Here is a 55,829-nt window from a genome sequence, read left to right as displayed (position 1 = left end):
AACGACCTCGGCCAGTACGACCGGCTCACCGGCCTCATCATCACCTACCTGACCTTCGTCCTCCCCTTCACGGTGTGGACCCTGCGCGGTTTCATCGTGAACATCCCGCGCGAACTGGAGGAGGCGGCCATGGTCGACGGCTGCTCCCGCACCGGCGCCTTCATCCGCGTCGTCTTCCCCCTGCTGGCCCCCGGCATGGTCGCCACCTCGGTCTACGCCTTCATCCAGGCCTGGAACGAGTACCTGTACGCCCTCATGCTGCTCAGCCAGAAGAACCAGACCGCCACCGTCTGGCTCGGCAACTTCACCACCAAACACGGCACCGAATACGCCCCGATGATGGCCGGCGCCACGATGATGGCCGTGCCGATCGTCGTCCTGTTCCTCCTCGTCCAGCGCAAGATGGCCGCGGGTCTGACCGCCGGCGCCGTGAAGGGATAACGCGACCCGATGACGACCATCGCCGGCGGCACCGACACCCTCACCCGTGACGCCCTGACCGTGCTCCAGCCCGGGTTCACGGGCACCTCCGCCCCCGACTGGCTGCTGCGCCGCCTCGGCGAGGGCCTCGCCTCGGTCGGCCTGTTCGGCCGCAACATCGCCTCGGCCGAGCAACTCGCCTCCCTCACCGCCCAGCTGCGTGCCGAACGCGACGACGTCCTGGTCGCCGTCGACGAGGAGGGCGGTGACGTCACCCGCCTGGAGGTGCGCACCGGCTCCTCCTTCCCCGGCAACCACGCCCTCGGCGCGGTGGACGACGTCGAACTGACCCGCGCCGTCGCCCATGAACTCGGCCGCCGCCTCGCCGCCTGCGGCGTCAACTTCGACTGGGCCCCCTCGGCCGACGTCAACTCCAACCCCGCCAACCCGGTCATCGGCGTCCGCTCCTTCGGCGCCGACACCGACCTGGTCGCCCGGCACACCGCCGCCTACGTCCAGGGCCTGCAGTCCGCCGGCGTCGCCGCCTGCACCAAGCACTTCCCCGGCCACGGCGACACCGCCGTCGACTCCCACCACGCCCTGCCCCGCATCGACGCGAGCGCCGACGTGGTGGCCGCCCGGGACCTCGCCCCCTTCCGCGCCGCGATCGCCGCCGGCACCCGCGCGGTGATGAGCGCCCACATCCTCGTCCCGGCCCTGGACCCCGAGCACCCGGCGACGCTGTCCCGCCGCATCCTCACCGACCTGCTGCGCGGCGAACTCGGCTACGACGGCCTGATCGTCACCGACGGCATGGAGATGCAGGCCATCTCCGCCACCTACGGCATCGAACGCGGCAGCGTCCTTGCCATCGCCGCCGGCGCCGACGCGATCTGCGTGGGCGGCGGCCTCGCCGACGACGAGACCGTACGCCGCCTGCGCGACGCCCTGGTCGCCGCCGTCCGCGCGGGCGAGCTGCCCGAGGAGCGCCTCGCCGACGCCGCCGAACGCGTCCGCCGCCTCGCCCGCTGGACCGCGGCCGGCGCCCCGACCGTCGCCCTGGCCGGGGAACCGGCCACCCCCGGACACCCCGAGGTGGGCCTGATCGCCGCCCGGCGCGCCCTGAGGATCACCGGCGGGGACACCTTCACCCCGCTCACCGAGGCGCCCTACGTCGCCGCCCTCAGCCCGGTGGCCAACATCGCCGTCGGTGACGAGACCCCCTGGGGTGTCGCCGCCGAGCTGGCCCGGCTGCTGCCCGGCACGGAGACCGGCAGCTTCGCGGGCGAGGACGCGGGCCGCGCGGCCCTGGTGGCGGCCGGTGCGCGCCGGATCGTCGCCGTGGTCCGCGACGAGCACCGCCACCCCTGGATGACGGCCGCCCTCGACACCCTGCTCGCCGCCCGCCCCGACACGGTCGTCGTCGAGATGGGCGTCCCCCAGTCCCCGCCGCGCGGCGCCCTGCACATCGCCACCCACGGCGCCGCCCGCGTCTGCGGCCGCGCGGCGGCGGAGGTGATCGCGGGTGCGGCGGGGGAGTAGGCCCGGCATTCCGGCAGTCCCGGTAGCCCCGGTACTCCGGTAGCCCGGTTGCCCTGACTGCCCCGCTCCGCGCGCCCCTCCGCGAGTCCGCCGGAACCACAAAGGCGCCGGGTCCCCCACCAGGGACCCGGCGCCTTCCGCGCGGTGCGCGATAGGTCTCAGATCCCCTGCCACTCCGGCTTGTTGGCGTAGGTGTGCCGGAAGTAGTCCGCCAGCTTCAGCTTGGAGGCGGCCGCCTCGTCCACCACGACCGTGGCGTGCGGGTGCAGCTGGAGCGCCGACGCCGGGCACACCGCCGCCACCGGTCCCTCGACGGTCGCCGCGACCGCGTCGGCCTTGCCCTCGCCGGTGGCCAGCAGCACCAGGTGCCGTGCCTCCAGGATGGTGCCGATGCCCTGCGTGATGACGTGGTGCGGCACCTGCTCGATGTCCCCGTCGAAGAAGCGCGCGTTGTCCACGCGGGTCTGCTCGGTGAGCGTCTTGATCCGGGTGCGCGAGGCGAGCGAGGAGCACGGCTCGTTGAACCCGATGTGCCCGTCGGTGCCGATGCCCAGCAGCTGGAGGTCCACCCCGCCGGCCCCGGCCAGCGCGCGGTCGTACGCCTCGCACGCCGCCTGCACGTCCCGCGCCGTGCCGTCCGGGCCCATGAAGTTGTCCATCGGGATCCCGAGCGGCTCCAGCACCTCCCGCCGCAGCACGGAGCGGTAGGACTCCGGGTGCTCGGCGGGCAGCCCCACGTACTCGTCGAGCTGCGCGATCCGCGCCCGCGAGGCGTCCACGGCACCGGAGCGGACCTTGGCGGTCAGCGCCCGGTAGATCGGCAGCGGGGTCGAGCCGGTGGCGACGCCGAGCAGCGCGTCCGGCTTGCGCCGCAGCAGCTGCGCCATGGCCTCGGCGATGAGCTCGCCGCCCGATGCGGCGTCCGGAACGATGACAACTTCCACGCTGGCCTGCCGTTCTGAGAGGGGGCTGGAGGAGGGCCCGGTAGGACTATGTGGTTTAGACCAATCTAACAGAATCGGCCGTCACCGCCCATGGGAACCACAGGTACCCGGACCCTTGCCGCCCCCTCGGACGCCGGCGCCTCACAGCGCCAGATGCGCACCTCCCGTCGCGTCGATGTGCTGCCCGGTGACCCAGCGGGAATCCGGCGAGGCGAGGAACGCCACCACGTCCGCCACCTCCTCCGGCGTGCCGACGCGGCCGAACGCCGACACCCCCTCGGCGTAGGCCCGCAGGGCCGGGTCGGCGAGCACCCCCGCCGTCAGGTCCGTGTCGACGAATCCCGGCGCGACCGAGTTGGCGGTGATCCCGCGCGGCGCCAGCTCCACCGCGAGGGAGCGGGTCAGGGCCGTCACGGCGCCCTTGGCCATGTGGGTGGCGGCGATGGCGGGTATGCCGTGGTCCGTGGCCGCCGTGACGTTGACGATCCGGCCCCCGTCGCGCAGCCGGCGCAGTCCGTGCTTGACGATGAAGAAGGGCGCCCGGGCGTTGACCGCCAGGGCCCGGTCGTACGTCTCCTCGTCCGTCTCGGCGATCGTCGCGAACGTCGCCGCCCCCGCGTTGTTGACCAGGACGTCCACGCCGTCCGCTGCCCGGTCGAAGGCCTCCCACAGCGCCTCGGCGTCTCCCTGCACGCCGAGTTCGGCGCGCAGGGCGAAGGCGCTGCCGCCCGCCGCCTCGATCGCGGCGACGGTCTCCTTCGCCGCGGCCTCGCTGCTGCCGTAGTGCACGGCGACCCGCGCCCCGTCCCGGCCTAGCCGCTCGGCGATCGCCCGCCCGATCCCCCTGCTCGCGCCCGTGACCAGCGCCGTCCTGCCCTGAAGCACACCCATGACGAACCCCCTCGAAAATTTCCTAACGATCGCTACAGAAAGACCGTACCCGAGCCCGCCGACATTTCTCTAGCGTCCGCTCTAAAATTCACTCCATGGTGCGCACAGAGGACTCCCGCCCCCCGGCCGGCCGCCGCGGCCGCCCCCGCTCCTTCGACCGGGCGACGGCGCTGGAGAAGGCGGTCATGGCGTTCTGGGAGCGCGGCTACGAGGCCACGTCCGTCTCCGACCTCACCCGCGTCATGGGCATCGGCGCCCCCAGCCTGTACGCGGCCTTCGGCGACAAGCAGGCCCTGTTCGAGGAGGTCGTCCGCGCCTACGACGAGCGGTACGGCTCGTTCGGCGTCCGCGCGCTCGCCGAGGAGCCCACGGCCCGCGCCGCCGTCGCCCGGCTGCTGCGCGAGGCCGCCGCCGAGTACACCGCCCCCGGTCACCCGCACGGCTGCCTGTACGCCCACGCCGCCACCAACTGCACCAACGCAGAGGTGGAGGAGTTCCTGCGCGGGCGGCGCAACGCCACCATCGCCGCGATTGCGGACCGCATCCGGGCCGGAGTCGCCGCGGGCGAGCTGCCCGAGGACACCGACGCCGCGGCGCTCGCCCGGTACACCGGAGTGGTCATCCAGGGCATGTCCCAGCAGGCCCGCGACGGCGCGAGCCGGCAGGAACTGGAGGCCGTCGCGGAATTCGCCCTGTCCATCTGGCCCCGCACCTGACCGGGTGCGGCTAGGCTTCGCAGGAGCAGCGGTCGCGTGCGCCCCGAGGGCGCCGACAAAACGGCCGCCGACGCATGGACACGCGGAGTGGTCTAGTCCACAATGCGTATGCAGGGCCGCGCGCAGACGCGCGGAGAACCACGCGCAACGGAGCGCGGATCGCACAGCCTCCGTCTTCCCCGCACAGGAAGACGGACCGAGGAACCGGAGCTCTCTGCCCTGACTGCCCCGGCTCCTCATCCTTCGGCCGACCGGGACCGCACACCCCACGGCCGATATTGCTCCGGGCTGCGGTGCCGGGAGGGTTGAGGGTCCCTCCCAGGCGCCGCGGCCCGCGGGTGTTTCCGGGGCCGTGTCTCACAGCACCCGCACCGGTCCGCACCCGCGCCGCCCGCGCCGTTTCGGGCCTGCACAAACGGGCGGGTACGCTCGCTGACGTGCCCTCCATGAACGAACTGGTCCGCCAGCACACCGCCCTCGACGACTCCGACCTCGAGTGGCTCCACCTGCTGGTCTCGGAGTGGCAGCTGCTCTCCGACCTCTCCTTCGCCGACCTGGTGCTGTGGGTGCCCACCAGCGACGGCACACGCTATGTCTCCGTCGCCCAGATGCGGCCCAACACCGGCCCGACCTCCTACCAGGACGACATGGTCGGCCACCTCGTCCCGCGCGGCCGCCGGCCCATGCTGGACGCCGCGCTCGACGAGGGCCGTATCGTGCGCGAGGGCGACCCGGAGTGGCGCGAGGAGGTCCCCGTACGGGTCGAGTCGATCCCCGTACGGCGGGACGGCCGCGTCCTCGGCGTCATCGCCCGCAACACCAACCTGCTCACCGTGCGCACCCCGAGCCGCCTGGAGCTGACCTACCTCCAGAGCGCCTCCGACCTCGCGCAGATGATCGCGGCCGGCTCGTTCCCGTTCCCCGACCAGCAGGTCGACATGGACGCCTCGCCGCGCGTCGGCGACGGCCTGGTCCGTCTGGACGCCGAAGGCATCGTCCAGTACGCCTCCCCGAACGCCCTGTCCGCCTACCACCGCCTCGGACTCGCCGCCGACCTGGTCGGCCACCACCTGGGGCAGATCACCGCCGAACTCGCCCCGACCCGCGGCCCGGTGGACGAGGCGCTGGCCAAGCTCGCGAGCGGCTGGGCGCCGCGCGAGTTCGAGATCGAGGCCAGCGAAGGGGTCATCCAGTTCCGGGCGATCCCGCTCAAACCCAAGGGGACGCGCATCGGTTCGCTGGTGCTGCTGCGGGACGTCACGGAACTGCGCCGCCGCGAACGCGAGTTGATCACCAAGGACGCGACCATCCGGGAGATCCACCACCGGGTGAAGAACAACCTGCAGACCGTGGCCGCCCTGCTGCGTCTGCAGGCCCGGCGCATCGACTCCGAGCGGGGCCGGGAGGCGCTGGAGGAGGCCGTGCGCCGGGTCGGCTCGATCGCGATCGTGCACGAGACGCTGTCGCAGAACCTCGACGAGCGTGTGGAGTTCGACGACATCGCCGACCGCGTCCTCGCCATGGTCGCCGAGATCTCCCCGGGCAAGGTCACCGGCCGGCGCACCGGACGCTTCGGCATCCTCGACGCCGAGGTCGCCACTCCGCTGTCGATGGTCCTCACCGAGATCCTGCAGAACGCCCTGGAGCACGGCTTCCGCGAGGGCGACACCGGCACCGTGGAGGTGTCCGCGGTCCGCGGCGGTACGACGAAGGAGGCGCGGCTGCTCGTCACCGTCCAGGACGACGGCGTCGGCCTGCCCGAGGGCTTCGACCCGCACCGCTCGGGCAACCTGGGCCTGCAGATCGTACGGACCCTGGTCGAGGGCGAACTGGGCGGCAGCTTCGACATGGTCCCGGCGCCCGAGCGGGGCACGCAGGTGATCCTGGACATCCCGGTGCGGGCACAGAAGTAGCGGCCCGCGCCCGGGCAGCCCAAGTGGCCGCGCCACAAGGGCGTCGAGGGCGCCGTCACACTCCGTGTCCGGGCAGCAAAAAGCCCCGGACCGCCATTGGTCCGAGGCTGATGCTCGACTGCTGCTCTGCTACGTAAAGCGCGTCGGGGGTACTGCGCGCTGCGGCTCGGGGGCGGGAGATGCGTACACGCTGTACGCGCCGCCAAGCTCAGGCTGTCAGCAGGGGTGCGTGTGTCAGGCGGAGGCCTGACGGGCCCGGTTGCGGGCGGCACGGCGCTTCATGGCGCGGCGCTCGTCCTCGCTGAGACCACCCCAGACGCCGGAGTCCTGGCCGGACTCGAGCGCCCACTGCAGACACTGCTCGATCACCGGGCAGCGACGGCAGACGGCCTTGGCTTCCTCGATCTGCAGCAGCGCAGGACCGGTGTTGCCGATGGGGAAGAAGAGCTCGGGGTCTTCCTCGCGGCAAACGGCGTTGTGACGCCAGTCCATGGCTGCTACCTCTCCTTGGTATGACTGTGCAGGGTGCTTGTGAATGTGAACGCTTTCACGAATCCCTCAACAAGTGAAGGGCCGACCGCCGGGTTCCCCGGCGTGGTCCTGGGTTTGTAGAGGGGTTCTGGTGATCAGTGGAGGCCGGTGTTGCGGGCCGTCCCGATCGCCACGTAGAGACTCGCAAACCTCAGCGGCGGATACAACCCCTTCCGGAAAGTTTTTTTTGATTCTTCGGTGTCGACTAGGTCACAGCCGTACTTCCATGGGGTGGATCCTGGCCTAAACGTTCGAGTGAAAGGACTTTGGCCCGTTCTGCTCACACAATCACACGCAGTGCACGGCGTACACCTGTGAACGTCACGCTGGTTCGCAGGCCCAGGTGGTCACCGTCCATCTGGAGGGGCAGCGGCACCTTCGAATGCAAGGTGAACTGGTCCAGATCGTGCAGCGCGACCGCGTGCTTGCCGTGCGGTCCGCGCTCCGGGGACGAAGTGAGCAACTGGGTGCCATACCGGGCAACCGAGGCGGTGGACAGTCGGCTGAGACCGAACACGTCCAGCCCGGTGTCGAACGAGGCCTTGGGAGACGCATAGATGGGCCGGTTACCCAGGAACGTCCACGGTGATGTGTTCGAGACTATGGAAAGTACGAGTTCCGTGACCGGTTCCTCACCCGCCCGCTCCAGCGTGATCGTGCCGTGCCGGCGGTTCGGCTCGCCCAGCAGCTGGCGCACCACCTGGCGGACGTAGAGCGCGTGCGTCGACTTCCTGCCGCGCTCGCGGTGCTGCTCGACTCGCCCCACCACGCCCGCGTCGAAGCCGAGCCCGGCGTTGAAGGTGAACCAGCGCTGCGGCACCTCCGCGTCCTCCGTGCCCGGCGTGCCCGAGGTCAGGCCCAGGCCGACCGTGCGCTCGCTGCCCTCGCGCAGCGCGTCCAGCAGTGCGCCGGTCGCCTCCACGGCGTCGTTCGGCAGGCCGAGGGCGCGGGCGAAGACATTGGTGGAGCCGCCGGGGACCACGGCCAGGCCGGGCAGCCGCTCCGGATCGGGGCCGGCGTGCAGCAGGCCGTTGACCACCTCGTTGACCGTGCCGTCGCCGCCGAGCGCCACCACGAGGTCGATGTCCTCGGCGAGCGCCGCCTGCCGGCCCAGGTCGCGGGCGTGGCCGCGGTACTCGGTGGTGACCGCCTCCAGCTTCATCTCGCTGGCCAGCGCATGGATGAGCACGTCACGCGTCCGTGCACTGGTGGTGGTAGCTGCCGGATTGACCACGAGAAGTGCACGCATGACGTGCAGGGTACCTACTGGGCGGTACCGCGCCCAGCGCGAGGTAGGGATCCGGTAAGAGCCCGGGCCCGGGAGCGGTCGGGAGTCCGGCCCCGGGAGCGGCCCCTCGTGAGGGCTACCCTTCAGGGGTGAGCAGTGAGCAGACCACCAGCACCGAACAGCCCGCCGGCCCGCGCCCGCGGCGCCTGACGTACGCCGCCGCGCTCGCCGCCCTGGAGGGGCTCGCGCTGGTCGCCGGCGGGGTCTGGATGCTCGTCCTCGGCCTCACCGGCGACCCGGACGACCGGCAGCAGGCCGTCACCGGCGGCATCACCCTGGCCGTGCTCGCGCTGCTGCCGCTGCTGGCCGCGCGCGGACTGCTCGCCCGCCGCAGCTGGAGCCGCGGCCCGGCCGTCATCACGCAGATCATGGCGCTGCCGGTGGCGTACAACCTGCTGACCTCCGACGGCACCGGCATCCCGGTCGGGATCGTCCTCGCCGTCGTCGCCGTCACCTCGCTGGTCCTGCTGGTGAACGGGGAGACCACCCGGGCCCTCGGGATCCGCGGGCCCGGCGGCGCCCAGAAGTAACCCGGGACCCGGCCTCCGGCAGGAGCCTGCCGGGCGGCTCACTCCTCGACGAGGAGCTTCTCCCGCAGCTGCGCCAGCGTCCGCGCGAGCAGCCGCGAGACGTGCATCTGCGAGATGCCGACCTCCTGCGCGATCTGCGACTGGGTCATGTTGCCGAAGAAGCGCAGCAGCAGGATCCGCTTCTCCCGCGGCGGCAGGTCCTCCAGCAGCGGCTTGAGGGACTCCCGGTACTCGACGCCCTCCAGCGCCTCGTCCTCCGCGCCGAGGGTGTCGGCGACCGCGGGGGACTCGTCGTCGGTGTCGGGGACGTCCAGGGACAGCGTGGAGTAGGCGTTGGCCGACTCCAGGCCCTCCAGGACCTCCTCCTCCGAGATGGCCAGCTTCTCGGCCAGCTCGTGCACCGTGGGGGAGCGGCCGTGCTGCTGCGACAGCTCCGCCGTGGCCGTCGTCAGCGACAGCCGCAGCTCCTGGAGCCGGCGCGGCACCCGCACCGCCCAGCCCTTGTCGCGGAAGTGCCGCTTGATCTCGCCGACGACCGTCGGGGTCGCGTACGTCGAGAACTCCACCCCGCGGTCCGGGTCGAACCGGTCGACCGACTTGATCAGGCCGATCGTCGCGACCTGGGTGAGGTCGTCCAGCGGCTCGCCGCGGTTGCGGAAACGGCGCGCGAGGTGCTCCACGAGCGGCAGGTGCATGCGGACCAGCCGGTTGCGCAGCTCCGCGTACTCCGGGCTGCCCTCCTTCAGGCCGCGCAGCTCGACGAACAGCGCCCGCGCGCCGCTGCGGTCCTGCGGGTCGTGCCGCACGCCCGGCGCGTTCTGCGCGCCCGGCGCGTCGTGCTCGCCGTTTCGCTCGTGCTCGCTCATCGTCCCGCCCGTTGCCCTTCCCCGAGCCCTCGCCGGTGCCCGGACAGGGGTGACCCCGATCCGCTCGTCCTCAGGCGTGCTCTGCGCGGCGCCGTCGTGCCCCCGTCGCCCGCCGTCGGGGACGCCCGCCTCGGCGGGGTCGTCCACCGGATGCGGCCGGGCCTGTTCCGGGATGCCGTCGATGCCGTCAGCCATGCGCCGGGAGCCCTCCTGGGCCCCCAGGGCGTCCTCGGGAGGCAGTTCCCGTGTGCCGCGCTCCTCGTCCCGCACCGGCCCGTCCCCGTTCCTCACGCCGGCCCGGGTCCCGCGCCGCGCTGTTTGTAGAGGCTGATCGACACAGTCTTGTCCTCGTCCACGGCGGAGGAGACCTTGCCCGCCAGCGCGGACAGCACGGTCCAGGCGAAGGTGTCCCGCGAGGGGGCGTGGCCGTCCGTGGTCGGCGCCGAGACGGTGACCTCCAGCGAGTCGTCGACGAGCCGGAACACACAGGAGAGCACCGACCCGGGCACGGCCTGCTGGAGCAGGATCGCGCAGGCCTCGTCCACCGCGATGCGCAGGTCCTCGATCTCGTCGAGGGTGAAGTCCAAACGGGCCGCGAGACCGGCCGTGGCCGTCCGCAGCACCGACAGGTAGGCACCCGCGGCCGGCAGCCGGACTTCCACGAAGTCCTGGGTCACGGGCTCGCCGTCGATGTGGGACACCCTCACCTCCAAGGTGGTACAAGCTGTTCGGGGCCGAGGGTCGCCCCCCGGGGTAACGCGATGTGTGGTTCAGCGGTGACGCTACCGCGCTCTGAACTTTCCTGTCCCCAGGACCCCAACCCCTTGCCGTCACTCATAGTAAAGCTCCGGATACGCTCCGTGGCTAGAGGGTGGGCGGCCCCAATTGGGAGAAGCGCGCGCCGGTTTGACGTACCCAGACGTCAGACGTCCGAACCGTACCCGCCGGACTCACACCAGGACATGGTCCACGAAGCACCAGCGCCAGTCCTCGCCGGGCTCGAAGGTCCGCATCACCGGGTGCCCGGTGTCCGCGTGGTGGGCCGTCGCGTGCCGGCCCGGAGAGGAGTCGCAGCAGCCGACGTGCCCGCACGTCAGGCACAGCCGCAGCTGCACGGGGTGGGTGCCGTCCCGCAGGCACTCCGGACACGTCTCGCTCAGCGGCGCCGGTTCGGGGTGCGGCAGCGCGTCCGCGTGCGTGCACTGTTTCATGATTGCCAGATTACGACGGCTGTGCGGACGACCGCGCGGAAAAAGAGGGTGGGCGAGGCCGATGGACGTGATGCCGCTGCTGTTGCTGGTGGCGGGGAGTGCCGCGATCGCCGCGGTGGCCCGGCGCACCCCCGTGCCGGCGCCGCTGCTGCTGGTCGCGGTCGGCCTGGCGGTGTCGTACCTCCCGGGCGTCCCCGACTACACCCTCGAACCGGACGTGGTCCTGCCGCTGCTGCTGCCGCCCCTGCTGTACACGTCGGCCACCGACAGCTCCTACCTCGACCTGCGCGCGCAGACCCGGCCGGTGGCGCTGCTCTCCGTCGGGTACGTGCTGTTCGCCACCGTCGTCGTCGGGCTCGCCGCCTACGCGCTCGTGCCCGGGCTGCCGCTGACGGCGGCGCTGGTGCTGGGCGCGGTGGTCGCGCCGCCGGACGCGGTCGCGGCCACCGCGGTGGCCCGCCGGGTCGGCCTGCCGTCCAGGATCACCACGATCCTCCAGGGCGAGTCCCTCTTGAACGACGCCACCGCGATCACCGCCTACAAGGTCGCCGTCGCCGCCGCGATCGGCGAGGGCGCCTCCTGGGCGGGCGGCATCAGGGAGTTCCTGATCGCCTCGGTCGGCGGCGTCGCCGTGGGCCTCGTCCTCATGGCGCCGATCCACTGGCTGCGCACGCACCTGAAGGAACCCCTCCTCCAGAACACGCTCTCGCTGCTCATCCCGTTCGTCGCCTACGCCGCCGCCGAGCAGTTCCACGCCTCCGGCGTCCTCGCCGTCGTCGTCGTGGCGCTCTACCTCGGCCACCGCGCCTGGGAGGTCGACTTCGCCACCCGCCTCCAGGAGGAGGCGGTGTGGAAGATGGTCGCCTTCGTCCTGGAGTCCGCGGTCTTCGCGCTGATCGGCCTGCAGCTGCAGTTCGTGCTGCGCGGGCTCGGCGAGTACGAGGGTGCCGAGGCCGCCTGGTACGCGGTCGCCCTCTTCCTCGTCGTCGTCGCGACCCGCTTCCTGTGGGTGTACCCGGCGACCTTCCTGCCGCGCCTGCTGTCGGCGCGGATCAGAGAGCGCGAGGACAACCCCACCTGGCGCGGGCCCGTCGTCATCGCCTGGGCCGGCATGCGGGGCGTCGTCTCCCTCGCCATCGCCTTCTCCATCCCGCTCACCCTGCACGACGGCGAGGAACCGTTCCCGCACCGCAACCTGGTCCTCTTCCTCACCTTCACCACCGTGATCGGCACGCTGGTCGTGCAGGGCCTGACGCTGCCGCCGCTGATCCGCCTGCTGAAGTTCCCCGGCCGCGACACCCAGGCCGAGACGCTCGCCGAGGCCAACGCCCAGGCACAGGCCTCCCGCGCCGCCGAGCAGCGGCTGGACGACCTGCTCTCCGACGAGCGCAACACCCTGCCGCCGCCGCTCGCCGACCGCCTCCGCACGGTCCTCGAACGCCGCCGCAATGCCGTCTGGGAACGCCTCGGCCAGGTCAACCCGGTCACCGGCGAGACCGTCGACGACACCTACCGCCGGCTCTCCCGCGAGATGATCAGCGCCGAGCGCGAGGTGTTCGTGAAGCTCAGGGACGGCCGCTACATCGACGACGAGATGCTGCGCACCCTGCTGCGGCGCCTGGACCTGGAGGAGGCGGCGGCCTACCGGGAGACGGCCTGACCGGCACCGGTCAGGGGAACGGCCGGCCGGTGATCACCGCCGCCACGGTCGTCCCGCGCGGGAAGGCGCCCTCCTCCGCCAGCGCGGCCAGTCCGTACAGCAACTTGGCCACATAAAGACGCTCGACGGGCAGGCCGTGGCGGTCCTCGAACGCCGCTGCGAAGGCGTCCAGCTCGGCCGGTACGCGCGCGTAGCCGCCGCCGTGGAAGCGGTCGTCCAGCGACCAGGCGCCGCGCGGCCCGCCGAAGGCCTCCGTCTGGAGCCGCCGCACCTCCTCCGCGAGGAAGCCGCCCCTCAGGACGGGGACGCCGAGGGCGCGCTGGTCCGGGGTGAGGCCGGCGGCCAGGCCCGCGAGCGTGCCGCCGGTGCCGCAGGCCACGGCGACGACGTCCGCGGCCCCGCGCAGCTCGGCGCCGAGGGCCACGCAGCCGTGGACGGCGTGCGCGTTGCTGCCGCCCTCCGGGACGACGTACGCCCCCTGCGCACCGGCCGCGCGCAGCAGCCCGGCCAGCGTCTGCGGCTCCGCCTTGCGGCGATACGTCGATCTGTCGACGAAGTGCAGCCGCATGCCGTCGGCCACGCACCGGGCCAGCGAGGGATTGAGCGGGCGCGCGGCCAGTTCGTCGCCGCGCACCACGCCCACCGTCGGCACGCCGAGCAGCCGGCCCGCGGCGGCGGTGGCCCGCAGATGGTTCGACCAGGCCCCGCCGAAGGTGACGACCGTACGGCCGGCCGCGGCCGTGAGGTTCGGGGCCAGCTTGCGCCACTTGTTGCCGACCAGCTCCGGGTGGATCAGGTCTTCCCGCTTCAGCAGCAGGCGCACACCGCGCCGGTCGAAACGGTCGTCCCGCACCTCCTGAAGCGGGGAGGGCAGGCGGGGCCGCAGGGCGTCGGGACCGGTCACCGCCCCATTGTCGAACAGGCGCTCACTTCAGGCGGTCCCGGATCCGCTCCCGCAGCCACGCCATCGTGAACCCCCGCGGATCCACCTTCCCCGGCTGCCACTCCAGGTGGCCGATCACCGACCGCTCGGTCCAGCCGTGCCGCCGGCACAGCGCCGCCGCGGCCTTCTCCATCGCCGCCAGCTGGGCGGGCGGCCAGGGGTCCTGGCCGTCGCCGAGGTTCTCGCACTCGAAGCCGTAGAAGTGCCGGTTGCCGTCGGTGTTCGCCTCGTTGTCGTGCGGCAGCGCCTTCTCCGCGATCACCGCGCGCAGCACGTCGTCGTCGCCGAGACCGGCGTGGTTGGCGCGGCCGTGGCCGACGAGGTGGACGGTGCCGTCCTTGGTGATGACGCCGTGGCACAGCGGGCCCGGCAGACCGGTGTAGCCCTTGCGGCACAGCTCGACGGTCCGGGCGGCACCCTCGGTCGCCGTGTGATGGATCATCACGCCGTGCACGGGCCCCCACGGGCCCTTGTGATTGCGGTTGTGATGGCGCCAGTCGCCGACCTCGACAACGGTCAGGCCCTCGTCTCTGAGGGCGTCCAGGAATGCGCTTGCGGACAGGGGCGAGGCCATGACTGCCTCCTCGGCGTTCCGTCGTGCTGCTGTCCACGGCCGCAGAACGCGGCCGTCTTTCGTAACGGACCTTCTACCGAAACGGAACGATCCGGACCACCTGCTTCGCACAGTGTGCGAGCCGATCCGGACAACCGGCGGAGCCGCCGACCGCTGGACAGAGCCCCCATTTGTGCCCACCGTGCGGGGTTCCAACCCCGCTCTTTCGTGTAATAGCACCGGCACGGTGCGTGATGAAACCCTGGTCACGAGATCGAATGCCCGGCGCAGTTCGGATGCCGGAGCATGACCGGGAGGGCAATTCCTTATGTCGGTAGGCGAAGAGGTCCGCACCGAGCAGGGCAGGCCGCAGCAGAGCCTCGGCACCGCGGCCGCGCGGAACCTGGCCACCACCACCAAGTCCGTTCCGCAGATGCAGGAGATCAGCTCGCGCTGGCTGCTGCGGATGCTTCCGTGGGTGGACGTGCAGGGCGGCACATACCGCGTCAACCGACGCCTGACGTACGCCGTCGGCGACGGCCGCATCACGTTCGTGAAGACCGGCGACCGCGTCGAGGTCATCCCCGCCGAGCTGGGCGAACTGCCCGCGTTCAGGGGGTACGAGGACGAGGACGTGCTGGCCGAACTCGCCCGGCGCTGCACCCAGCGCGAGGTCGCCGCGGGCGAGGTCATCGCCTCCTTCGGCAGCCGCACCGACGAGGTCTACCTGCTGGCGCACGGCCGCGTCGAGAAGGTCGGCACCGGCCCCTACGGCGACGACCAGGTGCTCGGCGTGCTCGCCGACGGCGCCTACTTCGGCGACGCGGCGCTGATGAGCGGGGACGCCATCTGGGAGTACACCGCCCGCGCGGACACGGCGTGCACCCTGCTCGTCCTCAGCCGCGACCACGTCGAGCAGGTCGCCGAGCGCGCCGAGTCCCTCAGCGGCCACCTGCAGCAGCAGCGCGCCCTTCCGGAGCAGCGCACCAACAAGTACGGCGAGAAGGAGGTCGAACTCGCCGCCGGCCACTCCGGCGAGCCGGACATCCCGCACACCTTCGTCGACTACGAGGCCCGGCCCCGCGAGTACGAACTGAGCATCGCCCAGACCGTGCTGCGCATCCACTCGCGCGTGGCCGACCTGTACAACCAGCCGATGAACCAGACCGAGCAGCAGCTGCGGCTCACGGTCGAGGCGCTGAAGGAGCGCCAGGAGCACGAGCTGGTCAACAACCGCGAGTTCGGCCTGCTCCACAACTGCGAGTACGACCAGCGGATCCAGCCGCACGACGGCGTGCCCGGCCCGGACGACATGGACGAGCTGCTCAGCCGGCGGCGCGGCACCAAGATGTTCCTCGCCCACCCGCGCGCGATCGCCGCGTTCGGCCGCGAACTCAACAAGCGCGGACTGGTGCCCGAGACCATCGACGTCGGCGGCAACCGCATCCCCACCTGGCGGGGCGTGCCGATCTACCCGTGCAACAAGATCCCGGTCACACCCGAGCGCACCAGCTCCATCATCGCGATGCGTCTCGGCGAGGCCGACCAGGGCGTCGTGGGCCTGCGCCAGTCCGGCATCCCCGACGAGATCGAGCCGAGCCTGTCCGTGCGGTTCATGGGCATCAACGAACAGGCCATCATCAAGTACCTCGTGACGGCCTACTACTCGGCCGCCGTCCTCGTCCCCGATGCCCTCGGCGTGCTGGAGAACGTCGAGATCGGCCGCTGGCGATGACCGTCCCCGCCGCCGGGACGCCGTGCGCCCGCCCGCCCGGGCGGGGGCACCGCGGGGGCACCGGCCGGACCCCGGCGGCACGGCCGCCGTCCGCCGACCTGCCGAGGGGGAGCCGTTGACCGAGTCCCTGACCCAGCCCGCCGACAGCCCGGGCGGCGTCCGCACCACGCCACGGCCGGGACCGCCCGGGATCAGCGGTCAGCGCGCGCGCCGGGGGGATGCCGGCACCCCGGCCGCGGCGCCCGCCCCGGCGGTACCGACGGCTCGGGTGGTACCGGCGGCACGTCCGTCAGCCCCGGCCGGGCCGGCCGTGCCTTCGGCCGCCGCGGCTCCGGACACCCCGGCCGCACGTGCAGGCGGCCTGGTCGCACCGGACGTACCCCCGGCCACTCCGAGGGAACCGGCCGTACTCCCGGCCGCCCCGACGGCACCGGCCGTGCCCCCGGCCACTCCGAGGGAACCGGCCGTACCCCCGGCCACTCCGAGGGCACCGGCCGTACCCCCGGCCACCCCGACGACACCGGCCGTGCCTCCCGCTGTCCCGGAAGCGCCGGTGGCACCAGAGGCCCGGGTCACCCCGGAAGCCCCGGGTGACGGTGCCGAGGCAGCCGACATCCTGCGGCGCACCCGTGCCGTGGTCGACCCCGAGTTGCGTGCGGCCCTGGAGACCCTGCCGGGCCCCATGCGCCGTGTCGCGCTCTACCACTTCGGCTGGCAGGAGGCGGACGGCAGACAGGCCTCCGGCGGCGCGGGCAAGGCCCTGCGGCCCGCGCTCGTCCTCGCGGCAGCCGCCGCGCTCGGCGGCCCCGCGGCCCGGGGCGGCGCCGTACGGGCCGCCGTCGCGGTGGAACTGGTCCACAACTTCACCCTGCTCCACGACGACGTGATGGACCGGGACGCCAGCCGCCGGCACCGGCCCACCGCCTGGACCGTGTTCGGCGACGCCGACGCGATCCTCGCCGGGGACGCCCTCCTGGCGCTCGCCCTGCGGCTGCTCGCCGAGGACCCGCACCCGGCCTCCGCCGCCGCGGCGGCCCGGCTCGCGGACTGCGTCGTCGAACTGTGCGCCGGGCAGCACGCGGACACCTCGCTGGAGCGGCGCGGCCCCGCCGACGTGGGCCTGGCGGAGGTGCTCGCCATGGCCGAGGCCAAGACCGGCGCGCTGATCGGCTGCGCCTGCGCGGTGGGGGCGCTGTACGCGGGAGCGTCCGCGCGGGACGTCGAGGCGCTGGACGCGTTCGGCCGGGAGGCCGGGCTCGCCTTCCAGCTCATCGACGACGTCATCGGCATCTGGGGCGATCCCAGCCGCACCGGCAAACCGGCCGGCGCGGACCTCGCCGCCCGCAAGAAGTCCCTGCCGGTGGTCGCGGCGCTCGCCTCCGGCACCCCGGCGGCGGCGGAGCTGGCCGCGCTGTACGAGACGCCGTACGACAAGGAGGACCTGAACGGCACGGCACTCGCCGTGGAGCGGGCCGGCGGGCGGGACTGGGCGCAGACCGAGGCCGCCGACCGGATGGCCCGCGCGGTGCAGGCACTGTCCCGCGCGATCCCGGAGCCGGAGTCGGCCGAAGGGCTGCTCGCGCTGGCCGAGTTCGTCACCCGGCGCAGCACCTGACCGCCGCCCGCCACCGGACCCCGGGCCGCCGGCGACCGTGCGGTTCCTGACCCCGCACGGTCCCCGGCGGTGCCGGCCGGAGGGGCCCCGCGCAACCCCACGGTGCGCGGGGCCCGCCCTCCCCGCACGGGGCCCCGGACATGCCCCCGTACCGGGCCCTGGATAGGCTCAACCTCCTTGGCGGAAACGGCGGTTGAGGCGGAGGGGTGGACATGGGCGTGGCGATCCGGGCTGCGGGGGAGGGCGACCGGGAGCTGGTGATCCGGCTGCTGGACGAGGCCTTCCAGGACGATCCGGTCAGCTCCTGGGTGTTTCCTGCGGCCGACCACCGCCGCAGGACCCACCACCGGCTGATGGCGGCCTTCACCGACATCGTGCTCGCCGAGGGCCGCGTCGACCTCACGGAGGACGGTTCCGCCTGCGCCCTGTGGCTGTCCGTCCCGGCCGGGGAGCACACCGACGACGACGGCCCCGCCCTGCTGCGTGAGGCCGTCGACCCGGCCAACGAACGCGTCGAGCTGATCGGCCGGCTCACCGCGGGGATCCACCCCGCGCACCGCGCCCACGAGTACCTGTGGATGATCGGCGTCGCCCCCGGCCGCCAGGGCGAGGGCCTCGGCAGCGCCCTCCTCGCGCACGTCCTCGACCGCTGCGACCGCGACGGTGTGCCCGCCTACCTGGAGGCGAGCAGCGCCCGCAGCCGCGCCCTGTACGCCCGCCTCGGGTTCGCCACCCTCACCGAGCGCGTCCTCGACCTGCCGGACGGCCCCCGCATGTGGCCCATGTGGCGCGAGCCGCGCGGCTGACGGCGAGGGGCGCCGGAGGCCGGGCCGCCCTACGCTGAGGGAATGGACCGCGAGGAACACGTCTGTCCCGTCTGCGGACAGCCTGTCGAGACGGTCGTCCGGCGCCACAAGACGCTGGGCGCGTGGGTGCCGGTGTGGGCGCCGGGGCCCTGCCGCAACCCCGGCTGCGCGGCGTACGGCACACCGGCCGCCGAGGAGCACGGCCGGGCGGGGAGCGCGGTCGGGAACAAGTCCGCAGCGCCTCCTGGGGAGCCCCGTGCGCCGGAGCCGGCCCGCGAGGACGGCGGCACGGGCACGAGCACGGGCACAGGCACAGGCGCAGGCACGAGCGCAGGCACGGGCACTGACGCCGCCCCCGCCCCCGGTACCGCCCCCGCCCCCGGTCCCGAGAATTCCTGACCCGAGAATTCCTGACCACCGTGTCGAGAATCGCGGACCGGCTCCGACGTCCCCTGTGAAAGCCGACCGAGGCCGACGAACGCACAAGGAGCGGACCGATGAAGTACCTGGTCATGGTGCAGGGCACGCAGGCGGAGTACGAGGGCATGGCCGGCAAGGCCTCCGAGACGTCACCGGCCTGGAGCGAGGAGGAGGTCCAGGCCGTGTACGCCTACATGGGCGCCCTCAACGACGACCTCGCCGAGACCGGCGAGATGATCGACGGGCAGGGCCTCGCCGAGCCGGCGCGGACCCGCCTGGTCACCGTGGACGCGGACGGCAAGCCCGTGATCACCGACGGGCCGTACGGCGAGACGAAGGAGGTCCTCGCCGGGTACTGGGTGCTGGACTGCGCGAGCCTGGAGCGGGTCACCGAGATCGCCGAGCACGTCAGCCGCTGCCCCCAGCCGGAGGGCGCGGCCCGCAGGGCGGTCGTGATCCGGCCGATCATGGACGGGAGCGCCGGGGACTGCTGAGCGTGCCCGATGGACGTCCCCACCCCCACCGAGGACCTGCTGCGCCGGTGCGCGCCGCAGGTCCTCGGCGCGCTGGTCCGGCGGTACGGGCACTTCGACGCCGCCGAGGACGCCGTACAGGAGGCGCTGCTCGCGGCGGCGGAGCAGTGGCCGCGGGCCGGGGTGCCGGACAACCCGCGGGGCTGGCTGATCAGGGTGGCCTCGCGGCGGCTGACCGACGCGCTGCGCAGCGACGCGGCGCGCCGGGCCCGGGAGGAGCGGGCGGCGGCGCTCGGCTCGCGGGACGTGGACGGGGACGGGGACAGGGCCCCGCGTGAGGACGACACGCTCGCGCTGCTCTTCCTGTGCTGCCATCCCACGCTCGGCCGGCCCGCGCAGATCGCGCTCACCCTGCGCGCGGTCGGCGGCCTGACCACGGCGGAGATCGCCCGCGCCCACCTCATGCCCGAGGCGGGGATGGCGCAGCGGATCAGCCGGGCCAAGAAGAAGGTGCGGGGCGTGCGCTTCGGGCGGCCCGACAACTGGGCCGAACGGCTCCCGGCCGTCCTGCACACCCTCTACCTGATCTTCAACGAGGGGTACACGGCCACCTCGGGCGCGAGTCTCCAGCGGCGCGACCTGGCCGGCGAGGCGATCCGGCTGACCCGCACCGTGCACCACCTGCTGCCCGACGACGAGGAGGTGGCCGGGCTGCTCGCGCTGATGCTGCTGACCGACGCCCGCCGGGACGCGCGCAGCGGGCCGCACGGGGAGCTGATCCCGCTCGGCGAACAGGACCGCGACCGCTGGGACCGCGCCGCGATCCGTGAGGGCGTCGACCTGGTGACACGCGCGCTCGCCCGGCGCCGGCCCGGCCCCTACCAGCTGCGCGCCGCCATCGCCGCCGTGCACGACGAGGCACCCTCGGAGGAGGAGACCGACTGGCGGGAGATCCTCGGCCTCTACGACGTCCTCGTCCGTCTCGTCCCCGGCCCCGTCGAGCAGCTCAACCGGATCGTCGCCGTCGCCATGGTGCACGGCCCGCGCGCGGGGCTGGCCGCACTGGACGGGCTGGACGGCGACCCGGGCCACCGCGCGGACGCCGTCCGCGCCCACCTGCTGGAACGCGCCGGCGACCGCACCGCCGCCCGCGCCGCCTACGAACGGGCCGCCGCCCGCACCCTGAGCCTCCCCGAGCAGCGCTATCTGCGCGAGCGCGCCGCACGCCTCACCCGCGACAAGCCCTAGGGTGCCCGCATGACCGAACCCATCCTGCACCTCACCGAACACTCCCTGTGGGAAGCGGCCCGCGCGCAGGGCGCCTACACGATGTCCACCCGGGGCCGCACCCTCGACGAGGAGGGCTTCATCCACTGCTCGACCCGCGCCCAGCTCCCGGCCGTGGCGCGCTTCCTCTACGGCTCCTACGACGGCCCCGACGAGCTGGTGGTCCTGGTCATCGACCCGGAGCGGCTGGACGCGCCGGTGAGGTACGAGGCACCGGAGCCCGGCGCCGAGGCGTTCCCGCACGTCTACGGCCCGATCCCGGTGTCGGCGGTCGTCGGCACGGAACCCTGGGACCAGCGGGCCTAGGCGGGCAGGCCGCCCGTCTCCGGGTCCCGTCCCGTCAGGCAGTACACCCCGCCGGCCGGGTCGCGCATGACCGTCCAGTGGGAGCCGTGGGAGAGCGCGGTCGCGCCCAGCGTCTCGTGGCGGGCGCGGGTCGCGGCGATGTCGGCGCAGGCCAGGTCGAGATGGGCGCCCGTCGGCCGTTCCTCCGCCAGGCGCTGCAGGAGGATGCGCATAGGCAGCCCGGGCGGCGGCTTGACCACGTGGAACTCGGGGAGCGAGCCGGGCACCGAGTCCCAGTCCGGCAACAGCGCGGTCCAGAAGGCGACTTCGGCGGCGTACACCGACGGCGGCAGGTCCAGGCACACCTGGTCCAGGCGGCTGCCGCGCGTCACGGGCGGCCGTACCCTCTCCCCCTGCCAGGGCGCCGCGCAGAACGCCTGTCCGCCCGGCGACCGCAGTACCGCCCACCTGTCGTGCTCGGCGAGCATCTGCGCGCCGAGCCGCAGGGCCGCCGCGACCAGGCCGGGCACGTTCGCCACGCACAGGTCGAGATGCGCGCCGCCGTCGCCCGCCGCGACCCCCTGCACCTTCACGCAGGCGTCCGCCCCGGCGGGCAGCAGGGTGGTGAACTCCGCGTGTTCACCGCGCAGCTCGGACAGACGGGTGTCCGTGACGGCCGTCCAGAAGGCGCAGGCCGCTTCGAAGCGGTCCATCGGGCGGTCGGCGAACGCGTAGGTCCACAGCACAGGTTCGGTCATGCGGGCGATCGTACGGCGGGCCGTTCGGCGCGGTCAGCCGTCCCGGCGCTCCATGAACCGCAGCATGTTCCCCGCCGGGTCCCGGAACGCGCAGTCCCGCACGCCGTACGGCTGGTCCATCGGCTCCTGCAGCACGTCCCCGCCGGCCTCCTGGACGCGCTGGTAGAGGGCGTCGCAGTCCGCGGTGGTGAAGTTCACCCCGCGCAGCACGCCCTTGGCCAGCAGCCGGGCCATCGCCTCACGGTCGGCGGGGGAGAAGTCCGGGTTGGCGGCGGGCGGCTCCAGCACGATCTCCACGTCCGGCTGGAGCGGCGACCCCACGGTCACCCAGCGCATGTCCTCGAAGGCCACGTCGTTGCGGATCTCCAGGCCGAGCACGTCCACGTAGAAGGCGAGCGCCTTGTCGAAGTCGTCGACGGCGATGAAGCACTGCTTCAGTTTCACGTCCATGGCGGTGAACCTAACGGCGGCGCGGGCGGGTGAAGGTGCGCGCCACGCAGGGCGGGACCTGCTCGCCCGCCGCGTGCGAGCGCGCCCGGTACGCGCTCGGCGTCTCCCCGACCAGCTCCGTGAAGCGCGAGCTGAACGAGCCGAGCGAGGTGCAGCCGACCGCGATGCACACCTCCGTCACCGTCAGGTCGCCGCGCCGCAGCAGCGTCTTGGCACGCTCGACGCGGCGGGTCATGAGGTAGCCGTAGGGCGTCTCGCCGTAGGCCTCGCGGAAGCTGCGCTGGAAGTGGCCGGGGGACATCAGCGCGGTACGGGCGAGCGCGGCGATGTCCAGCGGCTCGGCGTACTCGCGGTCCATCCGGTCACGGGCCCGCCGCAGCCGGACCAGGTCCTCCGTGGTGGTCGTCACTCCCTCAGGATGGCACGCCCGTCCGGCAGACCGGTCGGGGCCGGGGAGCCGGTGCCGAGCGCCGCGGCGATCAGGTCGTGGACCAGGTACTCGCCGGGCGACCGGTTCTCCTTGAGCCGGTCCAGATCGCCGGGCCCGAACCAGTCGTAGGCGGAGTGCTTGGACCACTCCAGCGCGGGGCGGTCCAGGTCGCCGTCGACGTCCACCAGGAAGTCGGCCTCGTGCCGCAGCCCGCCGCCGTCGTCGCCGGTCCATGAGGTGACCCCGAGCAGCCGCCGCACCCGGCGCAGCCGCCAGCCGGTCTCCTCCCGCACCTCCCGGGCGAGCGCCTCCAGCAGGGACTCGCCGGCCTCCACATGCCCGCCGACGATGTCCCAGCAGTCGGGGAACAGCCGCCGGCCGGCGCCGCGCCGCTGCGCGAACGCCCGCCCCCGCCCGTCGAGCACGACCGCCCCCACCGCCCACGTCTCGCCGTCCCCGGGCATGGGCACCTCGACACCGGCGTCCACGACGAGGCCGTACCGATCGTCTGCCATGGGGTCACTGTAGGGGCCGTGCGCGGGTGGCCGGGCGCGGAAAAGGGGGCCCGCCGGGTTGCGCCCGGGCATGGAAAAGGGGCCCCGCCGGGTTGCGGCGGGGCCCCTTTTCCGTCCGGTCGACTCGCGATGGTGCACCGATCGCAGGTCGGGCCGTGGGAGCGAAGGTCAGGCCTTCTTGGTCTCCCAGAAGATCTTGTCGATCTCGGCGATGAGCTCCAGGGCCTTCTCACCCGTCTTGGGGTCCGTGGAGGCCTTGGCGGCCGACAGGGCCTTCAGGGTGTCGTTGACCAGCTGGTGCAGCTGCGGGTACTTCTCGAAGTGCGGGGCCTTGAAGTAGTCGCTCCAGAGCACGGAGACGTGGTGCTTCGCCAGCTCGGCGCGCTGCTCCTTGATGACCGTGGCACGAGCCTGGAAGTGCGGGTCGTCGTTGGCGGCCATCTTCTCCTGGACGGCCTTCACCGACTCCGCCTCGATGCGGGCCTGGGCCGGGTCGTACACACCGCAGGGCAGGTCGCAGTGCGCGCTGACCTTGACCTTGGGGGCAAACAGGCGGGAAAGCATGGAGCATTCCTTCCTCGTGATCGTCTTCTCAGGTGGGACATTACTCCCTGCGGGACGGGTTTTCGCGAGTGCCCCCATGGGCTTAGGACAAAAGTCCAGGGTCAGACTGAGACTGGTGGAGGAACGGACCGGGGAGGTGCCGGGGATGCCGGAGCTGTCGCAGGAGACCGAGCGGGGCAGGGCCGTACTGCCCTTCGGGCCGGCCGAGGTGACGGGGCCGTCGATGGTGCCCACGCTGTACCACGGCGACCGGCTGCTGGTGCGGTACGGCGCCCGGATCAGGCCCGGCGACGTCATCGTCCTGCGCCACCCCTTCCAGCAGGACCTGCTCGTCGTCAAGCGGGCCGTCGAGCTGCGCGAGGGCGGCTGGTGGGTGCTGGGCGACAACGCCTGGGCCGGCGGCGACAGCACCGACTACGGCGTCGTACCCGAGGAACTGGTCCTCGGCCGGGTCCTGTTCCGCTACCGGCCGGCCCGGCCCGGTCAGCGCTCCCCGCTGGCCGTGCTGCGCTGGGCGCTCTCCGCGGCCAGGCCCGTCTTCGCCGACCGGTCGGCCTCCAGGCGCTTGCGGGCGCGGTAGGCGGCCACGTTGGCGCGGGTGGCGCAGCGGTCGGAGCAGTAGCGCCGGGAGCGGTTGGTGGAGGTGTCGAGGTAGGCGTTGCGGCACGGCGTCGCCTCGCACAGGCCGAGCCGGTCCACGCCGTACTCGGTGAGGTGGAAGGCGAGGCCCATCGCCGCGATGGCCGCGTAGCCCGCGGTCGCGTTCGACGGGTGGTCGGCCAGGTGCATGTGCCACAGGGGGCGGCCGTCGTCGTCCCGGTGGTCGTGCCCGGAGATCTGGGGGCTGACCGGGAACTCCAGCAGCAGGGCGTTGAGCAGGTCCACCGCGCGGGTCTCGTCGCCTTCGTCGGCGGCCTGGAACACCGCGCGCAGCCGGGCCCGTACCGAGCGGAACCGGGTCACGTCCGCGTCGGTGGCGCGGCGGGCCGCCGAGGCGTTGGCGCCGAACAGCTCGCGGACGGCCTCGACCGAGGTCAGGGTGTCCGTGCCCCGGGCCGGTTCCTCGCTGTTCACGAGCCGTACGGCGTAGTCCGAGTAATAGGCCAGTTCCACTTGTAGTCCTTACGGGCGCGCGCTATCGTCGTCGTGCGTGCGGTCGGTAACAGCCGGTCGTACCTAAAGGGTATTACGTGTGAGCTGTGACGGGGGGCCTTCGTCGGTTCCGAACCGCGCGTCCTCGACCTCGACCCCGCCCTGCTCACCATCGCCGGCGACGACCGCGTCGGCTTCGTCGAGGCCGATCTCACCGACCCGGACGTGTGGACCTCGCCCTCGGACACCCTGCTGCCGGCGCTCAGGTAGCCACCGGCCCGCGACTCGGCGCACGTCAGCGACGGCGGAGCAGCCCGGTGACCGCCCGCAGCTCCGCCACCCGCAGCGCCCGGGCCACGGCGACGAACACACCGACGAAGACGGCCCCGCCCGCGGCCAGCGCCGCGAGCGACCCCGGCACCCCGCTGCCGAGCCACCCCAGCAGCCCCGCCCCGACCGCCCCGCCGGCCACCGCCGCGACCGCCGACGCCGTGCACAGGGCGGCGTATGTGCGGCGGACCCGGGCCCCGTCCAGATCGCCGCCGAGCCGCCCGCGCAGCCGCCGCCAGGCCACCCCGACACCGACCGCGAACGCCAGGCCGTACGACGCGGCCATCCCGGCCACCGCCCAGCGGGCGGGCAGCAACCAGAAGCAGGCCGCCGAGGCGAGCGCGTTCACCGCCGCGACGACGACCGTGTTGGTGAACGGCGTCCGGGTGTCCTCGAAGGCGTAGAAGCCGCGCAGCACCACGTACTGCGCCGAGTACGGGATCAGACCGAGCCCGAAGGCCATCAGCACGTAGCCGACGCCTCGGGCGCCCTCCTGGCCCGTGCCGGAGTACAGCAGCGTCGCCAGCGGCAGGCCCAGCGCGAGGAAGGCGAAGGCGCAGGGCACCACGACCACCGCGGACGTGCGCAGCCCCGAGGACAGATCGGCGCGGACCGCGGCCAGGTCCCCGTCCTGCGCCGCCCGGGAGATCCGCGGAAGGACCGCCGTCATCACCGACACCGTCACGATCGCCTGGGGCATCTGCCACAGCAGCAGGGCGTAGTTGTACGCGGTGATGCCCGTGCCCGTGTGCCCCTGCCGCTCGGCCGCCGAGCCCGCCCAGGTGGCGAGCTGGGTGACGACGACCATGCCGGCCTGGTTGGCCAGCACGAACAGGAAGGTCCACTTGGCCAGCCGGGCCGCCCGGCCCAGCCCGTGGCCGCGCCAGTCCAGCCGCGGCCGGATCCGGAAGCCCGCCGCGCGCAGATACGGCACCATCGCGAGCGCTTGCACGGTGAGGCCGAGCAGCGTGCCGATACCGAGCAGCCGGACGCCCTCGGGGGTGACGCCGGCGGGGTCGACGTGGGACCGCGTGAACGGGCCGAACACCCAGACGAAGGCGCCGAACGACGCGATGACCACCAGGTTGTTCAGGACCGGCGTCCACATCATCGCGCCGAACCGGCCGCGGGCGTTGAGGATCTGCCCGAGCACCACATGGACACCCATGAAGAACATCGTCGGCAGGCAGTAGCGCGCGAACGCCACCGCCACCCGCTGCTGGTGGGGGTCGGCGGCGATCGACGGCGACATCGCGTGCACCAGCAGCGGCGCGCCCAGCACACAGACGCCCGTGACGGCCGCCATCAGCACCGCCACCAGCGTCAGCAGCCGGTTGGCGTAGGCCTCGCCGCCGTCCGGGTCCTCCTTCATCGCCCGCACCAGCTGCGGCACGAACACCGAGTTCAGCGCGCCGCCGCCGACCAGGACGTAGATCATCGTCGGCAGGGTGTTGGCGACCTGGTAGGTGTCGTTGAGCGTGCCGACCCCGATGGCCGTGGCCATCACGAGGGTGCGCAGGAACCCCGTGATCCGGGAGACGACGGTCCCGGCGGCCATGAGGGCGGAGGACCTCAGCAGCCCGCCCTCCGGCGAACTGCCGTGCGGCTTGTGGGTGTTCGGGGGTGCGGGGGTGGTGGTCACCGGGGTGAGGTTAGCGACCGGACGGCAGCGGGGCCGCTCCGGGTTTCCCCGGGGCGGCCCCGCTGACGGTGTGCGTCTGCTCAGAGGACCTTCGACAGGAAGGACTTCGTGCGCTCGTGCTGCGGGTTGGTCAGCACCTCGCGCGGGTGGCCGGCCTCGACCACCACGCCGCCGTCCATGAAGACCAGGCTGTCGCCGACCTCGCGGGCGAAGCCCATCTCGTGCGTCACGACGATCATCGTCATGCCGGACTCGGCGAGGTCGCGCATGACGTCCAGGACCTCACCGACCAGCTCCGGGTCGAGGGCCGAGGTCGGCTCGTCGAAGAGCATCAGCTTCGGCTCCATCGCCAGCGCCCGCGCGATCGCGACGCGCTGCTGCTGGCCGCCGGAGAGCTGCGCCGGGTAGTGGCCCTTGCGGTCGCCGAGGCCCACCCGGTCCAGCAGGCGCTGCGCGCGCTCCCGTGCCACGGCCTTCGACTCGCGCTTGACCTGGACCGGGGCCTCCATGACGTTCTCCAGAGCCGTCATGTGCGGGAAGAGGTTGAAGCGCTGGAACACCATGCCGATGTCCCGCCGCTGCGCCGCGACCTCCTTCTCCTTCAGCTCGTAGAGCTTGTCGCCCTTCTGCCGGTAGCCGACCAGGTCGCCGTCGACCCACAGCCGGCCGGCGCTGATCTTCTCCAGGTGGTTGATGCACCGCAGGAAGGTGGACTTGCCGGAACCGGACGGGCCGATCAGGCAGAACACCTCACGCGGGTTCACCTCCAGGTCGATGCCCTTGAGGATGTGCGCCAGCCCGAAGGACTTGTGCACGCCCTCGGCGCGGACCATCGGGTGGCCGCCGGCGCTCTTGGCCATGTCCTTGACGAGGTCGGTCATCGGGCCACCTCCGGGCGGCGGAAGGAACCGAACGCGCGGAGGTTCCTGCGCAGGCGCTGCAGCGGCGTCGGCGGCAGGTTGCGCGAGGAGCCACGGGCGTAACGGCGCTCCAGGTAGTACTGGCCGACGCTGAAGACGCTGGTCAGGATCAGGTACCAGATCGACGCGACGAAGTACATCTCCACGACCGCCAGCGAGGTGCTGGAGACGTCCGTGGCCCGCTTGATCAGTTCGTTGAACTGCACGGCGTACGCCAGCGACGAGGTCTTGAGCATGTTGATGTACTCGTTGCCGGTCGGCGGCACGATGACGCGCATCGCCTGCGGGAGGATCACCCGGCGCAGCGTCTGGCCCTGCGTCATGCCGAGCGCGTGCGAGGCCTCGGTCTGGCCCTCGTCGACCGACTGGATGCCCGCGCGCACGATCTCCGACATGTACGCGGCCTCGTTGAGGCCGAGACCCAGCAGCGCCGCCAGGAACGGCGTCATCACCTGGTTCATCTCGTCCTTGTAGAACCCCAGGTTGAGGATGGGGAACACGAGCGAGATGTTGTACCAGAGCAGCAGCTGGACCAGGACCGGGGTGCCGCGGAAGAACCAGACGTAGAACCAGGCCACCGTGCTGGTGACGGGGTTCGACGACATTCGCATCACGGCGAGGATCACGCCCAGGACGAGACCCAGCACCATGGCCAGCACGGAGATGTACAGCGTGTGCCAGGCGCCGGACAGGATCGTTTTGTCCGTGAGGTAGTCCGGGATGATGCTGTAGTTGATGTTGGCGTTGGAGAACGCGATCCCGATCAGCACGAGGATCGCGATGACCAGGGCGCCGGCCACCCAGCGGCCGTAGTGGCGGACCGGGATGGCCTTGATCTGCTCCGGCGGCACCGACGCCGGGGCCTTGTCGAGAGTGTCAGTCACGGTGACTGCCTTTCAGTGACGCGTCAGGCAGGTCAGGAGCCGCCGTTGATCTTCGCCTCGGTGACGCCGCCGTCCGTGACGTTCCACTTCTCCAGGATCTTCTGGTACTCGCCGTTCTTGATGATCGCGTCCAGGGCCGCCTTGAGGGCGTCGCGCAGCTGGGTGCTCTCCTTGCTGACGCCGATGCCGTACGGGCCCGCCTCGATCTGCTCGCCGACGACCTCGAAGTCCTTGCCGCCGCCGGAGGTCTTGGCGTTGTACGCCGCGACCGGGAAGTCGTTCAGGTCGGCGACCGACGCGCCCTGCTTCAGGCGGAGCAGCGCCTCGGGGTCGGTGTCGAAGGTCTGCAGCTCGATGGCCTTCTTGCCGTCCTTCTTGCACTTGTCGCTCTGCGCCTTGGCGATGCCCTCGGACGTGGTGCCCTTCTGCAGGGCGACCACCTTGCCGCACAGGTCGTCGAGGGTCTTGATGCCCTTCGGGTTGCCCTTCTGGACGAGGATCGAGGTGCCCGCGGTGAAGTAGTCGACGAAGTCGATGCCCTTGCCGACCGTCTTGCCGGTGTCGGAGTCGATGCCCTGCTGGCGGTCCTTGGTGTCGTTCATCGCCGACATGATCACGTTGAACCGGTTCGACTGCAGACCGACGATGAGCTGGTCGAACTTGCCGTTCTGGAAGTCGAACTTCACACCGAGCTGCTTGCCGAGGGCCTCCGCGATGTCCGGGTCGATGCCGGTGGCCTTGCCGCTCTGCATGAACTCGACCGGCGGGTACGCGATGTCCGAGCCCACCTTGATGACGCCGGCCTTGCGGATGTCCGCGGGGAGCTTGGAGGCCAGGGGGGCGGTGGACGAGGAGGTGTCCGAGCCGCTGTCGCTGCCGTTGTCCGTCTGGTCACCGCAGCCGGTGAGAAGCAGAGCGCCTGCGACCGCGATCGAGCCGACCGCTGCCAGCCGGGAGCGCGCTGCGGTCGTACGACGGGTGGAGCTTGCGGTCATGGTGGTTCCTCCGGCGGATGGGTGGAGTGCCGATGGTGTCTCGGCAGTGCCGATGGGTCGACGAGAACACACACCTTCGGGTGTCGCGACCTCGTGTGATTACGGCATCTTGCCATTCGGACTCGTTCATTCAGGTGACTCGCAATGTCAAAATCGGATAACGGGCCTCACCCGAACCGCACCACTCCGGTACATCGCGGCGCACCTTCTGCGGTGAACTGGGGATTCCGCCGGAAGATCTTCGGCTCGGCCGGGGGTGCGGGCGGGGCCGGCGGCCGGTGATCGATCACTTGAGTGGTCGTCGTGATCCTGTCCAGACCTTGTCCGGATCATCGGTCATGAGTGATCTCACGTCATGGCGCTGACGTGTGACCTTCACGTTATGGACTCGTCGGCGGCCCCTTCCGTCAGGTAAGAAGGTTCTTTACACCCCTCATCCGGGGCTCAGGGCGCGTGTGCGGCGCGCCCGTCGTGTGCGGTCCGTGCTCATCGCGAAACCGGGTCGCACGCGGTGCCCGCCCGCCCCTCACCAGGGGCGGTACAAACCCTCAAACCATGAACAATTAAGGGGTAAGGACAAAGTGGCAGCGGAGATCGTCAACTCTCGCAGCGAGCACAAATCGGATCAGGAGGGCGGTGCGGAGCCCCTCGATTCCTTCGATCCTGTGTTCGCCCTGCACCGTGGCGGCAAGATGGCCGTGCAGGCCACCGTGCCGGTCCGGGACAAGGACGACCTGTCCCTCGCGTACACCCCCGGCGTCGCGCGCGTGTGCACCGCGATCGCGGAACAGCCGGACCTCGTCAACGACTACACCTGGAAGTCGTCCGTCGTCGCCGTGGTGACCGACGGTACGGCCGTGCTGGGGCTCGGCGACATCGGGCCCGAGGCCTCCCTCCCCGTCATGGAGGGCAAGGCGATCCTCTTCAAGCAGTTCGGCGGCGTCGACGCCGTGCCGATCGCGCTGGCCTGCACCGACGCCGACGAGATCGTCGAGACCGTGGTGCGGCTCGCTCCCTCCTTCGGCGGCGTCAACCTGGAGGACATCTCGGCGCCCCGCTGCTTCGAGATCGAGCGCAAGCTCCAGGAGCGGCTGGACATCCCCGTCTTCCACGACGACCAGCACGGTACGGCGGTCGTGACGCTGGCCGCCCTGCGGAACGCGGCGCGGCTGAGCGGGCGGGAGATCGGGCAGCTCCGCGCCGTCATCTCCGGGGCCGGCGCCGCCGGTGTCGCCATCGCGAAGATGCTGGTCGAGGCCGGGATCGGGGACGTGGCGGTGGCCGACCGCAAGGGCATCGTGTCGGCGTCGCGGGACGATCTGACGGACGTGAAGCGGGAGCTGGCCTCCTTCACGAACAAGGCCGGCCTGACCGGGTCGCTGGAGGACGCGCTGGCCGGGGCCGACGTCTTCATCGGGGTCTCCGGTGGGACCGTGGCGGAGGCCGCGGTGGCGTCGATGGCCGAGGGCGCGTTCGTGTTCGCCATGGCCAACCCGAACCCCGAGGTGCATCCCGACGTCGCGCACAAGTACGCGGCGGTCGTGGCCACCGGGCGGTCGGACTTCCCGAACCAGATCAACAACGTGCTGGCGTTCCCGGGGATCTTCGCCGGGGCGCTTCAGGTGCGGGCCACTCGGATCACCGAGGGCATGAAGATCGCGGCGGCTGAGGCGCTGGCGTCCGTGGTCGGCGACGATCTCGCGGCCGACTACGTCATCCCCTCCCCGTTCGACGAGCGCGTCGCGCCTGCCGTCACGGCGGCGGTGGCTGCCGCGGCTCGAGCGGAGGGCGTTGCCCGGGCGTGACGCTCGGATGGCCCCGCCCGTTCGGGCGGGGCCATTTTTTTACCTGTGGGTTCGTCCGTGCGGGTGGACGGTGGGTTCTGCGGGGCGCCCCCGGCCGGCACCGGCGCCGGGTGCCTCCATGGGCGGGGTGAAGGTAGGCGTCCGCACAAGAGGGCATGTGTCACAAGGCGGGTTGGTTCCTTCCGGGGGCCGGTCAACCTATCGTCGGCTGCATGTTCGCCGTCTACGCCGCCCGAATCGACCGTGACCAGCCGCTGAACGGCCTGGAGTTGGGGGACCGCCCGGCCCCCGAGGCCCGTTCCGGCTGGAGTGTCGTCAACGTCAAGGCCGCTTCCCTCAACCACCACGACCTCTGGTCCCTGCGGGGCGTGGGCCTCCCGGAGGACCGCCTGCCGATGATCCTCGGCTGTGACGCCGCCGGCGTCGACGAGGACGGCAACGAGGTCGTCCTGCACTCCGTGATCGGCCAGAGCGGTCACGGGGTCGGGCCCAAGGAGCCCCGGTCCATCCTCACCGAGCGCTACCAGGGCACCTTCGCCGAGCAGGTCGCCGTGCCGACCTGGAACATCCTGCCCAAGCCGAAGGAGCTGTCCTTCGAGGAGGCCGCCTGTCTGCCGACCGCCTGGCTGACGGCGTACCGGATGCTGTTCACCAACGCCGGGGTGCGCCCCGGTGACTCGGTGCTGGTGCAGGGCGCCGGTGGCGGCGTCGCCACCGCCGCGATCGTGCTCGGCAAGGCGGCCGGCCTGCGGGTCTTCGCCACGAGCCGGGACGAGGCCAAGCGGAAGCGGGCGCTGGAGCTGGGCGCCGTGGAGGCGGTCGAGCCGGGGGCGCGGCTGCCGCAGCGGGTCGACGCCGTCATCGAGACCGTGGGTGCCGCGACCTGGTCGCATTCGGTGAAGTCGCTGCGGCCCGGCGGCACGCTCGTCATCTCCGGGGCCACCAGCGGTGACCGGCCGTCGCACGCGGAGCTGACCCGGATCTTCTTCCTGGAGCTGAAGGTCGTCGGCTCCACCATGGGCACCAAGGACGAGCTGGAGGACCTGCTCGCCTTCTGCGCCGCCACCGGCGTACGGCCCGTCATCGACGACGTGCTGCCGATGGACCGGGCCCGGGACGGGTTCGAGCGGATGGCGTCGGGGGAGTTGTTCGGGAAGATCGTGCTCACCAACGCCTGAGGTGAGGTGCTGAGGCGGGCCCCGGGGCGGGCCCGCCTCTTTTTCGGCCCCGTATGTCAACCGGGGTTGACGTGACGCGTCCTGTCAACGTACGTTGACATCATGACCGAGGCAACAGATCTGGCCGAGCGTGCCGGTGACCGCGACCCGCGGGTCGGGCTGCGTGCCGTCGCCGCCCTGCGGCGGCTGCTGGAGCAGCTGGAGGCGGTGCAGGTGCGCAGTGCGCGCAATCAGGGCTGGTCGTGGCAGGAGATCGCCGCCGAGCTCGGAGTGACCAGGCAGGCCGTGCACAAGAAGTACGGGAGGCGTTGATGTTCGAGCGGTTCACGAAGGACGCCCGTGCCGTCGTCAAGGGGGCGTTCGCGTACGCGGAGAGCGGCAAGGAGCAGGTGGTGGACGCCGGGCATCTGCTGCTCGCCCTGATGGACCGGGAGGCGAGCCGCGGGTCGTTCGCGCTCGCCGCGCTCGGCCTTCCCGGGCGGCGGGAGTCGGTGCGGCAGGCGCTGGAGGACGCGCGGCGGCGGGCCGGGCTGTCACAGGCCGAGGCCGATGCCCTGGCCGGGCTCGGCATCGACGTGTCGGAGATCGTGGCCCGGGTGGAGGAGGTGCACGGGGTGGGGGCGATGTCCGGCGACCGGACCGACCGGGGTTGGTGGTCCGGGCGCCGGCCCACGTTCGGCCGGGAGGCCAAGCAGGTGCTGGAGCGGTCCCTGCGCATGGCGCTCGCCCGCCGGGACAAGCACATCGGCGACGAGCATCTGCTGCTCGCCCTGACCGTGCTGCCCGGCGTGGCCGGCGAGGTCCTCGCCGACCACGGGGTGACCCATGCGTCGGTGAGCCGGGTGCTGTACAGCGGGGGAGAGGCGAAGGCCGGCTGACCGGCCCCCGCTCAGGGCCGGCGCGTGCGCAGCAGCGCGCCGATGTGGGCCGCCGCCGTCGACAGATGGCGGCGGGCGTCGCGGAGCTGGTCGGCGGTGACCCCGTGGTCGCGGGCCGCGTCGCGGATGTCGTCGCGGAAGCGGTCGAGGAGCCGGTCCAGGTCGCGGGCCGGATCACCGGTCGGGGACTCGTGCGCCCAGGCCGGGACGTATGCGGCGGGGAAGTCCTCCGGGGTCTGCGAGTACTCGGGGGACGGCGCCGGCCGGGCGGAGGCGCGGTCCCGGGTGAACTCCTTGCCGAAGTCCTTGCCGAACTCGCCGAACTCCTTGGCAAGTTCGGCCAGGCCCTCCTTCACGCCCGTCGGCCAGTCGCCGCGCGCGAAGTGGTCCTGCACCTGCTCCTGGACGCGCCGCGCTATGCGCTGCAGCTCCTCCTGGGCCTGCGCCCGGGCGCGGTCCTGTGCCTCCTTGGCCTGGCGGCGGGCCCGCTGGGCCTCCTCGCGGGCGCGGCGGCTCTCGTCCTTGGCCCGCCGGGCCTGCTCCTTCCACTCCTGCTTGACGCGCCGCATCTCCTCCTTGGCCGCGCGCCAGGACTCCTTGTCGCCGTACTCCCCGGATTCGCCCTCGCCCGGGCCGGTGCGCGCCTCGCTGGCCGCCGCGCGCATCTCGCGCCGCAGGTCGCCGGCCGCGCCGCGGACGTCCGCCCGGATCTCGGCGGCCAGTTCGGCGACCGACTCGCGGATCTCCAGCTCCAGGTCGGCCAGTTCACCGCTGCGGTCGGCCAGTTCGGCGCGGCCCGCGTCCGTGATGGAGTACACCTTCCGGCCGCCCTCGGTGGTGTGCGTGACCAGGCCCTCGGCCTCCAGCTTGGCCAGGCGCGGGTACACCGTGCCCGCCGAGGGCGCGTACAGCCCCTGGAAGCGTTCCTCCAGGAGGCGGATCACCTCGTAGCCGTGGCGCGGGGCCTCGTCCAGGAGCTTCAGCAGGTAGAGGCGGAGGCGGCCGTGGGCGAAGACGGGGGGCATGTCAGAGCACCTTCTTGTCGGTCGTGCCGTCGGCCGGGGCGTCGGGGCCCTGCGCGCCCTCATCCCGGCCGGAAACGGAATTCTCCCCCGGGGCCGTGGCTGTTCCCGCCGCGGGGCCGTCGTCCGGTGCCGCCTCCCACGGTTCGTCCTCCTGGGGCGGGCGGCGCAGCAGGGCGATCGAGCCGGAGACGGTGGTCGCCTTCAGTCGGCCGCTGCCCGTGCCGAGCCGGCCGGTGATCCGCTTGGCGCCCCACTGGCCGCCCACCCGCAGGTCCTCGAACGCGTTGGAGACCGTGCCGCTCGCCGTGTTCGCCTCCACCCGGGTGTCCGCCGGGTGCGGCAGCCGGATGGCGATCTCGCCGGAGACGCTGGTCAGGGCCACGTCGGTGGGGCCGCCCGCCGGATCCAGGTCGACGATCATCGAGCCGCTCACCGAGTCCGCCCGCACCGCGGACCCGGCGCCGTCCACCATCGTCAGGTCGCCGGAGACGGAGTTGAAGCGCAGGTCGCCGCTGAGGGCCTGGGCCTCCACGCTGCCCGAGACGGTGTCGGCGCGGACCGGGCCGCCGAGCCGTACCAGCGTGGTGTCGCCGGAGACGCCCCTGACCTCGGTGGGCGCGTCGATGCCGGAGACCACGGCCGTCGCGCTGACCACGCCGACCTCCACGCGGGTGCCCGCCGGCACCGCCAGGGAGACGACCGCGCTGCGCCGCCAGCCGTTGCGGTCGAGCCACTTCAAGAAGCCCTTCCAGGGCAGGTCCTCGTACGCCACCGTCAGGGTGCCGCCCCGGTGCGTCACCAGCAGCGGCGGCCCCTCCAGCTCGGAGACCTCCAGACGGGCCGGACCCTCGTCCGTGCCCACCACGTTGACCGTGCCGTTGACGATGCGGACGTGCAGCGCGCGCACCGGCTCGTCGAACGTGAGCTTCCTCGGCTCGGCGACGGACCACTCGGACATGGGACAGCCCTCCTCGAACGGTCGGCCGTCCCCCACCGCGGGACGCACGGCCACGACCCTCGACACGCCATATCGTGTCTGACCCCATTCACGATATATCGCGGGCCGGGGAAGTCAAGGGCGGGCCGGTCACCCGTTCCGGTGGTCCGCGCACGGCATACCCTGAGGGGGCAGGCCCGGGATGGGGCCGGTCCCGTCCGTACGCAGGAGCGAGAGTTGTACTTCACCGACCGAGGCATCGAGGAACTGGAGAAGCGGCGCGGCGAGGAGGAGGTCACCTTCGAGTGGCTCGCCGAGCAGCTGCGCACGTTCGTCGACCTGAACCCGGACTTCGAGGTGCCGGTCGAGCGGCTGGCGACCTGGCTGGCCCGGCTCGACGACGAGGACGACGAGTAGACCGTGGTCCCGTACACCCGGTGGTCCCGCAACCGGCCCGGGTATTAACCTCGTCCCACGTCAAGTGAGCGCCGTGCGGGCAGGGTTGACGAAGCGGCCCGGCGGCACCGGCTCTGCGGGGGGAGAGCGCGATGAGTCACATCCAGGACGTCGAACTGCCGGACGGCACCGTCATCACGGCCCGGATCGGCGCGGGCGAGGCCTACGACGACCAGGAGGACGTCGGCTTCACCGAGACCGCGGTCGCCAAGGTCGCCCAGCTCCAGGAGCTGATCAGCGCCGTCGGCGGCACCGTCCTCGACGCCGCCCGCTCGGCCCGGCCCGACGAGGCCGCCATCACCTTCGGGGTGGAGCTGACCGCCAAGGAGGGCCTCGCCGTCGCCGTGCTCGCGCGGGGCGAGGCCAAGGCATCCCTGCAGGTCACCCTCACCTGGCAGTTCGACCGCGGGAGCGCGGGGGAGACCGGGGGGAACGCGGCCGGGGATGAGTGAGCGCGAGGACCGGCTGTCCGAGCTCGTACGCGCCGCCACCGTCCATCTGCTGGCCGCCGGAGGCAAGGACACCCCGTTATGGGGCAGCGGCTTCTTCGTCGCGCCCGGCTGGGTGCTCACCGCCGCCCATGTGCTGCGCCCCCACCTCGCCGCCGGCCGGGACACCGTGTTCCGGGTGCGCGGCGAGGGCGTCGACGCCGAGGCCCGGCTGGCCGAGTGGCTGGTGACCGACCCGCGCAGTCCCAAGGTGCCGCTCGCCGAGGACCTGGCCCTGGTCCGGCTGACCGGCGACCCCGACCGTCACGCGCACGAGTGCGTGTGGCTCTCCGACCGGGCCGCCCGGCACTCCGGCGCCCTGAAGGCCTGCGGCTACTACCCCGGGCCGCCCGAGGCCGTCTTCCGCATGGTCGACGCCGAGATCAACGGCCACGAGGGCACGTACGGGCTGATCATCAAGCCCGACATCGACTTCCCGAACGGCATGTCCGGCGGCCCGCTGCTCGACCCGGAGACGGGAGCGGTCGTCGGGCTGATCAAGTCCCGGCGCAAGGAGAAGGACGGCGGCAAGGCCGTCGCCCTCACCGCGCTGCGCCGGTTCGGTGAGACGTACCGGACCGTGCTCGCCGCGCACGACCGCTGGCACGGCGAGGAACCCGTGTCCGAGAGCGGCGACAACTGGATCGACCTCCAGGGCGGGCCGCCGGCCGAACACACCGCCGCCTGGACACCCCGCGACCGCCGGCAGGCGCTCGCCCTGCTCGCCGAGCTGCCGCAGCCGCCCGACAGCCCCACCGTCCGCGTCGCCGCCATGGAGGCGCGCAGCCACCGCAAGTGGGCGGGCGACACCCCCGAGCTGTGGAGCTGGCGCGACGGCCACGGCCTGCTCTACGAGGGCACCCACCCGCTCGACCCGCTGGTCTTCCTGCGCTACCTCAAGCTCGTCGAGGCCCACGCACGCGCGCGTGGCGCCGACTGCACCGCCCTCGCCGACTGGATCCGGCGGCGGCTGCGCCGCGACCCCCGCCCCCACCTGCACGCCCTCGTCAGCGGCGCCGTCCTGCCCGACGAACTGCGCCCGCCCCCCGACGACGGCCCCGAACGCGTCGTGATCTCCTACCCGGGACCCGGCGAGGGCCCCGTCGTGGCGCTGCTGCTAGACCCGGTGATCGGCGCGCAGCCCGTCCGGTTCTTCTGGCAGATCTGGTACGACAGCGGCGACGGCCTGCCCGAGATCCACCGCACGGACACCTCCGTGCACGGCCACCGGCCCGACGAGCTGGTCCAGGCACTGCGCGGCCCGCTCGGCGGGCTGCTGCGCGAGGAGGACCGCAAGGGCCACCCCGTCCCCCTCGAAGTGGCCTTGCCCGCCGAACACTTCGACACCGCCGTGCACCGCTGGCTCTTCGACGACATCGCCCGGCTCAACGACCCCGGCCACCTCGGCGCCCGCCGCCGCGTGGTGCTGCGCGCCCTGGAACGCCGGGGCGAACCGGACCGCCTCTGGCTGGACCGCTGGCACGGCATGAGTGCCGTCACCCGCTTCCAGGGCTGGCGCATGCCCCCGCCGGGCGCCGTCGACGCCGTCGGCTACCGCGCCGCGGAGCGCGACCGCATCCCCGTGATGTGCCGCCCGGCCGGACAGGGCGTCGGCCGGGTCGCGATGCAGCACGCCCTGAAGGGCGGGCACGGCGTGGCGCTCTGGCACCTCGGCAGCCACCCCGACCGCGCCTGCCTGCCGGAGTGCGACACCCTCCACGCGCGCGTGGAGAAGTTCCTCGAAACGCTCGGCTCGCTCGCCGAACTCCCCGACCGGCTGCGCCGCGTACGACAGGACATCAGCGAGCAGCGCGGCGACAGCGCCTGGGCCGAACCCCTCGCGCTGCTCTACGACGACCCGCGCCGCCCGCTGCCCGACGAGGACACCGATCCCGTGGACGCACCGCTGTGAACACGCGGCCGCACCGCACCGGACCGCGGCGCCGGCAGGGCCCCGGATGGCCGAAAACCCCTGTGTACCAGGGCTGTTGTGGGTATGCTCCCAGCGGCCCGTTGCGGGCGCACGACGCCCCCGTCGGCCAGGGCGTGGACTCCCACCGACCGTCGACGAGGAGCACACCATGAGCGAGTGGTTCATCTACCAGGGCATCGGACGTCCCGATCCGGCCAGGATCGAGCAGCTGCCCGCCCCACCCCCCTGGCGCGCCTTCGACGCCCCCGCCGTCGACTACGAGGTCCCGGGGCTCGACGCCTCCACCCACCGCAGGCTCGGCGCGCGCACCGTCCCGCTCCCGGTCCAGGACCCCGACGCCCTCGAACTCGTCAACGCCGCCCTCTACCTCAGGCGCCCGCTGCTCGTCACCGGCGAGCCCGGCGTCGGCAAGTCGACCCTGGCCCACTCGGTCGCCTACGAGCTGGACCTCGGCCGCGTCCTGGAGTGGCCCGTCGTCAGCCGCAGCGAACTGCGCGACGGCCTCTACAGCTACGACGCGATCGGCCGCCTCCAGGACGCCCAGCTGCCCGGCGATGCCGGCTCACAGGACATCGGCCGGTACATCAAGCTCGGCCCGCTCGGCACCGCGCTGCTCGCCGCCGACAAACCGCGCGTGCTGCTCATCGACGAACTCGACAAGAGCGACATCGACCTGCCCAACGACCTGCTGAACGTCCTGGAGGAGGGCCGCTTCGCCATCCCCGAGCTGGAGCGCATCGCCGACCGCACCCCCGAGGTGCGGGTCCTCACCGACGACGGGCGCCGGGTCACCGTCACCGGCGGCGAGGTGCGCTGCCGCGCCTTCCCGTTCGTCGTCATGACCAGCAACCGCGAGCGCGAGTTCCCCGCCGCGCTGCTGCGCCGCTGCATCCCGCTCGACCTCAAGGCCCCCCGCGACGAGCGGCTCGCCGCCCTCGTCCAGGCCCACTTCGGCCAGGGCTCCTACGAGGACAACCGCGACCTCGTCGACCGGTTCACCCAGGCCGAGGCGGACGGCTCGCTGCGCCCCACCGACCAGCTGCTGAACGCCATCTTCCTCGCCCAGCACGCCGCCCGGGACGCGGTCCAGCGGCGCGAGGAGATCTCCGAGCTGCTGATGCAGCCCCTCGACCGGGGACCGCGGTAACCGATGGCCGCCCGCGCCCCCGGCACCCCGGCAGGCGCCGTGAGCCCCGCGCTCACGGCGCTGGTCGCGCGTATGCGGGACGCGGACATCGAACCCGGCGTCGAGGAACTCGCCGACGCGTTATGGCTCGCCCGCTGGCTGCCACCGGCACCGCAGCAGCGCACCCGGCCGCACGGCACCCCCGGCGACAACGCCCCCGGTGCCTCCGGCGGCGCCCGCGCCGTGCACCCCCACGCCCCGCACGCGCCCACCCTCCCGGCGGAGCACGGCGAGCCCGCTCAGCCCGACGGCGCCCGCCTCTTCGCGCCCGGCCCGGGCGGCGACGGCACCGGCACCCGGATGACCCCCGTCCGCGTCCCCGCGGCTCCCGCCCTGCCCGAACCCCTCGCCCTGCAACGCGGGTTACGGCCCCTCCAGCGGTACCGCGCCCCCGTCCGGCCCGTACCGCGCACCCTCGACGAGCACGCCACCGCCGAACGTGCCGCCGAGTCCCGGCTCGTGCTGCCCGTCCTGCGCACCGACCGGCGCCGCGAGGCCCGCCTGCTGCTCCTCATGGACGTCTCCACCTCCACCGTGGTGTGGCAGCAGGCCCTCGACGAACTGCGCCAGGTCTGCGCCCGCGCCGGCGCCTTCCGCGAGGTCCAGGTCCGCTACCTGCACGAGTCGCCCGGCGGCCTGCCCGGCTGCGCGGCCACGCCCGAGCCCACCGCCGCCCTCTACGCGCCGGAACAGCTCAGCGACCCCACCGGACGGCGCGTCACGCTGGTCCTCAGCGACTGCGCGGGCCCGATGTGGCGCAGCGGCCGGGTGCAGCGGCTGCTGCACCGCTGGGCGGCGACGGCGCCCGTGGCCGTCGTACAGCCGCTGCCGCAGCGCATGTGGCTGCGCACCCATCTGCCCGCCCGGCGCGGGCTGCTGCACCGGCAGGAGGGCCCCGCCGGGGCGCTGACGTTCCGGCCCGAGCGGGGAGCCGCGGAGCCCGGCGCGTCACCGGTCCCCGTCCTCGCGCTGCGCCGGGAGTCGGTGGAGGGCTGGGCGCGGCTGGTGTCCGGCGCCACGGGACAGTCGCTGGCCGCCGCGGCCGGGTGGGTGCGGGCCGACCACCCCGCCTCCACGGCGCCGGTGCGGGCCGCGCAGGAGCGCACCGCCGCCGAACGGGTCGCGGCGTTCTGGCGGCCGGCCTCCGCCGAGGCGCGCCGGCTCGCGGTCTACCTGTCGGCGGTGCCGCTGTACCTGCCGGTGATGCAGCTCGTGCAGCACGCCATGCTGGCCGGCAGCGGCCCGGACGTCCTGTCGGAGGTGCTGCTCAGCGGACTGCTGCGGCGGCGGGAGGACACCGACGACCCACGCGCCGTGCGCTACGACTTCCTGCCCGGGGTCGCCACCGAGCTGCGCGCCCGCCTCTCCCTGGACGAGGTGGAGCTGCTGTTCAAGCACTGCTCCGAGTACGTGGAACGCAAGTTCGGGCGCAGCGCCCGCAACTTCCCCGCGCTGGCCGGGGCGTTCCTGCGCGGCGCGGTCCCGCCCGACGCGGGCGCGGACCCGCTGACCGGCGCCCGCGACCGCGAGCCCGCCGGCCTGCTGGCCTTCGCCGAGGTCTCGGCCGAGGTCCTGCGCGACCTGGGCGCCCGGCTGCCGGCGGTGACGGTGGGGGCGGGGGAGAGCGCGGGGGAGCTGCTGGAGCGGGGGCGGCGGGCGTACGCGCGGTTCGACGGGGACGGACTCACCCGGGAACTGGACGCCGCCGTGGGGTACCTGCGGCAGGCGGTGGCCCTCGCGCGCACCGACGACGACCGGACGGCCGCCTGCGAGGAGCTGGCCGGCGCGCTGCTCGCCCGGTGGCGGGTGCGGCGCGTCGGGGAGGACCTCAGGGAGGCCTGGGAGGCGGTCGAGGGCGGCGCCGGCGGCCGGGCGCGCCTGCTGCGGGGCGTCCTGTGCTGGGCGCAGGCCGAGCAGGTGCAGGACAGGGGCGTGGACTTCGAGGGGCTGCCGGACCGTCTGCGGGAGTGGGCGCGGGAAGAGCCGTCGCGGGCCGGGGACCGCGCGCTGAGTGTGCTGCTGTACGTGGCCGACGACAGCCTCTCCGCCGTCGTCGACGACGCGGCCCGGCCCGGGGAGGCGACGGAGCGGGACGAAGCCGACCGCAGGACGGCCGCGCGGGCACTGGCGGACGTGCGCCGGGCCGTGGCGCGTTCGCGGCCGCCCGAGCGGACCGACGCCGCGTACTGGTACGTCCGCCACCTGGAACGGGCCGTGTCCGCGGCCGACGTCTGGCTGCGCCTGGCCGCCTCCGAGGAAGGCCTGGCCGTACGCGGACGGCTCTGGCTCGACCTGGCCCGGCACCACCACGACGAGGACGCCCGGGCCGCCGCCGACGAGGCCGCCGCCAACGCCGCCGAGGACCTCATGGCGGCCGTCCGCGACGAGAGCGCCTTGCCCGGCGCCGACCGCTCCCGGATCTGGCTCGACGTGGCCGAGGCCGTCGAGATCCAGATGCCGCCCCGTGACGACGGCCGGGAGCGGCGCGCCCTGGTGTACGCCGTCGAGCAGGCCCTGCAGGCGGCGGGCGACGACGCGGAGCTGAGGGTCCGGTGCCTCGTGTGGGCCGCCTCCCTCTACGGCGAGCGCTACCAGAGGACCGCCGACCCGGCCCAGCTCGACCGCGCCGTGGACTCCTGGGAGGAGGCCGCGGGCCTGGTCGGCGAGGACGACCCCGACCGGCCGGTCCTGCTCGGCTCGCTCGGGCTGGTGCTGGCCGTCCGGCACCGTGTGAGCGGAGACGCCGAGGACGCCGCCAGGAGCTTCGAGTACCTGCGCCAGGCCGTCGACACGACCCCGCCGGACGACCCCGACCTGCCGGAGCGGCGCCACACCCTGGCGGACGCCTACTCCCGGCGCTACGCGCGGACCGGCGTGCTGACCGACCTGTACGAGGCCGACTGGCTGCTCGCCGAGGCCGTGCGCGGCGCCGAGGACCCCGTCTCCCTCGCACAGTGCTGGACCAGCCGCGGCGCCGTCCACCGGCAGCTGTACGAACGCACGGAAGCGATCGCCGACCTGCACCGGGCGATCGACTGCTGCACCCGCGGTGTCGAGTACGGCGAGGAGGCCGACCACGCCGAGTCGGTGGCCGCGGCCCTCCTGGAACGCGGCCGCGCCCGGGAGCTGCAGGGCAGGCCCAGGACGGCCCGCTCCGACTACGTCCTCGCCCTGCGCACGACCCGTGACCCGGATCTCGCGGCGGTCCTCCGCAAACGCATCTCCCGCCTGTCCTCCGAAACGGCCGACGAGTGACTCTCCCCACCGACGACACCCCCATACCCCTCCCGGAGCTGGCCCCGCCCGACCACACCGACCACCCGGTTTTGGCCGCGATCCTCGCCGAACTCCGCTCCCGGGAGGGAGAGTTCCCCGTCGTCGCCCACTACGAAGACGCACCATGACGAGCCACCCGCGCTGGCCGTACGCCGTGCTGGACACCACCGCCCACGAACCGGTCCCGTTCCGCCAGTTCGTGCTGAAGGTGCACGGCCGCTGCAACCTGGACTGCACCTACTGCTACCTCTACCAGGGGCCCGACCACGGCTGGCGGGACCGCCCGGCCCGCGCCTCGGACCGCACCGTGCGCCGCACGGCCGACCGCATCGCCGAGCACGTCCGCGCCCACGGCCTCGACGCCGTCCGCATCGAACTGCACGGCGGCGAACCCCTCCTCACCGGCCCCGGCCCGGTCCTCGCCTACGCCGACGCCGTACGCCGCGCCGTCCCCGCCGGCTGCCGGGTCACCGCCACCGTGCAGACCAACGGCACCCTCCTGACCGACGCCACCCTCGACCGGCTCGCCGCCGCCGGGCTGCGCGTCGGGCTCAGCCTCGACGGCGGCCGGGCCGCGCACAACGCCCGCCGCACCGACCACGCCGGACGCCCCGCCTGGCCCGCCGCACACGCCGCGGCCCGGCGGCTCGCGGCCCGGCCGCAGACGTACGCCGGGATCCTGTGCACGATCGACCTGGCCGCCGACCCCCTCGACGTCTACCGCTCCCTGCTGGAGCTGCGGCCGCCCGGCACCGACTTCCTCCTGCCACACGCCAACTGGGGCAGCCCGCCCCCGGGCACCGACGGCCTGCCCCCGGGTCGCCACCGGCCCCGCCCCACGCCCTACGGCGACTGGCTCGCCGCCGTCTTCGACGCCTGGTGGGACGAGGGCCGGCTCGGCATGCGCGTCCGGCTCTTCCAGGAGATCGCCGGTCTGCTCCTCGGCGCGCCCAGCCGCGCCGAGGCGGTCGGGCTGTCGCCGCTGGCCGCCGTCGTCGTCGAGACCGACGGCAGCATCGAACAGGTCGACGCGCTGCGGTCGGCGTACCCGGGCGCCTCCGAGACGGGGCTCGACGTCTTCCGGCACTCCTTCGACGAGGCCCTGCGCCACCCCGGCGTCGCCGCCCGGCAGCTGGGCGAGCGGGCCCTGGCCGAGGAGTGCCTGAACTGCCCCGTGGGGAGGGTGTGCGGGGGCGGGAACTACGTGCACCGGTACGCTCCCGGGACCGGGTTCCGGCATCCGTCCGTCTACTGCGCCGACCTGGAGAAGCTCGTCCGGCACATAGCCCACCGCCTGCAGCGGACCACCGGACCGTCCCGGCGACCGGAACAATGCTCAACTCGATGTCTCTAGAGTCGATTTGACGCACAATTGAATGGCCTGTGCACACTCGTGACCGGGCTCAGTCGAGGGGAACGGCGAGATGGCGGCAGAACTCGGACACGTCACGGTGGTCTTCGCCGGGCAGAGCGAGTCCTGGGCCAAGTGGATCGACCACCAGATCCGGGCCGCGGGACGGGGCACCACGCTGGTCAGGTGGAACCCGCTGCGGCGCCCGCCGACCGCCGAGGCGTTCACCGAGCTGCTGGGCGCGCCGGGCCGCGTCCTGCTCGTCATCGACGACTGGCACGAGCGCCTGGGCAGCGAGCGCTTCGAGGCCTGGGCCGCCGCCCTGCGCCGGGTGCTGCCCGTCTACCAGGACCGCATCGCCGCCGTCAGCATCACCGCCCGGCCCATGCCCGCGGCGGCCATCCCGCTGGCCCCCGTCGAACTGCGCGGTCTGCGCCCCGAGGTGGCGCGCGGCCGCGTCCTGGAGTGCGCGGGCATCGCCGCCCCCGGCACCCTGATCGACCTGCGCCGCGGCCCCCGCTTCCCCGACGACCCGCCGGACGTCTGGCAGGTCCCGCGCCGCAACCGCCGCTTCATCGGCCGCACCGAACTGCTGGAGAAGGTCTACGGCGCCTTCTCCGCCGCCGGGACCGACGGCGCCGCCGTGGCCCTGCTCGGCCCCGGCGGCTTCGGCAAGACCCAGCTGGCCCTGGAGTACGTCCACCGGTTCGCCGGCGAGTACGACATCGTGTGGTGGGTCAACGCGGCCCAGCGCGTCACCGCCCGCCAGCAGTTCGCCGACCTCGCGCCCGCCCTGGACCTGCGGGACGCCGGTGACCTCGCCGCCACAATCACGGCCGTACGCCGGGAACTGGACCGCACCTCCCGGCCCTGGCTGCTCGTGCTGGACGGCGCCGGCGACCCCGACCGGCTCGTCGACCTGCTGCCCGAGGGGTGCGGCCACGTCCTCGTCACCACGCACCGCAGCGAGTGGGGCGCCCACGCCGAGAACATCGCCGTACCGGCCTTCGAACGCGGCGAGAGCGTCGCCTTCCTGCAGCGCCGCACGGAACGCCTCGACGGCACCCGGGCCGCCCGCCTCGCCGAGGCCGTGGAGGACATGCCGCTGCTGCTCGACCAGACGGCCGCCTGGCTGGACATCAACCCCACCGTGCCGGTCGACGACTACATCCGGGACATCCGCGACGGCCGCCCCGACCGCTTCGGCGTGATGCCCTCCGGCCACTACCCGGAGAGCTTCGAGGTCGCCTGGGCCAAGCTCGTCAACACCCTGCGCGAGGGCTCCGAGTCCGCCTGGCAGCTGCTCAACCTGCTCGTCTGCTTCTCCCACGACGTGGTGCCGATACGGCTGCTGCAGAGCGCCCGGCACGGCGACCTGCCGCCCGAGCTGGCCGAACTGATCGCCGAGCCCAGCAGCTGGAACACCGCCCTGCGCCGGCTGTCCGAGATCACCTCCATGCGGATCGAGTACGAACCCGGCCCCCGCCTGGACACCCAGACCGTCGGCACCCTGCGGATGCACCGCCTCTTCCACCGCTTCGTCCGCTCCATCCAGTCGCCCGCGGACGCCGCCCGCTACTCCGCCGCCGCCCGCAAGGTCCTCGTCTCGGCCGACCCGCGCGACTCCTCCTCCGCCGGCAACTGGGCCCGCTACGCGGCGCTCATCCCGCACCTGGAGCCCTCCGGCGCCCTGGAGTCCACCGACGACGACGCCCGCGAACTCGTCCTGAACTGCATCGAGTACCTGCGGATGCGCGGCGAGTACCACGACGGCTGGTGGCTCAGCCGCGAGGCCGTGGAGCGCTGGCGGGTCACCTCCGGCGACACCGACCGCTCGGTCCTCGTCGCCGTCCACCAGCTCGCCAACATGCTCCGCCGCCTCGGCCGGTACGAGGAGGCGGAGGCCGTCGGCCGGCAGATCCTCGGCCGGCTGACGCGGCACGCCGACGCGGTCCGCCCGATCGAGGTGATCCGCGCCAAGGACGGCCTCGGCGGCACCCTCATGGCGCTCGGCCGCTACGACGAGGCCCGCGCCCTGTTCGAGGAGGCCGCCGCGACCGCCGCCGCCGAGCTGGGCGGCGAACACGTGCCCCGCACCCTCGCCATCCGCAGCAACCTCGCCGTCGCCCTCGGTCTCCAGGGGCACTACGCCGAGTCCCTCGCCCTGCACCGCAGCGTCTTCGAGGCCCGCGTGGACGTCCTCGGCGGCCGTGACGCCCTCACCCTGAACTCCGCGCTGCGCACCGCCTGGATGCTGCGCCTGCTCGGCAACTACCGCGAGGCGCTCGCCATCCAGGGCCACAACTCCCGCGTCCACAGCCAGGTCCTGGACCGCACCCACAGCCAGACCCTGCTCGCCGAGCACAACCTCGCCCTGTGCGCCCGTCGCGTCGGGGACCTGCAGTTCGCGCACGCCATGCTGCGCGGGGTCCGCGAGAAGCTGATCCGCCGGCGCGGCCCGCTGCACCCGGAGACGCTGATGGTGTCGTGCGACTACGCGATGCTGCTGCGCGAGATGGGCCAGACCGGCGAGGCCCGCGACCTGGCCGAGGCCACCGCCACCCACTACGCCGCCCAGCTCGGCGACCGCCACCCGTACGCGATCGGCGCCCGGGACAACGTCGCCACCATCCTGCGCGACTTGGGCGAGCACCGGGCCGCGCTGGAGCTGTCCCGGCGGACCGCGCGGCAGATGCGCAAGGCGGTGGGCCGGGACCATCCGTGGACGCTCGGCTGCGCCAAGAACGAGGTCGCCGCGCTCGCCGCCGTCGGCGATGTCGCCGCCGCGGCGGCCGTGGGCCGGGAGACCGCCGACCGCTCCGCCCGGGTCCTGGGCGACACCCACATCCTCACCATCAGCCTGCGCGCGGGCCTCGCCCTGGACCTGGCCGAGCTGGGCGAACGCGAGGAGGCGGAGGCCCTGCACGAGGACACGGTCACCCGGCTCACCGCGCTCCTCGGCGCCGACCACCCGCACACCCGGAGCATCCTGCAGCGGCACCGCCCCTACTGGGACTTCGAGCCCCAGCCCATCTGACCGGCCGCCGTCCACGCCGAAGGGCCCGGCCCCGAGTCGCGAGAACTCGGGGCCGGGCCCTTCGTGGCTGCTGAGCCGCCGGAGGCCTAGGCCTCGAACACCTCACGCACCAGCTGCTCCTGCTCCGCCTGGTGCCGCTTCGCGGAACCCACGGCCGGGGACGAGCCGTGCGGACGCGAGATACGGCGCAGGCGCTCGCCCGCCGGGATGTCCGCGCCGACCGCCAGGTCCAGGTGGTCGATCAGGTTCAGGGCGATGAACGGCCAGGCACCCTGGTTCGCCGGCTCCTCCTGGGCCCACAGGTACTTCTCGGCGTTCGGGTACTTCTTGATCTCCGCCTGGAGCTCGGCACCCGGCAGCGGGTACAGGCGCTCGATGCGGATGATCGCGGTGTCCGTCACGCCGCGCTTGGCCCGCTCGGCCTCCAGGTCGTAGTAGACCTTGCCCGCGCAGAAGACGACCTTGCGGACCGCGGCCGGGTCGGTCGAGCTGTCGCCGATGACCGGGCGGAACTGCCCGCTCGTGAACTCCTCCGCCTTCGACGCCGCCGCCTTCAGGCGCAGCATCGACTTCGGGGTGAAGACGACCAGCGGCTTGTGGTGCGGGTTGTGCACCTGCCACCGCAGGAGGTGGAAGTAGTTCGACGGCGAGGTCGGCATGGCGACCGTCATGTTGTTCTGCGCGCACAGCTGGAGGAAGCGCTCGGGACGCGCGGACGAGTGGTCCGGGCCCTGGCCCTCGTAGCCGTGCGGCAGCAGCAGGACGACGCCGGAGGTCTGGCCCCACTTCTGCTCGGCGGAGGAGATGAACTCGTCGACGACCGTCTGGGCGCCGTTGACGAAGTCGCCGAACTGGGCCTCCCACAGCACGAGCGCGTCCGGGCGGGCCAGCGAGTAGCCGTACTCGAAGCCCATGGCCGCGTACTCGGACAGCAGGGAGTTGTAGACGTTCAGCCGCGCCTGGTCCTCGGAGAGGTACTGCAGCGGCGTGTACTCCTCGCCGGTGCTGCGGTCGATGATGACCGCGTGGCGCTGGCCGAAGGTGCCGCGCTGGGAGTCCTGGCCCGCCAGGCGGACCGGCACGCCCTCAAGCAGCAGCGAGCCGAAGGCGAGGGTCTCGCCCATGCCCCAGTCGATCGTGCCGTCCTCGACCATCGCCGCCCGGCGCTGCAGCTGCGGCAGCAGACGCGGGTGGACGGTGATGTTGTCCGGGATGTTGACCTGGGACTCGGCGATGCGCTTGACGACCTCGGAGGAGACCGCGGTCGGCACCGCGACCGGGAAGCCGTCCTGCGGGGCCTGGACGTCACCGGGGACCGGCTGCGCGGTGGCCTCGCGGACCTCGGTGAAGACCTTCTCCAGCTGGCCCTGGTAGTCCTGCAGCGCCTGCTCGGCCTCTTCCAGGGTGATGTCGCCGCGACCGATGAGGGACTCGGTGTACAGCTTGCGCACCGAGCGCTTCTTGTCGATCAGGTCGTACATCAGCGGCTGGGTGAAGGCCGGGTTGTCCGACTCGTTGTGACCGCGGCGGCGGTAGCAGATGAGGTCGATCACCACGTCCTTGTTGAACGCCTGGCGGAACTCGAACGCCAGCCGCGCGACGCGCACGACGGCCTCCGGGTCGTCGCCGTTCACGTGGAAGATCGGGGCCTCGATCATGCGGGCCACGTCCGTCGCGTACATGGAGGAACGCGAGGACTCGGGGGCCGCGGTGAAGCCGACCTGGTTGTTGATGACGATGTGGACCGTGCCGCCGGTGCGGTAGCCGCGCAGCTGCGACATGTTCAGGGTCTCGGCCACCACGCCCTGGCCCGCGAAGGCCGCGTCGCCGTGGATCGCCACCGGCAGGACGGTGAAGTCCGTGCCGCCCTTGTTGATGATGTCCTGCTTGGCGCGCGCGACGCCCTCCAGGACCGGGTCCACCGCCTCCAGGTGCGAGGGGTTGGCGACGAGCGAGACCTTGATCTGCTCGCCGTCCAGGCCGGTGAAGGTGCCCTCGGCGCCCAGGTGGTACTTCACGTCGCCGGAGCCGTGCATCGACTTCGGGTCGAGGTTGCCCTCGAACTCGCGGAAGATCTGCGCGTACGACTTGCCGACGATGTTGGCGAGCACGTTCAGCCGGCCGCGGTGGGCCATGCCGATGACGACCTCGTCCAGGCGGGACTCGGCCGCGGAGTCGATGACCGCGTCCAGCAGCGGGATGACGGACTCGCCGCCCTCCAGCGAGAAGCGCTTCTGGCCGACGTACTTCGTCTGCAGGAACGTCTCGAACGCCTCGGCGGCGTTCAGGCGGCGCAGGATCCGCAGCTGCTCCTCGCGCTCCATCTTGGAGTGCGGGCGCTCCACGCGGTCCTGGATCCACTTGCGCTGCTTGGGGTCCTGGATGTGCATGAACTCGATGCCGGTGGTGCGGCAGTACGAGTCGCGCAGCACGCCGAGGATGTCGCGCAGCTTCATCATCGACTTGCCGGCGAAGCCGCCGACGGCGAACTCGCGCTCCAGGTCCCACAGGGTGAGGCCGTGCTCGACGATGTCCAGGTCGGGGTGCTTGCGCTGCTTGTACTCCAGCGGGTCGGTGTCGGCCATGACGTGGCCGCGGACCCGGTAGGAGTGGATCAGCTCGAAGACGCGGGCGGCCTTGGTGACGTCGTCGTCGTGGCTGGCGTCGATGTCCTTGAGCCAGCGGACCGGCTCGTAGGGGATGCGCAGCGCCTCGAAGATGTCGTCGTAGAAGCCGTTCTCGCCGAGCAGCAGGTTCGCGACCTGGCGCAGGAACTCGCCGGAGGCGGCGCCCTGGATCACCCGGTGGTCGTAGGTCGACGTGAGCGTCATGACCTTCGAGATGCCGAGCTTGTTCAGGGTGTCCTGGCTGGTGCCCTGGAACTCCGCCGGGTAGTCCATGGAGCCGACGCCCATGATCACGGACTGGCCGGGCATCAGGCGCGGCACGGAGTGGACGGTGCCGAGGCCGCCGGGGTTGGTCAGGGAGACCGTGACGCCGGTGAAGTCGTCCATCGTCAGCTTGTTGTCGCGGGCGCGACGGACGATGTCCTCGTAGGCCTGCCAGAACTCGAAGAAGTTCAGCGTCTCGGCCTTCTTGATCGCCGCGACGACCAGCTGGCGGTCGCCGTTCGGCTTGACCAGGTCGATGGCGAGACCGAGGTTGACGTGCTCCGGCTTGACCAGGGTGGGCTTGCCGTCCTTGAGCTGGTAGGACCAGTTCATCGACGGCATCGCCTTGATCGCCTGCACCATCGCGTACCCGATGATGTGCGTGAAGGAGATCTTCCCGCCGCGGGCGCGCTTGAGGTGGTTGTTGATGACGATGCGGTTGTCGAACAGCAGCTTCACCGGGACGGCGCGCACGGACGTGGCCGTCGGCATCTCCAGCGAGGCGTCCATGTTCTTCGCGACCGCGGCGGACGGACCGCGCAGCGTGACCAGCTCGGGGCCCGCGGGGGCCTCCTTCGCCGGCTCGGCCTTCGCCTTCGGCTGAGCGGGCGCCTGTGCGGGACGCGCCGGCTGAGCCTGGGCGGGGGCCTTCGCCGCGGGAGCGGCGGCCGGGGCGGGCTGCGCGGCGGCCGCGGCGGGCTGCGCCGGAGCGGCCGGCGCGGCGGCCTGCGGGGCCGGAGCCTGGGCCTGGGGCGTCTGGGAGGTGGTCTCTGCGGCCCCCGCGGCCGCAGTACCCGCCGCAGCCGGGGCACCCGGCTTGTAATCGGCGAAGAAGTCCCACCAGGCGCGGTCTACCGAATTCGGGTCCTGGAGGTACTGCTGATAGATCTCGTCGACGAGCCACTCATTCGCACCGAACGCGGCAGCGGGGTTCTTGCCCGCTTGGTCGGCGTCGGTCGTAGGGGCGCTCGAGTTACTGGGGGACTGTGGCGACACGGCGGCAACCGCCCTCTTCCGCTTCACAAGGTGATGGACAGCGGGAATAAAGGCTACGCCTCCCTGAGGGGGAAGGTCAGGTCGGGCCCGTTGATCGTCGCGTAAGTCACATCTCAAGCCGTGTTTCGGCGCTGGAAATGGCGGGAAACAAGCGTGGTTCCGGTGCAGAGCTGTGGCCTGTGGATACGGCGATGCGGGCCCTGCACGCGGGGCGTGCGGGCCTGTGCCTGATCACACGTGCCGGCCGGGGCGGACGGCAGTGGATCTTGGGACTCCGGTTCGGACCCTACGTCAACGCGACGTGGATGTCTCTCCCGGAAGGGTGACAAGAATCCGGCAACCCCGCTCGGATTCGGCCACACCGATCCGGCCGCCGTGCAGATCCACCGCCCAGCGGGCGATCGCCAGCCCCAGTCCGGTGCCGCCGTCGCTGCCCGGACCGTGCGGACGGGCGACGACCCCGCGGTTGAACCGCTCGAACACCCGGTGCCACTGCGACTTGGGTATCCCGGGTCCCTCGTCCAAAACCTCCAGCTGGAGGGACTGCGGCCCGCTGCCCGGCCGCGCCCGCACCGTCACCCGGCCGTGCGGCGGGCTGTGCTTGACCGCGTTGTCGATGAGATTCGCCACGACCTGGTGGATGCGCTCCGGGTCGGCGTGCGCGGTCAGGTCCAGCGGATCCACGTCCAGATGCAGATGGACGTCCGTGCGGGTGTGGCTGCCGGAGCCCGAGGCCATGCCGCCGCGCGCCGACGCGACCATCTGGGCCTCCTTCAGGACGCCCGACAGATACGGCCACACCTCGAAGCGCCGCTTCTTCAGCGGTACGACCCCGTTGTCCAGCCGGGACAGGTCCAGCAGCGTCTCCACCAGCCGTCCCAGCCGCTCGGTCTGCTGCAGCGCCGTCCGCATCGTCTCCGGGTCGGCCTCGGCGATCCCGTCGACCACGTTCTCCAGCACCGCCCGCAGACCCGCGATCGGCGTGCGCAGCTCGTGCGAGACGTTCGCCACCAGCTCCTTGCGCTGCCGGTCCTGTGCCTCCAGCTCGTCCGCCATCGCGTTGATCGTCTGGGCCAGGTCGCCCAGCTCGTCCCGGCGGTTCTCGCTCACCCGGCGCGTGTAGTCGCCGTGCGAGATGGACCGGGCCACGGTGTTCATCTCGTCCAGCGGATTGGTCAGCGAGTGCGCCACGAACTGTGTGATCAGCAGCGTCGCGATCATGGAGAAGACCATGATGAACCGCAGTTCGGTCTTGGTCTGCACCGCGATCATCGACAGACCGGTGGTGATCAGCACCGAGACGACGACCAGGACGGCCAGCTTCGTCTTGATCGAGAACGGGCGTACGCCGCCCCAGGGCTCCCCGGGGCCTCTCCGCGCGGCCGGCCCGTCGCTCATGGCGTCGGGGTCTCCAGCGCGTAGCCCACACCGTGCACGGTGCGGATCCGCTCGGCGCCGATCTTCCGGCGCAGCGCCTTGATGTGGCTGTCGACGGTCCGGGTGCCGGAGGCGTCCGCCCAGTCCCACACCTCGGCCAGCAGCTGCTCCCGGGAGAGCACCGCGCGCGGCGTGTTCGCCAGGCACACCAGCAGGTCGAACTCGGTGGGCGTCAGGTGGACGTCCTCCGACTTCACCCGCACCCGGCGCTGCGCGTGGTCGATCTCCAGCTCGCCGAGGCGCAGGATCCCGCTGCGCGGCGTCGCGGCGGCCAGCGCCGCCCGCTCCACCCGCCGCAGCAGCACGTGCACGCGCGCCGCCAGCTCCCGCATCGAGAACGGCTTGGTCATGTAGTCGTCGGCGCCGACCCCGAGACCCACCAGCATGTCGGTCTCGTCGTCGCGCGCGGTGAGCATCAGCACCGGCACCGGCCGCTGGGCCTGGACGCGCCGGCAGACCTCGAGGCCGTCGAAGCCGGGCAGCATGATGTCCAGGATCAGCAGATCCGGCTGCCAGGCCTCGGCGGTGTCGACGGCCGCCGGACCGTCGCCCGCGGTTTGCACGAGGAATCCCTCGGCGCGCAGGCGGGCCGCGATGGCGTCGACGATCGTCTGGTCGTCCTCGACGACGAGGACCCGGCGCTGGGCGCCCGGGGTTGCCGTCGTCGTGGTGTGGGAGGTGTGTGTCTGCTCCATCGCCCGCCCCTGAAGTGTGCTTTCCGGAACCCGTGGGGTGATCCCTTGAACTGCGATTGACGCTTGAATGATCGGCGTCAGGGAAGCAGCGTACGGGGAGTCACCACGGCTTTGCTATCCAGGGCGGACGCCGAGGTGCACGACGTCCGGAACGCCTCGGGCAACGGGGATCTCTTCCGTACGCACCTGTTGGAACCCGACATTCCCCAAGGTTTCTTCGAAATCCGGGGACGGCTGCGCGGACCACACCGCGAGCACCCCGCCGGGCCTCAACACCCTTGCGCAGCTTGCCAGTCCGGGCTTCGCGTACAGCCCGTCGTTGCCGTCGGTGACGGTCCAGTCGGGGCCGTTGTCGATGTCCAGGCAGAGCGCGTCGTACGTGGCGGATGTCTCATTGACGTACTCCACCAGGTCCGCTTCCACGATCTCGGTGCGCGGGTCGGCGAGGGCGTCGCGGGTCAGTTCCGCGAGGGGGCCGGTGCGGTGCCAGTCGATGACCGCGGGCTCCCGCTCGACGACGGTGATGCGGCCCCAGCGGGAATTCGCGGCTGCATGCGCCAGCGAGAAGCCGACCCCCAGCCCGCCGATCAGCACATGCGGTGCCGGGCGGTCGTCGAGCGCGTCCAACGCGGCGTCGACCAGGCGTCTTTCGGAACGGCCGTCGGAGGTGTCCATCAGGAAGCAGCCGTTGGCGATGATCTGCAGCAGCGCGCCGTGGCGGCGCAGCACGACCTCGCCCCAGGGGCCCTCACGACGGTCCAGGACTTCGGGGATGTCGTAGGAGGTGGACATGGCGCCATCCTGACACCCTGCTGACGGTTTGTTGACGGAATTACCTCCGAGGAGTGGCGCTGAAAGGGATCCCGCGGGGGTAGGGGCACCTTGAGAGGTTGCTGTGCATCCCCCTCCCCGTGGCGCCGGTCACAGACAACGGGGCCGGTGGGGCCGTTGGGTGGGGCGGGACGGAAGGAGCGCCTCACCGTGAACCGCACAGCTCCGGCCGAGGCGGCGGCCTCGGGTACGGCATCCGGAACGCCCTCGGAACCGACCCCGCCGGCGCCCCTCGCCGACGTCACGGGACTGCTCGACGGGGTGCCGCGGCAGCGGGGGCCGGTGCGGGCGGCGCGGGTGACACCGGACACGGTGGCGGTGGGCAGGCCGTCCGCGCTGGTCCCGGCGCCGGAGCCGGCGTCCGCCTCGGCGACCAGGCCGGAAACCGCTCCCGCCCCCGAAAAGGCCCGGTCCCTGAGCCACCTGCTCCGCCGTGCCGCCGGAATCCCCTTCACCCTCGCCTACGCCGCCGTCCTCGCCGTGACCTCACTGGTCGCCCGGTACGCCGACCCCGCCCTCGTGTACGCCCTCCACCAGGCCTCCAGCACCGATGTGGCCCACCTGCTGCGGGCGCCGGTGCCGGTGCTGCTGGCCAGCGGACTGTGGGTGGCGGGCGGCATCCTGTCGCCGTACGCCCTGCTCTTCGTGGTCGTCCTCGGCACGCTGGAGCGGCGGATCGGCGCGCTGCGTACCGCCGGTGTCTTCCTGGCCGGGCATGTGCTCGCCACCCTCGCCACCGAGATCCCGGTGGGCCTCGCCGTCCTCGCCGGGCACCTGCCCGACAGTTCCCTGCACCGCCTGGACTACGGCATCAGCTTCGGCGTCGCCGCGTGTGCCGGCGCGCTGGCCGGTCTGCTCGGCCCGTGGCTGCGCTGGCCGCTGCTCACCCTGTTCGCCGGGGCGGCGGTGACGGGCCTGCTGACCCTCGCCGACCCGATGACCAGCTGGGGCCACCTGATATCCGTGGCGATCGGCATCGCGTGGTGGCCCGCGCTACGGCGACGCGGCGAAGCGGCCACCGCTCTCGCGGCCGCGTCCTAGGACGGCTCGCCGCCCCTCCCGAGGTACTTCGCGCTCGTCAGCAGCGCCTCCACCCGCCAGCCCAGGCTCTCGTACAGGGCCCGGCCCGCCGGGGTGCCGGCCAGGACGCCGGTTTCCGCGCCCTGTGCGGCCGCCGCGCGCTGGAGCGTGCGCATGACGAGGCTGCCGAGGCCGCGGCGGCGGTGCGCGGGGGACGTCTCGATCTGGTCGGCGACCGCGGTCGCGCCGGTCGGGGCGATCTGCCCGCGCGCGGCGAAGGAGCCGTCCGGCGCAGCGACCATCGCGCGGACGACGCCGCCGCGCGCCCAGGTGCGCAGCCGGTATCCGTCGGGGACGGCCGGCGCGTCCTCGGCCGGGCTCAGCGGCACGGACATGAGGTAGCCGGGCTCGGGGTCGATCCACCAGGCGGGGCCGAGCCAGCCGCCGGTCTCGGCCGGGTCGCGGAACACCTTGAGCCACACCCCGGCCCCGGTCACGCCGTCCGCGACCTTCCGTACGGCGGCCTCGTCGACGGCGTCGCCGAGCGCGCCGAAGACATGGCGGGTGGGATGCCCGTCGAGGCCGACGTCGATGGTGCAGCCCCACGGCTCGATCACCGGCGGGGCCGCCCCGCGCGACACGGTCCAGCCGTCGACCCAGGCCCGCACGATCCCGTCCACGCCGTCCTCCTGTAATTGGTGAGAAGCCGAAGCGGCTATTACCGTGCCGACACTATGGGGCGGGTCGTCCCCTTCGCGAGACGTGATCGCCGAGAGCGAACAGGGCTCGGGGAACAATCGGTGGATCACAAGCATTGAGTCGGCATAGCTCAACTTGACTGCCGAAGGGGAGATCATGGCTTCGACGTCCACACCGCTCACCCTGCCTGTGCTGCCGCTCGACGACGAGGTCGTGCTGCCCGGGATGGTGGTTCCGCTGGACCTGAGCGACTCCGAGGTGCGCGCGGCGGTGGAGGCCGCCCAGGCCGCCGCCACCTCCCAGCCCGGAAAGCCCAGGGTCCTGCTGGTGCCGCGCATCGACGGGACGTACGCGAGCACCGGTGTCCTCGGCACCGTCGAGCAGGTCGGCCGGCTGGCCGACGGTGACCCGGGCGCCCTGATCCGCGGCCGCGGCCGCGTCAAGATCGGCGCCGGCACCACCGGCCCGGGTGCTGCGCTGTGGGTCGAGGGCACGCAGATC

53 protein-coding genes (2 of these 53 running past the window's edge) are annotated in these 55,829 nt (G+C 72.7%); 27 read left to right on the top strand and 26 right to left on the bottom strand.

What is annotated here, in order from left to right:
• Together IE308_RS17160 and IE308_RS17155 are read left to right on the top strand one after the other, a co-directional pair.
• Positions 1 to 441, top strand: partial view of a carbohydrate ABC transporter permease gene (locus IE308_RS17160; RefSeq protein ID WP_110630433.1) — the 3' portion only. The gene continues 429 nt to the left of window position 1, outside the view; the window shows 441 of its 870 coding nt (coding positions 430-870); its start codon lies off the left edge, out of view; it ends in the stop codon at positions 439 to 441.
• 9 nt (positions 442 to 450) lie between these two features.
• Entirely contained in the window at positions 451 to 1,962 is a 1,512-nt protein-coding gene (locus IE308_RS17155) for a glycoside hydrolase family 3 protein (protein WP_190218609.1), read from the top strand.
• A 158-nt stretch (positions 1,963 to 2,120) separates the two neighbouring features.
• Here the strand turns inward: IE308_RS17155 and nagB are convergent, their stop codons facing one another.
• Together nagB and IE308_RS17145 are read right to left on the bottom strand one after the other, a co-directional pair.
• Positions 2,121 to 2,906 (bottom strand): glucosamine-6-phosphate deaminase, encoded by a 786-nt coding sequence (gene nagB, locus IE308_RS17150; RefSeq protein WP_110630437.1) that lies wholly within the window; start codon positions 2,904 to 2,906, stop codon positions 2,121 to 2,123.
• Between the two features lie 141 nt (positions 2,907 to 3,047).
• Positions 3,048 to 3,797, bottom strand: coding sequence for an SDR family oxidoreductase (locus IE308_RS17145; protein ID WP_190218608.1), 750 nt, complete (start codon positions 3,795 to 3,797; stop codon positions 3,048 to 3,050).
• Between the two features lie 95 nt (positions 3,798 to 3,892).
• Between IE308_RS17145 and IE308_RS17140 the strand changes: the two genes are divergently transcribed.
• On the top strand, positions 3,893 to 4,513 hold the full coding sequence (locus IE308_RS17140; RefSeq protein ID WP_110630441.1) for a TetR/AcrR family transcriptional regulator: 621 nt from the start codon (positions 3,893 to 3,895) through the stop codon (positions 4,511 to 4,513).
• 446 nt (positions 4,514 to 4,959) lie between these two features.
• The gene (locus IE308_RS17135; RefSeq protein WP_190218836.1) at positions 4,960 to 6,426 is read left to right on the top strand and encodes a sensor histidine kinase; all 1,467 of its coding nucleotides are present in this window, start codon (positions 4,960 to 4,962) and stop codon (positions 6,424 to 6,426) included.
• Positions 6,427 to 6,660: 234 nt separating this feature from the next.
• Here IE308_RS17135 and IE308_RS17130 read toward each other — a convergent pair whose 3' ends face one another.
• Complete coding sequence (locus IE308_RS17130) at positions 6,661 to 6,918, bottom strand: WhiB family transcriptional regulator (RefSeq protein ID WP_003992873.1); 258 nt, start codon at positions 6,916 to 6,918, stop codon at positions 6,661 to 6,663.
• 319 nt (positions 6,919 to 7,237) lie between these two features.
• Positions 7,238 to 8,206, bottom strand: a complete 969-nt coding sequence (locus tag IE308_RS17125) for a diacylglycerol/lipid kinase family protein (RefSeq protein WP_190218607.1) — start codon at positions 8,204 to 8,206, stop codon at positions 7,238 to 7,240.
• Positions 8,207 to 8,334: 128 nt separating this feature from the next.
• Between IE308_RS17125 and IE308_RS17120 the strand changes: the two genes are divergently transcribed.
• Positions 8,335 to 8,775 (top strand): hypothetical protein, encoded by a 441-nt coding sequence (locus IE308_RS17120; RefSeq protein ID WP_110630447.1) that lies wholly within the window; start codon positions 8,335 to 8,337, stop codon positions 8,773 to 8,775.
• A gap of 38 nt (positions 8,776 to 8,813) precedes the next feature.
• On the opposite strand, the gene IE308_RS17115 is transcribed toward IE308_RS17120, so the two are convergent.
• The 3 genes from IE308_RS17115 to IE308_RS17105 form a co-directional block, all read right to left on the bottom strand.
• Positions 8,814 to 9,932: an RNA polymerase sigma factor SigF gene (locus IE308_RS17115; RefSeq protein ID WP_190218606.1), complete on the bottom strand. Its 1,119-nt coding sequence runs from the start codon at positions 9,930 to 9,932 to the stop codon at positions 8,814 to 8,816.
• Positions 9,929 to 10,342, bottom strand: a complete 414-nt coding sequence (locus IE308_RS17110) for an ATP-binding protein (protein WP_110630450.1) — start codon at positions 10,340 to 10,342, stop codon at positions 9,929 to 9,931. The genes IE308_RS17115 and IE308_RS17110 overlap by 4 nt, the downstream gene beginning before the upstream one ends.
• Positions 10,343 to 10,591: 249 nt before the next feature.
• On the bottom strand, positions 10,592 to 10,852 hold the full coding sequence (locus IE308_RS17105) for a UBP-type zinc finger domain-containing protein (RefSeq protein ID WP_110630452.1): 261 nt from the start codon (positions 10,850 to 10,852) through the stop codon (positions 10,592 to 10,594).
• Positions 10,853 to 10,913: 61 nt separating this feature from the next.
• On the opposite strand from IE308_RS17105, the gene IE308_RS17100 reads away from it, so the two are divergent.
• On the top strand, positions 10,914 to 12,512 hold the full coding sequence (locus IE308_RS17100) for a Na+/H+ antiporter (protein WP_190218605.1): 1,599 nt from the start codon (positions 10,914 to 10,916) through the stop codon (positions 12,510 to 12,512).
• 10 nt (positions 12,513 to 12,522) lie between these two features.
• Here IE308_RS17100 and IE308_RS17095 read toward each other — a convergent pair whose 3' ends face one another.
• Positions 12,523 to 13,416: a 1-aminocyclopropane-1-carboxylate deaminase/D-cysteine desulfhydrase gene (locus tag IE308_RS17095; protein WP_190218604.1), complete on the bottom strand. Its 894-nt coding sequence runs from the start codon at positions 13,414 to 13,416 to the stop codon at positions 12,523 to 12,525.
• A gap of 22 nt (positions 13,417 to 13,438) precedes the next feature.
• Positions 13,439 to 14,029, bottom strand: coding sequence for an N-acetylmuramoyl-L-alanine amidase (locus tag IE308_RS17090; protein WP_162655605.1), 591 nt, complete (start codon positions 14,027 to 14,029; stop codon positions 13,439 to 13,441).
• A 307-nt stretch (positions 14,030 to 14,336) separates the two neighbouring features.
• On the opposite strand from IE308_RS17090, the gene IE308_RS17085 reads away from it, so the two are divergent.
• From IE308_RS17085 to IE308_RS36955, 6 genes are all read left to right on the top strand, one after another.
• Positions 14,337 to 15,743, top strand: a complete 1,407-nt coding sequence (locus tag IE308_RS17085; protein ID WP_110630458.1) for a family 2B encapsulin nanocompartment shell protein — start codon at positions 14,337 to 14,339, stop codon at positions 15,741 to 15,743.
• Positions 15,744 to 16,296: 553 nt separating this feature from the next.
• On the top strand, positions 16,297 to 17,358 hold the full coding sequence (locus tag IE308_RS17080; protein WP_229908941.1) for a family 2 encapsulin nanocompartment cargo protein polyprenyl transferase: 1,062 nt from the start codon (positions 16,297 to 16,299) through the stop codon (positions 17,356 to 17,358).
• 212 nt (positions 17,359 to 17,570) lie between these two features.
• Positions 17,571 to 18,164, top strand: a complete 594-nt coding sequence (locus IE308_RS17075) for a GNAT family N-acetyltransferase (RefSeq protein WP_190218602.1) — start codon at positions 17,571 to 17,573, stop codon at positions 18,162 to 18,164.
• A 497-nt stretch (positions 18,165 to 18,661) separates the two neighbouring features.
• The gene (locus IE308_RS17070; protein WP_190218601.1) at positions 18,662 to 19,078 is read left to right on the top strand and encodes a YciI family protein; all 417 of its coding nucleotides are present in this window, start codon (positions 18,662 to 18,664) and stop codon (positions 19,076 to 19,078) included.
• Between the two features lie 9 nt (positions 19,079 to 19,087).
• Complete coding sequence (locus IE308_RS17065) at positions 19,088 to 20,305, top strand: RNA polymerase sigma factor (protein ID WP_229908906.1); 1,218 nt, start codon at positions 19,088 to 19,090, stop codon at positions 20,303 to 20,305.
• 9 nt (positions 20,306 to 20,314) lie between these two features.
• Complete coding sequence (locus IE308_RS36955; protein WP_229908905.1) at positions 20,315 to 20,650, top strand: DUF952 domain-containing protein; 336 nt, start codon at positions 20,315 to 20,317, stop codon at positions 20,648 to 20,650.
• On the opposite strand, the gene IE308_RS17060 is transcribed toward IE308_RS36955, so the two are convergent.
• The 5 genes from IE308_RS17060 to sodN form a co-directional block, all read right to left on the bottom strand.
• Positions 20,647 to 21,387, bottom strand: a complete 741-nt coding sequence (locus IE308_RS17060; RefSeq protein ID WP_190218600.1) for a VOC family protein — start codon at positions 21,385 to 21,387, stop codon at positions 20,647 to 20,649. The two genes, IE308_RS36955 and IE308_RS17060, sit on opposite strands and share 4 nt — an antisense overlap.
• Before the next feature lie 33 nt (positions 21,388 to 21,420).
• Positions 21,421 to 21,837: a VOC family protein gene (locus IE308_RS17055; protein WP_190218599.1), complete on the bottom strand. Its 417-nt coding sequence runs from the start codon at positions 21,835 to 21,837 to the stop codon at positions 21,421 to 21,423.
• A gap of 10 nt (positions 21,838 to 21,847) precedes the next feature.
• The gene (locus IE308_RS17050) at positions 21,848 to 22,195 is read right to left on the bottom strand and encodes a helix-turn-helix transcriptional regulator (protein WP_110637096.1); all 348 of its coding nucleotides are present in this window, start codon (positions 22,193 to 22,195) and stop codon (positions 21,848 to 21,850) included.
• 47 nt (positions 22,196 to 22,242) lie between these two features.
• Positions 22,243 to 22,782, bottom strand: a complete 540-nt coding sequence (locus IE308_RS17045; RefSeq protein WP_190218598.1) for an NUDIX hydrolase — start codon at positions 22,780 to 22,782, stop codon at positions 22,243 to 22,245.
• Positions 22,783 to 22,950: 168 nt separating this feature from the next.
• Entirely contained in the window at positions 22,951 to 23,346 is a 396-nt protein-coding gene (gene sodN / locus IE308_RS17040; protein ID WP_110630477.1) for a superoxide dismutase, Ni, read from the bottom strand.
• Positions 23,347 to 23,491: 145 nt separating this feature from the next.
• Here sodN and sodX point away from each other — a divergent pair, with 145 nt between their 5' ends.
• Positions 23,492 to 23,926, top strand: a complete 435-nt coding sequence (gene sodX / locus IE308_RS17035) for a nickel-type superoxide dismutase maturation protease (protein ID WP_110637098.1) — start codon at positions 23,492 to 23,494, stop codon at positions 23,924 to 23,926.
• On the opposite strand, the gene IE308_RS17030 is transcribed toward sodX, so the two are convergent.
• The 5 genes from IE308_RS17030 to IE308_RS17010 all read right to left on the bottom strand — a co-directional run bounded on the left by IE308_RS17030 (position 23,830) and on the right by IE308_RS17010 (position 29,209).
• Entirely contained in the window at positions 23,830 to 24,459 is a 630-nt protein-coding gene (locus IE308_RS17030) for a CGNR zinc finger domain-containing protein (RefSeq protein WP_110630479.1), read from the bottom strand. The two genes, sodX and IE308_RS17030, sit on opposite strands and share 97 nt — an antisense overlap.
• A 274-nt stretch (positions 24,460 to 24,733) precedes the next feature.
• The gene (gene murJ / locus IE308_RS17025; protein ID WP_373314510.1) at positions 24,734 to 26,410 is read right to left on the bottom strand and encodes a murein biosynthesis integral membrane protein MurJ; all 1,677 of its coding nucleotides are present in this window, start codon (positions 26,408 to 26,410) and stop codon (positions 24,734 to 24,736) included.
• A gap of 80 nt (positions 26,411 to 26,490) precedes the next feature.
• Positions 26,491 to 27,291: an amino acid ABC transporter ATP-binding protein gene (locus tag IE308_RS17020; RefSeq protein WP_308440110.1), complete on the bottom strand. Its 801-nt coding sequence runs from the start codon at positions 27,289 to 27,291 to the stop codon at positions 26,491 to 26,493.
• Positions 27,288 to 28,214, bottom strand: coding sequence for an amino acid ABC transporter permease (locus IE308_RS17015; protein ID WP_190218597.1), 927 nt, complete (start codon positions 28,212 to 28,214; stop codon positions 27,288 to 27,290). Before IE308_RS17015 ends, IE308_RS17020 begins: the two co-directional genes overlap by 4 nt.
• Positions 28,215 to 28,246: 32 nt before the next feature.
• Entirely contained in the window at positions 28,247 to 29,209 is a 963-nt protein-coding gene (locus tag IE308_RS17010; RefSeq protein ID WP_190218596.1) for an ABC transporter substrate-binding protein, read from the bottom strand.
• Positions 29,210 to 29,790: 581 nt separating this feature from the next.
• Between IE308_RS17010 and IE308_RS17005 the strand changes: the two genes are divergently transcribed.
• The 4 genes from IE308_RS17005 to IE308_RS16990 all read left to right on the top strand — a co-directional run bounded on the left by IE308_RS17005 (position 29,791) and on the right by IE308_RS16990 (position 33,070).
• Entirely contained in the window at positions 29,791 to 31,014 is a 1,224-nt protein-coding gene (locus IE308_RS17005; RefSeq protein WP_110630487.1) for an NAD(P)-dependent malic enzyme, read from the top strand.
• A gap of 212 nt (positions 31,015 to 31,226) precedes the next feature.
• A complete protein-coding gene (locus tag IE308_RS17000; RefSeq protein ID WP_110630489.1) occupies positions 31,227 to 32,192 on the top strand; it encodes a zinc-binding dehydrogenase in 966 nt (321 codons plus the stop codon).
• Between the two features lie 102 nt (positions 32,193 to 32,294).
• Positions 32,295 to 32,504, top strand: coding sequence for an HTH domain-containing protein (locus IE308_RS16995; protein WP_110630491.1), 210 nt, complete (start codon positions 32,295 to 32,297; stop codon positions 32,502 to 32,504).
• Positions 32,504 to 33,070 carry a Clp protease N-terminal domain-containing protein gene (locus tag IE308_RS16990; protein WP_190218595.1) on the top strand — a complete coding sequence of 189 codons (567 nt, stop codon included), beginning with the start codon at positions 32,504 to 32,506 and terminating at the stop codon, positions 33,068 to 33,070. The genes IE308_RS16995 and IE308_RS16990 overlap by 1 nt, the downstream gene beginning before the upstream one ends.
• 11 nt (positions 33,071 to 33,081) lie before the next feature.
• On the opposite strand, the gene IE308_RS16985 is transcribed toward IE308_RS16990, so the two are convergent.
• Positions 33,082 to 34,095, bottom strand: coding sequence for a PadR family transcriptional regulator (locus IE308_RS16985; RefSeq protein WP_110630495.1), 1,014 nt, complete (start codon positions 34,093 to 34,095; stop codon positions 33,082 to 33,084).
• A gap of 1 nt (position 34,096) precedes the next feature.
• A complete protein-coding gene (locus IE308_RS16980; RefSeq protein ID WP_110630497.1) occupies positions 34,097 to 35,053 on the bottom strand; it encodes a DUF4097 family beta strand repeat-containing protein in 957 nt (318 codons plus the stop codon).
• Between the two features lie 216 nt (positions 35,054 to 35,269).
• Between IE308_RS16980 and IE308_RS16975 the strand changes: the two genes are divergently transcribed.
• From IE308_RS16975 to fxsT, 8 genes are all read left to right on the top strand, one after another.
• A complete protein-coding gene (locus IE308_RS16975; RefSeq protein ID WP_003992906.1) occupies positions 35,270 to 35,449 on the top strand; it encodes a DUF6104 family protein in 180 nt (59 codons plus the stop codon).
• 131 nt (positions 35,450 to 35,580) lie between these two features.
• A complete protein-coding gene (locus IE308_RS16970) occupies positions 35,581 to 35,940 on the top strand; it encodes a CU044_2847 family protein (RefSeq protein ID WP_110630499.1) in 360 nt (119 codons plus the stop codon).
• Positions 35,933 to 37,888, top strand: a complete 1,956-nt coding sequence (locus IE308_RS16965; RefSeq protein WP_190218594.1) for a VMAP-C domain-containing protein — start codon at positions 35,933 to 35,935, stop codon at positions 37,886 to 37,888. Before IE308_RS16970 ends, IE308_RS16965 begins: the two co-directional genes overlap by 8 nt.
• A 169-nt stretch (positions 37,889 to 38,057) precedes the next feature.
• The gene (locus IE308_RS16960; protein WP_110630506.1) at positions 38,058 to 39,056 is read left to right on the top strand and encodes an AAA family ATPase; all 999 of its coding nucleotides are present in this window, start codon (positions 38,058 to 38,060) and stop codon (positions 39,054 to 39,056) included.
• Positions 39,057 to 39,059: 3 nt separating this feature from the next.
• On the top strand, positions 39,060 to 42,350 hold the full coding sequence (locus tag IE308_RS16955) for an SAV_2336 N-terminal domain-related protein (protein WP_190218593.1): 3,291 nt from the start codon (positions 39,060 to 39,062) through the stop codon (positions 42,348 to 42,350).
• Positions 42,347 to 42,499 carry a hypothetical protein gene (locus IE308_RS16950; RefSeq protein WP_162655607.1) on the top strand — a complete coding sequence of 51 codons (153 nt, stop codon included), beginning with the start codon at positions 42,347 to 42,349 and terminating at the stop codon, positions 42,497 to 42,499. The genes IE308_RS16955 and IE308_RS16950 overlap by 4 nt, the downstream gene beginning before the upstream one ends.
• A complete protein-coding gene (locus IE308_RS16945; RefSeq protein WP_190218592.1) occupies positions 42,496 to 43,725 on the top strand; it encodes an FxsB family cyclophane-forming radical SAM/SPASM peptide maturase in 1,230 nt (409 codons plus the stop codon). Before IE308_RS16950 ends, IE308_RS16945 begins: the two co-directional genes overlap by 4 nt.
• Positions 43,726 to 43,795: 70 nt before the next feature.
• Positions 43,796 to 46,759 carry an FxSxx-COOH system tetratricopeptide repeat protein gene (gene fxsT / locus IE308_RS16940; protein ID WP_190218591.1) on the top strand — a complete coding sequence of 988 codons (2,964 nt, stop codon included), beginning with the start codon at positions 43,796 to 43,798 and terminating at the stop codon, positions 46,757 to 46,759.
• A gap of 86 nt (positions 46,760 to 46,845) precedes the next feature.
• Here fxsT and IE308_RS16935 read toward each other — a convergent pair whose 3' ends face one another.
• The 4 genes from IE308_RS16935 to IE308_RS16920 form a co-directional block, all read right to left on the bottom strand.
• A complete protein-coding gene (locus tag IE308_RS16935; RefSeq protein WP_190218590.1) occupies positions 46,846 to 50,646 on the bottom strand; it encodes a multifunctional oxoglutarate decarboxylase/oxoglutarate dehydrogenase thiamine pyrophosphate-binding subunit/dihydrolipoyllysine-residue succinyltransferase subunit in 3,801 nt (1,266 codons plus the stop codon).
• A gap of 291 nt (positions 50,647 to 50,937) precedes the next feature.
• Positions 50,938 to 52,044: a sensor histidine kinase gene (locus IE308_RS16930; protein ID WP_110630516.1), complete on the bottom strand. Its 1,107-nt coding sequence runs from the start codon at positions 52,042 to 52,044 to the stop codon at positions 50,938 to 50,940.
• A complete protein-coding gene (locus tag IE308_RS16925; protein WP_110630518.1) occupies positions 52,041 to 52,778 on the bottom strand; it encodes a response regulator transcription factor in 738 nt (245 codons plus the stop codon). The genes IE308_RS16930 and IE308_RS16925 overlap by 4 nt, the downstream gene beginning before the upstream one ends.
• Positions 52,779 to 52,892: 114 nt before the next feature.
• On the bottom strand, positions 52,893 to 53,570 hold the full coding sequence (locus IE308_RS16920; protein ID WP_110630520.1) for a spermine/spermidine synthase domain-containing protein: 678 nt from the start codon (positions 53,568 to 53,570) through the stop codon (positions 52,893 to 52,895).
• Between the two features lie 189 nt (positions 53,571 to 53,759).
• On the opposite strand from IE308_RS16920, the gene IE308_RS16915 reads away from it, so the two are divergent.
• Positions 53,760 to 54,650 carry a rhomboid-like protein gene (locus IE308_RS16915; RefSeq protein WP_190218589.1) on the top strand — a complete coding sequence of 297 codons (891 nt, stop codon included), beginning with the start codon at positions 53,760 to 53,762 and terminating at the stop codon, positions 54,648 to 54,650.
• On the opposite strand, the gene IE308_RS16910 is transcribed toward IE308_RS16915, so the two are convergent.
• Complete coding sequence (locus IE308_RS16910) at positions 54,647 to 55,309, bottom strand: GNAT family N-acetyltransferase (protein WP_190218588.1); 663 nt, start codon at positions 55,307 to 55,309, stop codon at positions 54,647 to 54,649. The two genes, IE308_RS16915 and IE308_RS16910, sit on opposite strands and share 4 nt — an antisense overlap.
• 175 nt (positions 55,310 to 55,484) lie before the next feature.
• Between IE308_RS16910 and lon the strand changes: the two genes are divergently transcribed.
• Positions 55,485 to 55,829 carry the beginning of an endopeptidase La gene (gene lon / locus IE308_RS16905; protein WP_190218587.1) on the top strand. Its footprint extends 2,070 nt past the window's final position, so 345 of the gene's 2,415 nt are visible here — the first part of the coding sequence; the start codon lies at positions 55,485 to 55,487; its stop codon lies beyond the right edge, outside the window.

It is taken from the genome of Streptomyces griseosporeus (genome assembly GCF_014656055.1).
Lineage (GTDB): Bacteria > Actinomycetota > Actinomycetes > Streptomycetales > Streptomycetaceae > Streptomyces > Streptomyces griseosporeus.
This window is presented reverse-complemented; position numbering and strand designations above follow the sequence as displayed.

What these genes read in the sequence shown, in the direction of transcription:
- IE308_RS17155 (WP_190218609.1), top strand. Translation starts at nt 451, where the DNA reads ATGACGACCATCGCCGGCGGCACCGACACCCTCACCCGTGACGCCCTG.
- IE308_RS17145 (WP_190218608.1), bottom strand. Translation starts at nt 3,797, where the DNA reads ATGGGTGTGCTTCAGGGCAGGACGGCGCTGGTCACGGGCGCGAGCAGG.
- IE308_RS17140 (WP_110630441.1), top strand. Translation starts at nt 3,893, where the DNA reads ATGGTGCGCACAGAGGACTCCCGCCCCCCGGCCGGCCGCCGCGGCCGC.
- IE308_RS17135 (WP_190218836.1), top strand. Translation starts at nt 4,960, where the DNA reads ATGAACGAACTGGTCCGCCAGCACACCGCCCTCGACGACTCCGACCTC.
- IE308_RS17130 (WP_003992873.1), bottom strand. Translation starts at nt 6,918, where the DNA reads ATGGACTGGCGTCACAACGCCGTTTGCCGCGAGGAAGACCCCGAGCTC.
- IE308_RS17125 (WP_190218607.1), bottom strand. Translation starts at nt 8,206, where the DNA reads ATGCGTGCACTTCTCGTGGTCAATCCGGCAGCTACCACCACCAGTGCA.
- IE308_RS17105 (WP_110630452.1), bottom strand. Translation starts at nt 10,852, where the DNA reads ATGAAACAGTGCACGCACGCGGACGCGCTGCCGCACCCCGAACCGGCG.
- IE308_RS17100 (WP_190218605.1), top strand. Translation starts at nt 10,914, where the DNA reads ATGGACGTGATGCCGCTGCTGTTGCTGGTGGCGGGGAGTGCCGCGATC.
- IE308_RS17090 (WP_162655605.1), bottom strand. Translation starts at nt 14,029, where the DNA reads ATGGCCTCGCCCCTGTCCGCAAGCGCATTCCTGGACGCCCTCAGAGAC.
- IE308_RS17085 (WP_110630458.1), top strand. Translation starts at nt 14,337, where the DNA reads ATGTCGGTAGGCGAAGAGGTCCGCACCGAGCAGGGCAGGCCGCAGCAG.
- IE308_RS17075 (WP_190218602.1), top strand. Translation starts at nt 17,571, where the DNA reads ATGGGCGTGGCGATCCGGGCTGCGGGGGAGGGCGACCGGGAGCTGGTG.
- IE308_RS17070 (WP_190218601.1), top strand. Translation starts at nt 18,662, where the DNA reads ATGAAGTACCTGGTCATGGTGCAGGGCACGCAGGCGGAGTACGAGGGC.
- IE308_RS17065 (WP_229908906.1), top strand. Translation starts at nt 19,088, where the DNA reads ATGGACGTCCCCACCCCCACCGAGGACCTGCTGCGCCGGTGCGCGCCG.
- IE308_RS36955 (WP_229908905.1), top strand. Translation starts at nt 20,315, where the DNA reads ATGACCGAACCCATCCTGCACCTCACCGAACACTCCCTGTGGGAAGCG.
- IE308_RS17060 (WP_190218600.1), bottom strand. Translation starts at nt 21,387, where the DNA reads ATGACCGAACCTGTGCTGTGGACCTACGCGTTCGCCGACCGCCCGATG.
- IE308_RS17055 (WP_190218599.1), bottom strand. Translation starts at nt 21,837, where the DNA reads ATGGACGTGAAACTGAAGCAGTGCTTCATCGCCGTCGACGACTTCGAC.
- IE308_RS17050 (WP_110637096.1), bottom strand. Translation starts at nt 22,195, where the DNA reads ATGGACCGCGAGTACGCCGAGCCGCTGGACATCGCCGCGCTCGCCCGT.
- IE308_RS17045 (WP_190218598.1), bottom strand. Translation starts at nt 22,782, where the DNA reads ATGGCAGACGATCGGTACGGCCTCGTCGTGGACGCCGGTGTCGAGGTG.
- sodN (WP_110630477.1), bottom strand. Translation starts at nt 23,346, where the DNA reads ATGCTTTCCCGCCTGTTTGCCCCCAAGGTCAAGGTCAGCGCGCACTGC.
- sodX (WP_110637098.1), top strand. Translation starts at nt 23,492, where the DNA reads ATGCCGGAGCTGTCGCAGGAGACCGAGCGGGGCAGGGCCGTACTGCCC.
- IE308_RS17020 (WP_308440110.1), bottom strand. Translation starts at nt 27,291, where the DNA reads ATGACCGACCTCGTCAAGGACATGGCCAAGAGCGCCGGCGGCCACCCG.
- IE308_RS17010 (WP_190218596.1), bottom strand. Translation starts at nt 29,209, where the DNA reads ATGACCGCAAGCTCCACCCGTCGTACGACCGCAGCGCGCTCCCGGCTG.
- IE308_RS17000 (WP_110630489.1), top strand. Translation starts at nt 31,227, where the DNA reads ATGTTCGCCGTCTACGCCGCCCGAATCGACCGTGACCAGCCGCTGAAC.
- IE308_RS16995 (WP_110630491.1), top strand. Translation starts at nt 32,295, where the DNA reads ATGACCGAGGCAACAGATCTGGCCGAGCGTGCCGGTGACCGCGACCCG.
- IE308_RS16990 (WP_190218595.1), top strand. Translation starts at nt 32,504, where the DNA reads ATGTTCGAGCGGTTCACGAAGGACGCCCGTGCCGTCGTCAAGGGGGCG.
- IE308_RS16985 (WP_110630495.1), bottom strand. Translation starts at nt 34,095, where the DNA reads ATGCCCCCCGTCTTCGCCCACGGCCGCCTCCGCCTCTACCTGCTGAAG.
- IE308_RS16980 (WP_110630497.1), bottom strand. Translation starts at nt 35,053, where the DNA reads ATGTCCGAGTGGTCCGTCGCCGAGCCGAGGAAGCTCACGTTCGACGAG.
- IE308_RS16970 (WP_110630499.1), top strand. Translation starts at nt 35,581, where the DNA reads ATGAGTCACATCCAGGACGTCGAACTGCCGGACGGCACCGTCATCACG.
- IE308_RS16965 (WP_190218594.1), top strand. Translation starts at nt 35,933, where the DNA reads ATGAGTGAGCGCGAGGACCGGCTGTCCGAGCTCGTACGCGCCGCCACC.
- IE308_RS16960 (WP_110630506.1), top strand. Translation starts at nt 38,058, where the DNA reads ATGAGCGAGTGGTTCATCTACCAGGGCATCGGACGTCCCGATCCGGCC.
- IE308_RS16955 (WP_190218593.1), top strand. Translation starts at nt 39,060, where the DNA reads ATGGCCGCCCGCGCCCCCGGCACCCCGGCAGGCGCCGTGAGCCCCGCG.
- IE308_RS16945 (WP_190218592.1), top strand. Translation starts at nt 42,496, where the DNA reads ATGACGAGCCACCCGCGCTGGCCGTACGCCGTGCTGGACACCACCGCC.
- fxsT (WP_190218591.1), top strand. Translation starts at nt 43,796, where the DNA reads ATGGCGGCAGAACTCGGACACGTCACGGTGGTCTTCGCCGGGCAGAGC.
- IE308_RS16930 (WP_110630516.1), bottom strand. Translation starts at nt 52,044, where the DNA reads ATGAGCGACGGGCCGGCCGCGCGGAGAGGCCCCGGGGAGCCCTGGGGC.
- IE308_RS16925 (WP_110630518.1), bottom strand. Translation starts at nt 52,778, where the DNA reads ATGGAGCAGACACACACCTCCCACACCACGACGACGGCAACCCCGGGC.
- IE308_RS16920 (WP_110630520.1), bottom strand. Translation starts at nt 53,570, where the DNA reads ATGTCCACCTCCTACGACATCCCCGAAGTCCTGGACCGTCGTGAGGGC.